This window comes from Mesorhizobium sp. M0016 (genome assembly GCF_040324035.1).
GTDB lineage: Bacteria > Pseudomonadota > Alphaproteobacteria > Rhizobiales > Rhizobiaceae > Mesorhizobium.
The window spans coordinates 56,839-113,731 of sequence record NZ_JAMYVM010000002.1; the positions used below are offsets into that span (position 1 = coordinate 56,839).

The following is a 56,893-nucleotide window of genomic DNA, read 5'->3' on the forward strand; positions in this document are numbered from 1 at the left end:
GGTCGCGTAAAAATCCGTTGTCGCAGGACTGCTTCAGCCCGAATAGCGCTCGGCGAATTCGGAAATGCGCTGCACCACGGCTTTGGGGGCATTGATGCCGCGCGCCTGCGCCTTCTCGGCCGCTTCGGCCCGCGCCCGGCCCGGCACGTGCACGCCAAAGCGCCGGCGCAGCCGGTCGAGCTGGTCCTTCATGCGTTGCTCGAAATCCGGGTCGAGCAGCTTGGGCTCGACGGCGAGCACGAACAGGCCGGTTCCCGGGCTGTCCGGTCCGCCGGAGAACCAGGGCGCGTCGAGCGACCAGTTGGCGCCCGACAGGCCAGCCGCCAGCACTTCGACCATCAGCGCGATGTTGGCGCCACGCTGGCCGCCGAAGGCCAGCATGGCGCCCTTCATGGCAGCGGCCGGATCGGTGGTCGGATTGCCGCTGGCGTCCAGCGCCCAGCCTTCGGGGATCTTCTTGCCGTCCTCGGCCGCCTTGCGGATGTTGACGAAGGCGGTGGCGCTCGACGACTGGTCGATGACCAGCGGCGCGCCATCGGCGGCGGGTGCCGCAAACGACATCGGGTTGGTGCAATAGACCGGCTTGACCGAGCCCGAGCCTGCCAGCACCGCCGGCCCGTTGGTGGCGGCGAAGGAGACCAATCCCAGCTGCGCCAGACGCCCGGTGAAATAGCCTAGTGCGCCGCACGTATAAGCGTTCTTCTGCGAGAAGATGGCGACGCCGAACAGCTTTGCCGCCTTGGCGAGGTCGTCGATGGTGCGGTCGAAGCCGGTATGGGCGAGGCCGCCACGCGCATCGGAGAGATAGACGGCGAGCGCCGGCCTGGTGATCACCGGATCGGCATTGCCGTCGATGCGGCCGGCTTCCAGCGCTTCGAGGTAATCGATGAAATGGGTCAGCCCGACGGTCGAAAGCCCTTCCGCCTCGGCGGCAATGATCGAGGCGGTGAGCGACCGCGCCGCCTCCTCATTGGCGCCGGCGCCGAGCGCCGCCATCCGGCACAGCCCTGTTGCCTGGTCGAGAGAGAGTTGCATGGTGCGGACCCGATTGGTGGTGAGAGTGAGTAGGGAGTAGTCAGTAGGGAGTAGCGAAAGCAAGCGGTTTCCCGGTCATATGCTGACTACTCACTACTGCCTGCTCACTATTCCCTAGCCCACCTTGTTCGGTATGCGCGCCTCGATCTTGCTGAATGCAAACACCAGTATGCCGGTGATGATCATGTAGATCAGCGCCAAAAGCAGCAAGGGTTCGTAGGTGAGATAGGTGTCCTGCCGGACCTTGGACGAGACGGCGAAGATGTCGATGACGCTGATCGTCGCTACCAGCGGCGTCGACTTCAGCTGCAGCACGGTTTCGCCGGTCAGCGTCGGCAGCGCCCGGTAGATGGCCTGCGGCAGCCAGATGCGGCGGAAAATCTTCCAGCGGCTCATGCCGAAGGCGCGGGCTGCCTCGAGCTGCCCCTTCGGCACGCCGGCAAAGGCGCCGCGCATCACCTCGCCCTCATAGCCGGCGAAGGACAAGGTCAACGCCAGCACGCCATAGGGCCAGGCTTGCCTGAGATACGGCCACATCCAGGATTCGCGAATCCACGGATATTGCGGAAACAGCGAGCCCAGCCCGTAATAGAGCAGCCACAGCTGGATCAGCAGCGGCGTGCCCCTGATGACGGTGCAGAATGTCCTGGCTGGAGCGGAAAGCCAGAACGGGCCGGCGGCCTGCGCCAGCCCGAGCGGCACGGCGAGCAGGAAGCCGAGAAAGCAGGTGACGGCCAGGATCCACAGCGACCGCCAGATGCCGAGAAGCCCCATTTCGTAATATTGCGGCAGCCAATCCCAGCGCATGAAGAAGGCTGCGCCGAAAACCAGCGCGATCGCGACCAGGATCAGCACGATGCGATGCGGCTGCAGCCACAGCGACGTGCGCGCGGCAGCGTTGATGATGGTCGCTTCTCCGGCCATCAGCGCGCATCCTTGAGCGACGGCATACCGCGCCGCGACCAGGCCTCGAGGCGGCCGATGAGCAGGTTGGAGACCAGCGACAAGATGAGATAGAGCACGCCCGCGGCGAAAAAGAAGGTGAAATAGGCTTTGGTGACGCCCGCCGCCTGCCGCGTCGCCAGCGCCAGTTCGTAAAAGCCGACGACCGCCAGAAGGGCCGTATCCTTGGTGGCGATCAGCCACAGATTGGCGAGCCCGGGTATGGCGAAGGGCAGCATTGCCGGCAAGGTGATGCGCCGCAGCATGAGCCCGGGTGACATGCCATAGGCGCGGGCGGCTTCGATCTGGCCCTGCGGTATGGCCAGGATGGCGCCGCGGATCACTTCGGTCGAATAGGCGCCCTGGACAAAGCCGAGCACGGCGATGCCCGCGGCAAGGCCGCTGATGTCGACGCGCTGGTAGCCCATAGCGGTCAGCGCCTGGTTGATCAGGTCTGTTCCGGCATAATAGAGCAGCAGGATCAGCACCAGTTCGGGCACGGCGCGCACGATGGTGGTGTAAACCGCCAGCAGGTCGCGCACGACAGGACCGCCATAGAGCTTGCCAAAGGCGCCACCGGTGCCGATCAGAAGACCGAGGACCGTGGCGCCGAGCGCGATCTCGATCGAATGGAGCAGCCCAAGCAACAGCGTGCCGCCCCAGCCCGGCGGATTGGGCGAGAGAAGTTCTATGATGCCGGCCGCCGAGGCCGAAAGAAGTGCGTCGATCAGCGTCGCCCCCGGATTGCTGGGTCCAACCACCGCCGACGGCAGCGCCGGCGGCAAGCATGTCTGGGAAAGGTCGGGCAGGAGGGGCATGGCGTTGGCGCCATGCCCCTCAGCTCATGCGAGGATCGTCAGTTCGACTGCGCGCCGCCACCACCGTAAATGTCGAAATCGAAGTATTTCTTCGATATCTCGTCATATTTGCCGTTCGAGCGGATCGCCTTGATGCCGGCGTTGATCTTGGCCTTAAGGTCGGTGTCTTCCTTGCGCACGCCGGCGCCCACGCCCGGTCCGAGCACTTCATCGTCCGGAGCCACCATGCCCTTCAGATCGCAGCAGGCCTTGCCCTGGTCCGACTTCAGAAATGCGTCGAGCGCGATCGAATCCGCCTGGACGGCGTCGAGGCGGCCTGCGGCCAGATCGTTGTTGGCTTCGTCCTGCGTCTGGTATTCCTTGATCTCGGCGGCCGTGGGCCCGAAATGCTTCTTGGCATAGGCCGAATGGGTGGTCGACACCTGCACGCCGAGCACTTTGCCCTTGAGATCGTCGGGCGTGGCGCCGAATTTCTGGTCCTTCGGCCCGATGATGGCGGTCGGCGTGTTGTAGTACTTATCCGAGAAGTCGATGGTCTTCTCGCGTTCGGCAGTGATCGACATCGAACTGGCGATGACGTCGATCTTCTTGGTCGTCAGCGCCGGGATGATGCCGTCCCAGGCGACAGGCGTGATGACGCAGTCGAGCTTCTCCTCGGCGCAGACGGCGTCGATGAACTCGATTTCCCAGCCAACCCATTTGCCGGAAGCGTCCGGCGAGGTGAAGGGCGGATAGGGCTCGGCGGCGACGCCGATCTTGACCGGATCGGCCTTGGCCACGCCCATGGCGGCGACGCCGAGCAGCAGCGCTGCGGCGAATGTTTTCAGAACAGTCTTCATGTCACGACTCCCAGTTTGTTGTTGGTTCCCGGTTTTCTTCCGTCCCGGCTTGTCCTAGCCGATGTTGCGGATGAACTGCTTCAGCCTTTCGGATTTCGGTGCGCCGAATATCTGCTCCGGCGGCCCCTCTTCCTCGACCAGCCCGTTGCAGAGGTAGACGACATGGGTCGCGACCTCGCGGGCGAATTTCATTTCATGCGTGACCAGCACCATGGTGCGGCCCTCGCGCGCCAGGTCGCCGATCACCTTCAGCACCTCGCCGACCAGCTCCGGGTCGAGCGCCGAGGTCGGCTCGTCGAACAGCATGACGCGCGGGTTGATGGCCAGGGCGCGGGCGATCGCCGCGCGCTGCTGCTGGCCGCCCGAGAGATAGGCCGGATAGACGTCGCGCTTTTCGGCCAGGCCGACGCGCGCCAAAAGCTTTTCGGCTTCCCTGATCGCCACGTCGCGCCTGACGCCCAGAACATGCACCGGAACCTCGATGACGTTCTCGATCAGCGTCATGTGGCTCCACAGGTTGAAGTTCTGGAACACCATGCCGAGCTTGGCGCGGATGCGTTCGATCTGCCGGCGGTCGGCGGGCACGGTGTGGCCGTGGCTGTCGGCCTTGAGTTTGATCTCCTCGCCATTGACGCGGATGATGCCGCTGGTCGGGTTTTCCAGGCAGTTGATGCAGCGCAGCAGCGTCGACTTGCCGGAACCCGAGCCGCCGATAATGGCGATCACCTCGCCGTCGCGCGCCGACAGCGAAACGCCTTTCAGCACATGCAGATGGCCGAATTTCTTGTGCAGGTTCTCGACATGGATGGCTTCGGCGGCGCCGTCCTGCGCCTTGCCGGATTGGACTGCGGCGGTTCCCGCCGCGCTCACCGGGGAACCTCTGCCACAGGGTCCACGGCAGATCGTCGAACGTCTATCCGGCTAATCAACATACGCTGTAATGCCCACTCCAGACTTCAGCATGGACCCAACAGCGCGAGCCCGTCAATCCCGCTCATTACGGCACTTGCGGCCTTATTGTGCAAGTGTATAAATAGCCTCCGATGAAATTTCTTCCATTTTTTTCACCCTGAACACGGCATTGAAAAGGGCACTGATGAGCGCTTTCGGATCACAGTCCATGGCGGCGCCGTTGCGGCGCGTGCTGATGCGGTCGGCGGCCAATGCCATGCGCGGTGCCGACCGGGCTACCTGGCACTATGGCCCGGGTTTCGACCCGGCGAAAGCGGCGGCGCAGCACGCGGCTCTCGCTGAGCTGGTGACGGCGTCCGGCGCCGAAATCGAATGGATCGATGACAATGCCGACGGGCTGTCGGATTCCGTATTCACCCACGATCCGTCACTGATGACCGATCGCGGCGCGCTGATCCTGTCCATGGGCAAGCCACTGCGCGCCAGGGAGCCATCGCTGCATGAGGAAACCTACACACGCTTGGGTATTCCTATCCTCGGCCGCGTCGAGGCTCCCGGCCAGGTCGAAGGCGGCGATTGCGTATGGCTGGATAAAAACACGCTGGTAATCGGGCGCGGGGTGCGCTCCAACCAGGAAGGCATACAGCAGGTTTCCAACCTGCTGACGCCGCTCGGCATTTCCGTCTACGGCTTCGATCTGCCGCTGTGGCAGGGCGAGGAGGCGTGCCTGCATCTGATGTCGGTGATCAGCCCGCTGGCCGACGACCTGGCCCTGGTCTATTCACCGCTTTTGCCGGCGCCGTTCTATCAGTTGCTGAAGGCGCGCGGCATCCGGCTGGTGGAAGGCGACGCCGAAGAGTTTGCCGCGTCCAACGGCCTCAGCCTGAACGTGCTGCCGACCAGCCCGCATAAGGTCATTGCCGTCGCCGGCTTTCCCAAGACCAAGGCCGCGATGGAAGCCGCCGGCTGCACGGTTCAAATCTTCGAGGCGGATGCCCTCTGCATCGCCTGCGAAGGTGGGCCGACATGCCTGACGCGGCCCATCCTGCGGCAATGAATGAGCGCCGCAAGTTCCGCCGCGAGGGCGAGGAGCGGCGGCGGCAGGATTTGATCGACGCGACCCTGGACAGCGTGGCCGAACATGGGCTGGAGGGCGCCAGCCTGCGCACCATCGCACTGCGCGCCGGTGTCACCGCCGGGCTGATCCGGCACTATTTCCCCGGCAAGGAAGACTTGCTGCAGGAAGCGTACGCGGCGCTGATGGGCCGCATGACCGAGCAGGCGAAGGCGGCATTGCTCATGGAAGACGCCTCGCCGCGCCAGCGCCTTGCGGCCTTCGTTGCCGCCAACCTCAACGCGCCGATCATCGATGCACGCGTGTTTTCGCTCTGGGCAACCTTCATCGGCCGCGCCGGCGCGGATCCGAGCCTGGCTCGCGCCCACCGCGAAGGCTATCTCGGCTTTCGCAACGAGGTGGAAGCAGTCGTTGCCGAAGTGCTCGGCGCCGAGCAGCGCAGGCCAAACGCAAATGAGCTGCGCCGCCATGCCATCGCGATCAACGCGATCATCGACGGGCTCTGGATCGAAGGCTGTCTGGCCGCAGAGATGTTCTCGCCTGGCGAATTGGCGGGGATCGGCGTCAAAGCCATAGAGGCCGAGCTCGGCCTCGCGCCGCAAACGCAATTCCAGGAAAAGTGAGAAGCGGTTTTCCGTCCGGAATTGCGTTAAAAACAAAGAGGTAGAGCCGATCATTGTTTCCGTTGAACAGTGGTCGGCACTAACGGGAGAGAACCCATGACCACCATCGGCGAAGCCCTCATCACGCTGCTCGAAGCGCATGGCGTCGACACCGTTTTCGGCATTCCTGGCGTCCACACTGTCGAGCTTTATCGCGGGCTGGCGCGTTCAAAGATACGCCATGTCACGCCGCGTCACGAACAGGGCGCCGGCTTCATGGCCGACGGCTATGCCCGTGCCAGCGGCCGGCCGGGCGTTGCCTTTGTCATCACCGGACCGGGGCTGACCAACACCATCACCGCAATGGGCCAGGCGCGCGCCGATTCGGTGCCGATGCTGGTGATTTCGGGCGTCAACGCGATGCCGACGTTGGGAAAGGGACTGGGCTTCCTGCACGAACTGCCGGACCAGCGCGGCATGATGGAGAAGGTGGCGCTGTTTTCGCAGCGTGTCACCGAGGCCAGCGAATTGCCTGGCGCTTTGGCGCGGGCCTTCGCGCTGTTTTCGTCGTCGCGGCCGGGCCCCGTCCATATCGAGATCCCGACCGACGTCATGGTCAAACCGGCCGACGGCATCGCTGCTTCGCTCACCAATGCAGCGCCGCCGGCGCCGGATGGCGCGGCCATTGCCGAGGCAGCCAAACTGATCGCAGCCGCGCGCCGGCCGCTGATCCTTGCCGGTGGCGGCGCCAAGCGCGCCGAACAGCCATTGCAGCTTTTGGCCGAGCGGCTCGGCGCGCCTGTCGCCCAGACCGCCAATGCGCGCGGTCTGCTGCATGCACATCCGCTTTGCGTGCCGGCCAGCCCCAGCCTGAAGGCGGTGCGTGCGCTGATGGCAGACGCCGATCTGGTCATCGCCGCCGGCACCGAATTCGGCCCGACCGACTATGACGGTTACAGCGATGGCGGCTTCGTGCTGCCCGCCAATCTGATCCGCATCGATATCGGCGCCGACCAGCTCGCCCGCCGCCCGGTGAGCGTCGGCATCCAGGCCGATTGCGCGGAGGCGCTTGGCGCACTGCTTGGCGCGCTCCACCCTGATCATGCCGCGGCGAAGGACGGCGAGAGCCGCGCAGCCGCGTCGAGAAAGGCGGCCTTTGCCGAGCTCAGCCCGGCCTATGCCGCGCAGGTGCGTGCGGTGGAAACCATTCGCGACGCGCTGCCGGGCGCCATCATCGTCGGCGATTCCACCCAGCCGATCTACGCCGCCAACCTTTACTACGACCATGACCGGCCAGGCGGCTGGTTCAATGCCGCCACCGGTTTCGGCGCGCTCGGCTACGGACCACCGGCGGCGATCGGCGCAGCCCTTGCCATGCCCGGCGTGCCGGTGGTCTGCCTCACCGGCGACGGCGGCTTCCAGTTCACCTTGCCGGAGCTGGGCGCGGCGCTCGATGCACCCGCACCGGTCATCTTCGTCGTCTGGAACAACAGATGCTATCGCGAGATCGAAACGTCGATGCTCGATGTCGGCGTCGAGCCGGTCGGCGTGTCGCCGGCGCCGCCGGATTTCTGCAAGCTGGCCGAGGCCTACGGCATATCAGCCGAACGGCTTGCCGGTACTGCCGGTCTCGCCGATGCGCTCAAACGCGCACGCGCAACCAGACTGCCGCACGTCATCGAAATCACCATCGACTGACGCTTGACCGCGCGCTTTACGTCAATGCGCGGGTCAGAAGGGGGCGGTCGGCGACTTCGAGCGATGCAAAGACGCAACAACTGCCATGTCGAGATGTCGGTTGAGTGATCGTGCAAAAGGCGCGACGCTCTGCGTCGGCGCGGCACGACAAGCGACATAATCATAAGAAACGACAGGAGCGTCCAGGATGACGGAAACAGTTCAGGGCAAGCATATCGTGGTGACCGGTGGCACCGGGGCGCTGGGTGCCGCGGTCGTCGGCAAATTGCTGGCGGACGGCGCGATCTGCCATGTGCCGAATGCCCACGCGTCGGCCCCCTCGCATTTCCCCTTCGCGGCCCATGATCGCGTCCGGCTGGCGCACAATGTCGATCTCGCCGATCCTGCCAAGGTCGATGCCTTCTATGACAGCGTCCCCGAATTGTGGGCCTCCATCCATCTGGCCGGCGGCTTTGCCGCAGCCCCGGTCGAGAAGATCGAATCCGCATCCTTTGCCGAAATGATGGACACCAACGCCCGCACCGCCTTTCTGTGCTGCCGCGCGGCAGTGCGCTCCATGTTGGGCTCGAACACAGCGGGCCGCATCGTCAATGTCACGGCACGCGCCGGGCTCGACCCGCGCCGAGGCGCCGGCATGGTCGCCTATACCGCGAGCAAAGCGGCAGTGGCGGCGATGACCGTGGCGATGGCGGAAGAGCTGAAGCACAAAGGCATACTGGTCAACGCGGTGGCGCCCTCGACGCTCGATACGCCGGCCAACCGCGCCGACATGCCGGATGCCGATTTCGGCAAATGGGTCAGCCTCGAAGCCGCCGCCGAGGCAATCGCCTATCTGGCATCACCGGCCAATCTGGCAATGAGCGGAACGCTGGCGCCACTTTACGGCCGCGCCTGAAGTTCCGCCGCGCAGGCGACTCATTTGGTTTGGCTTCCGATGGCGGCCTTTGCCGACCTCGCCTGAGTCTACAGCGGAGGTTGGCCATTCAATCATGGCGTCCGCCGACGCCTCCACGGCATTAGAAGGCCTGCGACTACGTCAGGTTCGAGACGCCCGCTTCCACGACCTCGACTGCGTCGCCGATGGCGATCGCGCCGGCGTTGTTGGGAATCGCATTCTGGCCGAAGATGATGCCGCCCTTGGCGGAGCGGTGGAGTTTGCCAAGCGTCTGCAACGGCTCGCGCGGGTCCGGCTGCTCGCCGCTCAACGGATCTCGGGTGGTGATGACGCAGCGCGAGCAGGGCTTTGCGATCCGCAACTCCACCGTGCCGATGCGGATCGTCTTCCAGCTGTCTTCAGGCCATGCGCCTTCTGCGTCGACGACGATGTTTGGCCGGAACCGCGCCATCTCGATGGGCCTGGCAAGATGGCTGTTCAGATGGTTCAGCGAGCCTGTCGTGGCGATCAGCAGCGGAAAACCGTCGGCAAAGCCGACGAAATCGCCGGGCTGGCCGAATTCCGCATCGACCGGCCGGTTTTGCGGATCGTCGAAATAGACGAGATCGACAGGCCGGCCAAGAATAGCCGAGAGATAGGCGCCGGCGGCCGGATCGCCCGGCCGCGCGGCAGCCATATCCTTCCAGATCTTGACTTGCCGGAGCGCGGTGCCGGGAGCCGGAGCCTCGACGAAGTGCGAGCCATGCCTGTCATGTTTCAACAGGATGCCCGTTCCGCGATGCTCGACGTCGATCGTCGTCATATCAGGTATCTGGCGAATGGTGAGGAACTGCCCATCCTTGTCGACGACCATCCAGCGGCGGTCGCCTTCCATGCCCATTGTCTCGATGTCGGCGCTCGGCACGGCATGGCCGCGCAGGCTCTTGACCGGATAGCGATAGAGTTCGACGACCTTCATCCCGCATGCTTCTCCGTTGCCCGAAGGGCCGGACTTCCGTGTTTACGTCTGCAACGACGGCCGAGCCTACAACCGCGCGTGTGGAATTGAAGGGGTTGCACAGTCTTAGTCTAGTGCCAATCGCGCAGCCGAGCATGAAAAACCCGCGAGCCTTGCGGCCCGCGGGTTTTCTTGTTCAGGCTGCGCGCGAGGCGCAGCCGAGGCTTACGCTTGCGCGAAGCGGCTTACGCGCTGCGCGCAAAGCGGCTTAGCTGCCCTGCTTCTTCAGCGCGGCGCCAAGGATGTCGCCCAGCGAAGCGCCGGAGTCGGTAGAGCCGTACTGTGCGACGGCTTCCTTCTCTTCGGCGATTTCCAGCGCCTTGATCGAGACCTGCAGCTTGCGGGTCTTCTTGTCGAAGGCGATGACGCGGGCGTCCAGCTTCTGGCCGACCGAGAAGCGCTCGGGGCGCTGCTCGTCACGGTCACGGCTGAGGTCGTTGCGCTTGATGAAGGTCTCTATGCCGCTGTCGACCAGCCGCACTTCCAGGCCGCCATCCTTGATGCCGGTGACTTCGCAGGTGACGACCGCGTTCTTGCGCAGTTCGCCTGAAGTCGCCGCTTCGCCGACCGTATCCTTGGCCAGCTGCTTGATGCCGAGCGAGATGCGCTCCTTGTCGATGTCGACGTCGAGCACCTGCGCCTTGACCATGTCGCCGCGATTGTACTCTTCGATGACCTGCTCGCCCGGACGGGTCCAGTCGAGGTCCGAGAGGTGCACCATGCCGTCCACGTCGCCTTCAAGGCCGATGAACAGGCCGAACTCGGTCTTGTTCTTGACCTCGCCCTCGACCTGGCTGCCGACCGGATGGCTCGCGGCAAAAGCCTGCCACGGATTCTCGAGCGTCTGCTTGAGGCCGAGCGAGATGCGGCGCTTGGCCGGATCGACCTCGAGCACGACCACGTCGACTTCCTGCGTCGTCGACAGGATCTTGCCGGGGTGCACGTTCTTCTTGGTCCACGACATTTCCGAAACGTGGATGAGGCCTTCGATGCCCGGCTCCAGCTCGACGAACGCGCCGTAGTCGGTGATGTTGGTGACGGTACCCTTGATCTTCTTGCCGATCGGGAACTTGGTGCCGATCTCGGACCACGGATCGCTCTCGAGCTGCTTCATGCCGAGCGAGATGCGGTGGGTTTCCTGGTTGATGCGGATGATCTGCACCTTGACCGTCTGACCGATGTTGAGGATCTCGGTCGGGTGGTTGACGCGGCGCCATGCCATGTCGGTGACATGCAGCAGGCCATCGATGCCGCCGAGGTCGACGAACGCACCGTAATCGGTGATGTTCTTGACGACGCCTTCGACAACCTGGCCTTCTTCGAGGTTCTGCACGATTTCCGAACGCTGTTCGGCGCGGCTTTCCTCGAGCACGGTGCGGCGCGACACCACGATGTTGCCGCGGCGGCGATCCATCTTGAGGATCTCGAAGGGCTGCGGGTTGTGCATCAGCGGAGAGACATCGCGGATCGGGCGGATATCGACCTGGCTGCGCGGCAGGAAGGCCACGGCGCCGTCGAGGTCGACGGTGAAGCCGCCCTTGACCTGGTTGAAGATGACGCCTTCGACGCGCTCACCCTTGGTGAACTTCTCTTCGAGCTTGACCCAGCTCTCTTCGCGGCGGGCCTTGTCGCGCGACAGGACGGCTTCGCCCAGCGCGTTTTCGATGCGCTCGACCATGACCTCGACCGTGTCGCCGACCTTGAGCGTCGAGTCCTTGCCCTTGACGCCGAATTCCTTCAGCGGCACGCGGCCTTCGACCTTGAGGCCGACATCGATGATGGCCATGTCTTTTTCGATCGCCAGGATCGTGCCCTTGACGACCTGACCTTCGCCGGAGTGACCGGTGGTAAATGATTCTTCGAGCAGGCTCGCGAAATCGTCGCGAGTGGGATTTGCAGCTGACATATTTTCTCCTGGAGTGCCCCGCATCTGAAGCGGGACGGGCGCCGTGGGTTAGCGTTGCGTTGGCCTGCCGGCGTTCCGGGCTACAAAAGCCCTGGGCCGCCTAAGCGGCAATTCCGGCGCATGAAGAATGCTGGCAGGCTGGTTCGTGCCCGATATGGGTATTTTCTTCGCTTCCGGCAATCGGTGGAGCGGGAAAACCCTGGATCAGGCTTTGTCTCTCTTGGCCAGGGCGTCGTCGATGATCGCTTTGGCCGCCAGAAACGCGGCCTCTATAGCCATTTCGGAGGTATCAAGCAAGTGCGCGTCCGCCGCCGGCTTCAGCGGCGAGTCGGCGCGGCCCATGTCGCGCTCGTCGCGGCGCACAATATCGGCAAGAATTTCGGCGAAATCGGCGGTGCCGCCGATGCTTTCGATCTCGGCCAGCCGGCGCTGCGCCCGCACTTCGGCGCTCGCCGTCACATAGAGCTTTATGTCGGCGTCAGGGCACACAACCGTGCCGATGTCGCGCCCGTCGAGCACCGCGCCTGGCGGTGTCCTGGCGAAATCGCGCTGCTTTTCGACCAGGATGCGCCGGACGGTAGGGTAAATCGCGACCTTCGAGGCCGCCTCGCCAACCGCATGCGCCGACAGCACCGCACGGTCGAGCTTTGCCAGATCGACCTGGCGTGCGGCGGTTTCGGCTGCTGAGACATTGTCGAGTGGCAGCGCGTGCCGGATCAACGCATAGGCGACGGCGCGGTAGGTGAGGCCGGTGTCGAGCAGGTTGAGGCGGTAGTGGTCGGCCAGCCGTCGGGCCAGCGTGCCTTTGCCGGCGCCGGCGGGACCGTCGATGGCGATGGTGAAGGTCATTGGCGGGCCAACACGAAAGACAGACGCCGCGATCCTTCGCGCCCCCCTCTGTCCTGCCGGACATCTCCCCCTCCAGAGGGGAGATCAGAAGCTTCTGCGCCCCACTCTTTCCTGCAATTTCGAAAACTGGCGAAAGCCGCTGTGACGGCCGATCTCCCCCCTTGAGGGGGAGATGTCCGGCAGGACAGAGGGGGGCGCTGTCCCGCCGACATCTCTGCTTGCTTTGCGCTTGGCATCAACCTACCCGATCTCCGCACCGAGCCCCGTCATCAGACCCATGAACTCCGGGAAACTCGTCGCGATCATGGCGGCGTCGTCGATGGTCACCGGCTTTTCCGTTGCCAGCCCCATTACCAGGAAGCTCATGGCGATACGATGGTCGAGATGCGTCTGCACCGTCGTGTCCTGGCCATTGGGATGGCCGCCCAGCCCCTTGCCGCCGGGCTTTCCGCGCACCGCGAGCGAAGCTTCGCCTTCGGCGCAGTCGACGCCGTTGAGCTTCAGCCCATTGGCAACCGCTGCCAGTCGGTCGGATTCCTTCACCCGCAGCTCTTCCAGCCCCTGCATCAACGTCTCGCCCTCGGCGAAGCTCGCGGCAACCGCCAGCACCGGATATTCGTCGATCATAGACGGCGCCCGCTCGGGCGGCACGGTGACGCCCTTGAGCTCGGAGTAGCGCACGCGCAGATCGGCAACATCCTCGCCGCCGGCATTGCGCGGGTTCAAGATGTCGATCTGGCCGCCCATTTCCTGCAACGTTAGAAGCAGGCCGGTGCGGGTGGGGTTCATCAGCACGTTCTCGATGACGATGTCCGAACCCGGCACGATCAGTGCCGCGACCAGCGGGAAGCCGGCCGAGGAGGGGTCGCCGGGCACGGCGATGGTCTGCCCCGTCAATTTGCCCTGGCCCTCGATGAAGATGTGGCGCACGCCGCGCTCGTCGGTCTCGACCGAGAGATTGGCGCCAAATCCCCTAAGCATCTTTTCGGTATGATCGCGCGTCATCACCGGTTCGATCACGGTGGTGATGCCGGGCGTGTTGAGGCCTGCCAGCAGCACGGCCGACTTCACCTGCGCCGAGGCCATCGGCACGCGGTAGGTAATGGGTGCGGCGTGTTTCGGCCCATGCAGCGTGATCGGCATGCGGTCGCCCGGCGTCGCCTTCAGCACCTGCACGCCCATCTGGCGCAAGGGTTCGAGCACGCGGCCCATCGGCCGTCCCGACAGCGATGCGTCGCCGATGAAGGTCGTTTCCATGTCGTAAGTGCCGACGAGGCCCATTGTGAGGCGGGAGCCGGTACCGGCATTGCCGAAATCGAGCGGGCCTTCCGGCTGCAGCAGCGCGCCATTGCCGGTGCCGCGGATCACCCACTCGGCGCCGCGCTTCTCGATATGCGCGCCCATCGCCTTCATGGCGGCCGCCGTGCGCATCACATCCTCGCCTTCGAGCAGGCCGGTGACGCGGGTTTCGCCGGAGGCAAGGCCGCCGAACATCATGGAACGGTGCGAAATCGACTTGTCGCCCGGCACGCGAGCGGTGCCGGAAAGGGCGGATGATTTGCGGGCGGTGGCCGGCTTGGCAGCGGCGGCGTGAGACATGGAATTTCCCTGGACGGAATGCCGGCGCACCGGCGCTTTTCATTTGTTGCGGCGGTCTCGTATCACGGCGGGCACGAATGGTCATCCCCATGGTCGTCGCTTGGCGCGAGGCCTTTCAGTGCTTGGTTTTGTGACGCCGGCTTTTCGCTTTGACAGCGCGGTAAACTGTGGTTAAGGGGACCACTCTTTTACTGACGAGGCTTGACGTGGCAAAAAACGAACTTGGCACAAAGCGTGTCGACCCTGAAACGGGCCGAAAATTCTACGACCTGAACAAGGACCCTGTCGTCTCGCCCTATACGGGCAAGACGTATCCGCGTTCCTATTTCGAGGACGGCAAGATCGCCGCCCTCGAAGAGGAAGAGGAAGTGGCCGAGAAGGAAGTGGACGCCGAGGAAGAAGAAGGCGTTGAAGTCGTCTCGCTTGAAGAGGCCGACGAAGACGTCAAGGCCGGCGACGAGCTTCCCGACCTGGGCGACGACGAGGACGATGTCGATCTAGGCGACGATGAGGACGATACTTTCCTTGCCGACGAAGAGGAAGAAGACGACGATGTCGCCGACATGATCGGCGTCGGCGACGACGACGACGAAGTCTAAGAACGCTTCGAACGCATGCATTTAGCGGCGTTCACGGGCTATGACGAAAAAGCGGCCCTCGAAGGCTTGATCTTCAGGGAAGGCGGGGTTAGAAGCCGCCTGCACTAAACGGCGCGGTCCTGAAACCCGCGCCGGACCTCTCGCCGGCAACGGCGACGGCTGACTGCCGGAGTGGGGCCATAGCTCAGTTGGGAGAGCGCTTGAATGGCATTCAAGAGGTCGTCGGTTCGATCCCGATTGGCTCCACCAAACAGTCTCTTTCCGACGCTCGGTTTCGCGGCATTCATGCTTGTCGCCTGCCAGTCGGCGCCTGAACCATCATCGCCGCCCGCACCTCAGCCCATGGAGCCTGCCGCGATCTCTGCTCCTGATGGTGCGGCGGTCCTCGATCCATCCGTGCGGGTTATGCCGCCCGGCGAAGGCGTCCCGGCCAAATATGTCGCGTTTTCCGGCATATGGGGCGGACAGCTGGACGGGATGTATGACGGCAAGCTCGCCGTGCTGACGATTACGCGCGGCGGCAATGTCACCGCCACCTATGCCTGGGGCGATGTCGCCGACAACAAACCGGGCGTGGCCGATGGCGAAGGCAAGATTTTCGGCAACACGTTGAAACTGCGGCGCCTTCCCAATGGCGCGGACGTCAGCGCGGTCATTCAGGCGGACGGAACGCTGGCCGTCACCTATGGGCTTGCCGACCGAACCTATACGGGCACGTTCACCAAGCAATAATCGCGAGAGCTAATCTTCCGGGGGAGCCACGGCTGGCCCCTTCCCTTGATCAGTGCAATCCGAATTCGCGCAGCAATTCTTCACGGTAGCGCACGAAGCGGCTCTCGCTGCGCTCGCGCGGGCGTGGCAGGTCGATGTCGATCAACCGCGCCGCGCCGCCTTTCTCCTTGGGCAGGATCAGCACCCGGTCAGCCAGATAGATCGCCTCCTCCAGATCGTGGGTGACCATCACCATGGTGACGTTCTCCTCGCTCCAGATGCGCGCCAGTTCCTCCTGCATGCCGATCTTGGTCATGGCGTCCAGGGCCCCCAGCGGCTCGTCGAGCAGGAGGATCTCGGGCTGCACGGTGAGCGCCCGGGCGATGCCGACGCGCTGCGCCATGCCGCCGGAAAGCTGGCTCGGAAAAGCATCGGCGAATTCGGCAAGGCCGACCAGGGCGACGTAGAAGCGGGCGCGTTCCTCGGCCTGCCTCTTGGGAACACCGCGCACTTCGAGGCCGAACGCGACATTGCCGAGCACGCTCAGCCACGGCAGCAGCCGCGGTTCCTGGAAGATCACGGCACGCTCGGCGCCGACGCCATGCACCGGCTGGCCGTCGATCGCGACACCGCCGCTGTCGGCCGCCTCCAGCCCGGCCAGAATACGCAGCAGCGTGGTCTTGCCGGAGCCGCTGGCGCCGACGATGACCAGGCATTCCCCCGAACGAATGTCGAGGTTGAGCGTCCGCAGCACGGCAAGCTGGCGCCCGCCGAGGCTGAAGGATTTGGACAGGTCGCGGATCGAGACCTCTCCGCCACGGTTGGAACCGGCCATCTTGTCTCTCAGCTATTTCAAAGCTCAGTTGATCTTGGTTTCGCCGGGCCGGTACAGGATGTCGGCGGCTTTCAGCTTGCCCTTGGCCAGACGGCCGTCTCGCTCCAGCACGGCGACCCAGAAGTCGATGTCGCGATCGGTCGCCTGCGCACCTTCGCGCAGACCAAAGCCGGTCCAGTAGCGGGCGAGATCGCCGTTTTCGCCGCGCTTGTCGAGGATAGTGGCCAGCACCTTGCGGGCTTCGTCCGGGTTCTGGCGCGACCAGTCCGAGGCGCGCGCCGACTGTTCGACGAAGTTGCGCGCCGCATCCGGGTTGGCGGCAATGAAGTCGCGCCTGAGTACGACGAAGCCGCCGGCGAGTTCGCCGAGCACCTGGGTGTCGTCGAACACGCCGCGCACGCCGCCGTTGGCGACCAGCGCGCCGGCAAAGGTCGCCTGCCAGTAGCCGAGGCCGGCAATGTCGACCTGGCGCGAGCGCAGCGTCTGCTCAAGCTGCGGGCCGGGCACGACAATGAGGTTGGCGGCGGTCGGCGGCAGGCCGACGCTGTGCAGGGCCTCACGCACCGTATAGTCGAGATGAGCGCCGAGCGTGTTGACCGAGATGGTCTTGCCGGCAATGTCGGCGATCGATTTGATCGGGCTGTCTTCCAGCACGTAGAAGACGCTCTTCACATCCTTGTTGATGCCGTTGCTCGGATACGCCGCGACGAAGTCGTTGCCGCCGGAGATCGAGTTGATCACCGCTGCGGTGGCGGCCGAGCCGATGTCGACGCTGCCGGAAGACAGCGCAAACAGCGATTCCGGTCCACCCGAGGAATAGCCGACATTCTCCAGCTCGACGCCGAGCCCTTTGAAGTAGCCGAGCTCGTCGGCCAGCTCGTGCGGGGAGATGCTGCCACGGCTGGCGAGGTAGCGGAACTTGACGGCTGCGGCTTGCGCAAAGGCCAGGCGCGGCAGGCCGGCGGCGATGAGGCCGGCGGCAAGCGGCGCGCCGGCAAGCAGCGAACGGCGGGTGATTTTCATGATCGGGTCCTTGTGAAGTAAACGGTGAGGGGCGGACTGCTCAGTTGACAGGATTGCTCCAGCGACAGAGCCGCCGCTGCAGGGTGACCAACGCCTGGTTGGCGATCAGGCCAAGCCCGGCGAGGATGACGATTGCCGCAAACATCAGCGGGATCTGGAAATTGTACTGCGCGTTCATCACCTGGAAGCCGATGCCCTTGTTGGCACCGATCATCTCGGACGCGATCAGCAGCAGCAGCGCCGTGGTGGCGCTCAGCCGCAAGCCGACGAAGATCGACGGCACGGCGCCCGGCAGTACGACGCGGCGAAACACGGTGAGCCGGCTCGCACCATAGACGCGCGCCATTTCAAGCAGCTTGGGATCGACTTCCTTGACGCCGCTGGTGGTATTGAGCAGCAGCGGAAACAGCGTCGCCCAGAAGATGACGAAGATCTTCGAGGTCTCGCCAAGTCCCAAGAGCAGGATGAACACCGGGTAGAGCGCCAGTGCAGAGGTCTGCCGGAACACCTGCAGGATCGGATCGAGCGCGGTTTCGACCGGGCGCACCTGGCCCATGAACAGGCCGAGCGGAATGGCGACGGCCACGGCTGCGGCAAAGGCGATGCCGGCGCGCTGCAGGCTGATGGCGATGTCGCCGAGCAGGCTGCCGCCGGCAAGCCCCTTCCAGAGCGCTTCGACGATCATGTCGATCGGCGGCAGCACCGCCGCGTTGACCCATCCGACGCTGCTCGCCACCTGCCAGAGCGCCAGGAAGCCGGCAAGCACGCCGTAGCGCTTCAGGAAGCGAACAGCAGCCCGGCCGCCGAGGCGCAGAAAGTCGGTGCCGAGCCCGGTTTCGCCACCACTGCGGCGAACCGTGATTTGCCGATCGATGTGCTGCAACGTCATTGCTTCACCCCTTCGATGCCAAGGTCATTCGGCGGCAAGGACGGTCGAGCGGGCGACGGTCCATGGATTTTCCGGGCGCCTGAGACCGAGATTCTCGCGCAGCGTGCGGCCTTCGTAAGCCGTGCGGAACAGGCCGCGCCGCTGCAGCTCGGGAATGACCAGGTCGACGAAATCGTCGAGCGCGCCGGGCAGCCAGGGCGGCAGGATGTTGAAGCCGTCGGCCGCCTCGCTGGTGAACCATTCCTCCAGCTGATCGGCGACCTGCGTGACGCTGCCGACGATGGTGTAGTGGCCGCGCGCCGTCGCTACCCATTGGTAAAGCTGGCGGATGCTGAAATTGTGCTCGTCGGCAATCTGCCGGATCAGCGCCTGGCGGCTTTTCATGCCTTCGGTTTCCTTGCTCGGCGGCAACGGGCCGTCGAGCGGATAGCCCCTGATGTCGAGCGTCTGGCCGGCCAGCCCGTTGAGCAGGGCGACACCGTCCTCGGGCAGGATAAGGTCGTTAAGCTGTTGGTATTTGGCACGGGCCTCGTCCTCGGTGCGGCCGACGAAGGGCGCGACGCCCGGCATGATCAGCACCTGGTCGGGATCGCGGCCGACTTCAGCCACGCGCGCCTTGATGTCGCGGTAGAATTCCTGCGCCGTCTCGAGCTTCTGATGGGCCGTGAAGATGACCTCGGCCGAGTGCGCGGCAAGCCCACGGCCGTCTTCCGACTGCCCCGCTTGTACGACAACCGGATGTCCTTGCACCGGGCGCGGCACGTTGAGCGGACCCTTGACGCTGAAATGCTCGCCCTTGTGGTCGATGTCGTGCAATCTGTCCTTGTCGTAGAAACGGCCCGACTGCTTGTCGCGGATGAAGGCGTCATCCTCCCAGCTGTCCCACAGCGCCTTGACCGTCTCGACATGCTCATGCGCCCTGGCATAGCGCTCGGCATGGCTGGGCTGGACGTCGCGGTTGAAATTGCGTGCCGTTTCGTCGCCGGCCGAGGTCACCACGTTCCAGCCGGCGCGGCCGTTCGACAACAGGTCGAGCGAAGCGAATTTGCGCGCCAGCGTGTAAGGCTCCTCATAAGTGGTGGACGCCGTTGCGATGAAGCCGAGATGCGTCGTCAGCGGCGCCAGCGCCGCAAACAGCGTCACCGGCTCGAAGCCGGCGATCTTGGCGTTGCCGCCCTCGCGGGCGCCGAGGCCGACGGTCAGGTTGTCGGCCAGGAAATAGGCGTCGAACAGGCCGCGCTCGGCGGTCAGCGCCAGCTTCTTGTGGAACTCGAAATTGGTGGCGCCGTCGGCCGGCGCATCGGGATGACGCCAGGCGGCGATATGCTGCCCGCCGCCGGGCAGGAAAGCGCCGAGCTTGATCTGCCGCGGCCTGCTATCGGACTTGCTGGCTCGAGTCATTGCAGGCGTCCTTCTGGTCTATGCGGGATGGAATATTGCGTCGCGGATCGTGGTTTCAGGCGGCAAGGACGACGCTGTAGGGCACGCCGGCCACCCGGCATGCCTCGGCGACCGCCTGCCGGGCTCGCGCCTTGACTGCCTCTGACACCAGCACGCCATCTGCAAAGTCCTTGTCCGAGGCGTAGATCGCGGTCGGCAGGGTCTGCGCCTCGAAGAAGCCGAACAACGGCCGCAACTGGTGTTCGACGACAAGCGAATGACGCTCGCCGCCGCCTGTTGCCGCCAGGATGATCGGCTTGCCGCGCAGCGACGACGGGTCGAGCAGGTCGAAGAAGTGCTTGAACAGCCCGGTGTAGCTGCCCTTGAAGGTCGGGGAGCCGACCACCAGCACGTCGGCGCCGAGCAGCTGCTCGATAATACCGCGCGCCGCCGGATCGAGATCGCCAAGCTGTCTTGCAGGCGCAAAGGACGGGCCGAGATCCTCGATGTCGAAAACGCTCAAAGCCGAGCCGGCCCGGCTCGCCACCTCACCGGCGATGTGGCTGACGAATGCCTTCGTCTTGGACGGACGGGTCAGGTTGCCGGACAACCCCACCACCAACTTTTTTGACATCCGAGGCTCCTTCTCGCAGACGCACTATCGCATTAAGCCTACCGATTTTGTAGAATTAAATGAGCGAGAAGATTTCAAAACCGGGCTCTGAAACGAATGGAGTTTGCGGTACATCGCCTTTGGTTGGTTCATTTGGCCCCAAAAGCGCCGCGGCAGATGCTGACGCGGTCGCGCAAGGCATCGCCGGGGACCATGGCCTTGGTCCTTTGCGCACCGATGGGTATCGTTGCGAAACCGTCAAGGGCCGGCGGCATTGACACTGCGTTGTGTGAGTGTCGATTGAACCCGATCGCGTGGGCGACGAAGTAGGCAACTGGAATCAAAGAACAGGATGCGCGCATGAAAAAGATCGGCTTTCTTTCCTTCGGCCATTGGTCGCCCTCGTCGCAATCGCAGACGCGCTCGGCGTCCGACGCGCTGCTGCAGTCGATCGACCTGGCCGTCGCCGCCGAGGAGCTGGACGCGGACGGCGCCTATTTCCGCGTCCATCATTTTGCCCGCCAGCTCGCTTCGCCGTTTCCGCTTCTGGCCGCGGTCGGCGCCCGCACCAGCCGCATCGAGATCGGCACCGCCGTCATCGACATGCGCTATGAGAATCCGCTGTATATGGCCGAGGATGCGGGTGCTGCCGACCTGATCGCCGGTGGCCGGCTGCAGCTTGGCATCAGCCGCGGTTCGCCGGAGCAGGTGATCGACGGCTGGCGCTACTTCGGCTACGTGCCGCAGGACGGCAAAAGCGATGCCGACATGGCGCGCAACCATGCCGAGGTGTTTCTGGACGTGCTGCGCGGCGAAGGTTTCGCGCAACCCAATCCGCGGCCGATGTTCCCCAATCCTCCGGGAATGCTGCGGCTCGAGCCGTTCTCGGCCGGCCTGCGCGATCGGATCTGGTGGGGCGCCGCTACCAACGCCACCGCCGAATGGGCGGGCAAGCTCGGCATGAACCTGCAAAGTTCGACGCTGAAGTTCGATGAGGGCGGCCAGCCGCTCCACATCCAGCAGGCCGAACAGATCCGCGCCTATCGCGCGGCGTGGAAGGCGGCCGGCCACACACGCGAGCCGCGCGTGTCGGTCAGCCGCAGCATCTTTGCGCTGGTGAACGACCGCGACCGCGCCTATTTCGGCGGCGGCAGCAGCGAAGATCATTTCGGCTATATCGAGCCTGAGAAGCTTGCCGTCTTCGGCCGCTCCTATGCCGCCGAGCCCGATGTGCTGGTCAAGCAGCTGAAAGAGGATGAAGCGATCGCCGAGGCCGACACGCTGCTTCTGACCGTCCCCAACCAGCTCGGCGTCGAGTACAACGCCCACGTCATCGAGGCGATCCTGAAGCACGTCGCGCCGGCTCTGGGCTGGCGCTGACAAGAGGCGCCAGCCGCCCGGCAAACAAAGAGATAGACCGTTTCGCCGGCAAACGGTGAGACGCTCTAAGGGAAGAGGCGGCTAGGCATCCGCCTTGAAGGTCTGCTTCTGCTGGCCTAGCCCCTCGATGCCCAGTTCCACCACATCGCCGGGCTTCAGGAACACGGGCGGCTTCATGCCCAGCCCAACGCCGGGCGGGGTGCCGGTGGAGATGATGTCGCCAGGATGCAGCGACATGAACTGGCTGAGATAGGAAACGAGATAGGCGACGCCGTAGACCATGGTCCTGGTCGAGCCGTTCTGCATCGTCTTGCCGTTGACCGTCAGCCACATTTTGAGGTTCTGCGGATCGGCAACCTCGTCCTTGGTGACAAGCCACGGCCCGGTCGGACCGAACGTGTCGCAGCTCTTGCCCTTGGTCCACTGGCCCTGGCGCTCGGCCTGGAAGGCGCGCTCGGACACGTCATGGGCAACGGCATAGCCGGCGACATAATCCAGCGCCTCGGCTTCGCTGACGTATTTGGCTTTTCTGCCGATGACCACGGCGAGTTCAACCTCCCAGTCGGTCTTTTCCGAACCGCGCGGGATCAGCACATCATCGTCGGGGCCGACAATGGCCGAGCTCGCCTTCATGAAGATGATCGGCTCCGGCGGCACGGTGGCGCCGGTTTCGGCGGCATGGTCGGAATAATTCAGGCCGATGCAGATGAACTTGCCCGTGCCTGCGACGCAGGCGCCGAGGCGCGGCTTGCCGGAAACCGCCGGCAGCGAGTTCGGATCGAGCTTCGACAATGTCTCGAGCGACGCCGGATCGAGCGCCTTGCCGGCAATGTCGGTGACATGACCCGAAAGATCGCGGATCGTTCCATCCGCATCGAGCAGGCCGGGGCGTTCGCTCCCTATCTCGCCATAGCGCAGCAGTTTCATCTTGCTCTCCAAATTGTGGCCCAAGGCCGTTTTCAAAACTCGCTCCGCCAAGCGATGACTGGGCGGACTCTGGCTATCGGACCCGACCTGGGGCAAGCCGGACTTTAGAACTGTTCGAGCCTGGACCTGCGGATCAAGGCTATTGCTCAGATCGACCAGCCGCCGTCGATATTATAGGCCTGCCCTGAGGTGTACGTGGCACCGGCCAGATAAACCGCAAGATCGGCGATTTCCTCGGGCGTGCCGAGACGGCCCATCGGCTGGCGGGCAATGAAGGCTGCGCGGGCCGCGTCGTAATCGCCCTGCGCATGCATGCGGTCCTGCAGCGACGGGCTCTCGACGGTGCCGGGGCAGATGGCGTTGCAGCGAATGCCCTTGGCGACATAGTCCGCGGCAACCGCCTTGGTGAGACCGATCACGGCCGCCTTGGAGACGCCATAGGCGAAGCGGTTGGGCACGCCCTTGCCGGCGCCGGCGACGGACGACATGTTGATGATCGAGCCATCGCCGCGCTCCAGCATGCCGGGCAGTACCGCCCGAATGGTGCGGATCATGGCGCGGACATTGAGGTTGAAGGCGAAGTCGAGATCGGCATCCTTCATCTCGAGGATCGACCCGGAATGGACGAAGCCGGCGCAGTTGAACAGCACGTCGACGCGGCCGATTTCGGCGAAGCCGGATGCCACCGCATCGTCGTTGAGAACGTCGAGCTTGCGGGTCTTGATGCCGGAGGTCTTGGCGAGTTCGGCCAGCAGCGCCTCGTTGATGTCGGTGGCGTGCACGATGGCACCTGCCTTGGCGAAGGCCAATGCGCTCGCTCTGCCGATGCCTTGTGCCGCCGCGGTGACGACAACGACCTTGCCTGCTAGATCCGCCATGCGTTTCTCCTCGCCCTCTTTGGCCACTGCTCGGCCCGATTTACTGCCGGCTGACTGGGGCGTCCTGTGCCAGACAGGCGCGACTATGCGGCCTGCACAATCCATCAGTCCTTAAATAACAAATGTTTTTTCTGGTTAAAGAACACATGTCCAAGCGTCAAGCCCGAACGCGATCACCTTCGCGACGGCTGATGTAATGCACATCGCTTGCTCTGATGCAACAACATGTATGACAACCGGACAACGAGTCACGCTGCCATGGTTCACTCAAGCACAGCGCGCTTCGGCGGCATTAGTCGCCGTATGGCACCCAGACGTTCTTCACTTCGACGGCGCGGCGCAGCAGGGCATCGCCGGCGGCCTCGTCGGACGCCCAGTCGAGGCTGCGGCCGTTGCCGGTCCAGACGCGCTTGAGATTGCCGACGGAATCGGCCTCCGCTTTGGCGCAAGTGTCGGCATCGGCAAACAGCCAGAGCCCGTCGACATCGTCATGCTTGGCCAGCACGCCGGCAAGCTCCGCCGTGCGGCCGGTGACGATGTTGATGGCGCCTGCCGGAACGTCGGAATATTCGATCACCTGGTAGAGATCGGTGGCAAGCAGCGGGTATTTTTCCGACGGCACGGCCACCACCGTGTTGCCCATGGCAAGCGCAGGTGCGATCAGGGAGATCAAGCCGAGCAGCGGCGCGCTGTCCGGGGCGACGATGCCGAGGACGCCGACCGGCTCGTGCAAAGCGAGCGTGACGGCGCGGGCCGGTGGCTGATGCACCCTGCCCTCATACTTGTCGGCAAGGCCGGCATAGAGGAACAGGCGCTCGATCGATTGTTCCACTTCCTCCCGCGCGGCCTTGGCGTTGGCGCCGGTCAGTTCGGACAAGCGTGCGGTAAATTCGCCGGTGCGGCCGGACAGGTTTTCGGCGAGATAAAAGAGCACCTGGGAACGGTTGTAGGCGGTCGCTTCCGTCCAGGCCTTGCAGGCGCGGGCGGCGGCAACGGCGTCGCGGATGTCCTTGCGGCTGCCGAGACCGACTTCGCCGGCCAGCTTGCCCCTGGCAGTGGCGACAGAAAGCGAATAATTACCATCGGGCCGCACCTGCTTGCCGCCGATGAACAGTTTGGCCGTACGATCGATGGCGCCGCCATCCGATTGCTCGACGGGCTGCGCCGAAGAGGTCGCCGGCTTGATCACGGGACCAAGCGGCAGTTTTGCCGAGAGATATTCGAACATGCCCTCGCGCCCGCCCTCGCGGCCAAAGCCGCTTTCGCGATAGCCGCCGAAGCCGCAGGCGGCGTCGAACATGTTGGTGCCGTTGACCCAGACGACGCCGGCCTTCAATTGCGGCGCGACATGCAGCGCGAGATTGATGTTTTCGCTCCACACCGAGGCGGCCAGCCCATAGCGCGTGTTGTTGGCAAGCTCGATCGCTTCCTCGGTGTTGCGGAAGGTCATGGTGGCCAGAACCGGACCGAACACCTCTTCCTGCGCCAATATATTTGCCGGCGAAACACCGGTGGCGAGCGTCGGCAGGTGGTAGTAGCCGGAAGACGGCAGCACTGCGTCGGGCTGCCAGCAGACGGCGCCCTGTCTGGCGCCTTCTGCGACCAGGCCCTTGACGCGGTCGAGCTGTGTGGCGTCGACCAGCGGGCCGATATCGGTGTTCTTGTCGAGCGGGCTGCCGACGCGAAGCCGGCTCATCCTGACCTTGACCTTGGCGATCAACGCATCGGCAATGCCTTCCTGCACCAGAAGCCGTGACCCGGCGCAGCAGACCTGGCCCTGGTTGAACCAGATGCCGTCGACCAGTCCTTCGACGGCGCTGTCGAGATCGGCGTCCTCGAAGACGATGAAGGCCGACTTGCCGCCGAGCTCCAGAGACAGTTTCTTGCCCGATCCAGCCGTGGCTTTCCTGATGATCTTGCCGACTTCCGAGGAACCAGTGAAGGCGATCTTCTGGATGCCGGGATGGTTGACGATGGCGACGCCCGCTTCAGGTCCACCCTGGACGATGTTGACGACGCCCTTGGGCACGCCGGCGCGCTCGCAGATCTCAGCGAACAGGATGGCCGTGAGGGGGGTGAATTCGGCCGGCTTCAGCACCACCGTGCAGCCGGCGGCGAGGGCCGGCGCGATCTTCCAGGCCAGCATCAGCAGCGGGAAATTCCACGGAATGATCTGGCCGACGACACCGACACCCTTGTGGCCGGGGAAATCCTTGTCCAGCGCCTGCGCCCATCCGGCATGATGGATGAAATGGCGGATGGCCAGCGGCACGTCGATGTCGCGGCTTTCGCGGATCGGCTTGCCGTTGTCGATTGACTCAAGCACTGCGAACAGGCGCTGATGACGCTGCATCGCGCGGCCAATGGCGTAAAGCACTTTTGCGCGCTGGTAGCCCGAGGATGCCGACCATTTCGGTAAGGCCCTGGTGGCTGCGGCGACGGCTGCGTCGATATCGGCGGCGCCGGCATCGGAGATCTTGGCCAGCAGCTTGCCGGAGGAGGGTTCGCTGGTCTCGAAAGTCTTGCCGCTGGCCGCCGCCTTCCAGGCGCCGTCGATGAACAGCGCCTTGCCGAAGTCGCGCGCGGCGAGCCAGGCATCGGCCTCGGTGCGGGCTTCCGGCGCCGGGCCGTATTCCATGGCGTGGTAGCGTTCGAGGATGTTCATGACGCGCTCCGGATATTTGTTTTGGCAGGCGCTTTGTCGCGCCCCCCTCTGTCCTGCCGGACATCTCCCCCACAAGAAGGGAGATCAGCATTCGCGCCTGTCAGCTCTGAAACGTCGACAATTGGCGAAATCGCCGACGTTAGCCAATCTCCCCCCAAGTGGGGGAGATGTCCGGCAGGACAGAGGGGGGCGCGAAGGAACTCGACGTTCAAGGCCTTCATCCACCTCACGCCATTGCGTGGCGATGGTTGGCCGAGTAGTGGCCGGTCAGGTGATGCTCGAGCTGACGCTCGATGTCAGTCAAGAGGCTCGAGGCGCCGAAGCGGAACAGATCCGGTTCTAGCCATGGCCGTCCGAGTTCTTCCTTCATCAGCACCAGCCAGTCGAGCGACGCCTTGGCGGTGGAAATGCCGCCGGCCGGCTTGAAGCCGATGAGAAAGCCGGTCTCCTCGAAATAGGCCCTGATGGCGCGCACCATGGCCAGCCCAACGGGCAGCGTGGCGTTGACGCTTTCCTTGCCGGTCGAGGTCTTGATGAAATCGGCGCCCGCCATCATCGCCACCATCGAGGCCAGCATGACGTTGCGCAGCGTGGCGAGGTCGCCGGTGCCGAGAATGACCTTCAAATGCGCATCACCACAAGCTTCGCGCATCGAGACGATCTCGTTGTAGAGTTCCTGCCATTTGGCGCCGAAGACCAGGCCGCGCGGGATGACCACGTCGATCTCGTCGGCGCCGTCGCGGACCGAGGCCTCGATCTCCTGCAGGCGCGTCGACAGCGGCGCAAGGCCGTGCGGGAAGGCGGTGGAGACGGCGGCGACATGGATGCCGGTGCCGCGCACGGCATCAACAGCCGTCGCGACGAAGGGATGATAGACGCAGACCGCTGCCGGGCGGATTTTCTCGCCCTCGATGCCAAGCCCCTCGACGATGTCGCGACGGAACGGGTTGATCGCCTTGGCGCACAGGCGGCGGACGCGCTCTTCGGTGTCGTTGGAATTCAGCGTCGTCAAATCCATGCAGGAGACCGCGCGCAGCAGCCATGCTGCCTGGTTGTCAGCCTTGATCGAGCGCCGCTTTGTGAGGCTGGCGACCCTGCGTTCCAGCGCCGAGCGGTTGACCGAGCGCACCGATTCCATGAAGCCGAGATCGAGCCGCATGCCGGTGTTGCGGGCAATACCGTGGCTTTGCGGCACGGGCGTGTTGGCGGCCGCACGTGCCGGCAGCGGCGTGACCTTGGACGCGCCGAGATCGGCTTCGCGGATTGTGCTGCTCATCTCCTGCCCTTTCGCTCGACGATTTTACGTGGTGGTGCGTGTCGTTGCTCCCGGACTTGGGCGACACACACCGAAGATAGCCCGTGAATCGATGCTTCACGAGTCCTTCAAGGGCTCATAACGGAAAAAGGCGGCAAAAGCAGCTGAATTTTGACCACATGGTCAAAACGTCAATTCAAGACGTGGCGCCGAGGCGCCGGCTGATGTCAGCCGACGAAAGCGCGCTCGACGACGAAGGTCGAGGGATGGCTGAGCGAGCCCTCATGGAAGCCGAGGCTTTCGGCCATTTCCTTGACGTCCTTCAGCATATGCATCGAGCCGCAGATCATAATGCGATCCGTCTCCGGATTGAGCTTCTCGATGCCGAGGTCGTCGTAGAATTTGCCGGAGCCGATCAGCGCGGTGATGCGGCCCATGCGCGCCGACTCTTCGCGGGTCGTCGAATTGTAGAGGGTGACGCGGCCGCCGGTCAGTTCGCCGATCAGGGGATCGTTCTCGAGCGCGGCCACCAGTTCCTGGCCATAGGTCAGTTCGGCATTGTCGCGGCAGGTGTGGGTCAGGATGACCTGATCGAATTTTTCGTAGGTATCGGGGTCGCGCAGAAGGCTGGCGAAGGGCGCAATGCCGGTGCCGGTCGAGATCATGAACAGGCGCTTTGCCGGGGTCAGCGCGTCGACAACCAGCGTGCCGGTCGACTTCTGGCGCATGATGACGGTGTCGCCGACCTGGATCTTCTGCAGTTCGGAGGTCAGCGGACCATCCGGCACCTTGATCGAGAAGAATTCCAGCTCCTCGTCCCAGGCCGGGCTGGCGACCGAATAGGCGCGGTACACCGGCTTTTCGGCATTGGGCAGACCGATCATGACGAACTCGCCGGAGCGGAAGCGCAACGACTGCGGACGGGTGATGCGGAACGAGAACAGGCGGTCGGTGTAATGCTTCACCGAGACGACGGTTTCGGCATAGACATTGGCCGGAATCGGAAACTGCAGCGGACGGGCGCCGGCTGTGTTGAGTGCGGATGTGGTGTTCATCAAATCCAACTCTGTCTTGCCCACGCCTGTGCGGGCGCCAAACCGTTCCTGCGCGCCCAGACCATTCAGGTCCCGGCGAGCCGTTCACACACTCCAAAGCAGAGAGCTCTTGTGTCCCAAATTTATTAGTATACAAACGATATTTGTGTCAAGATACCACGCTAAAACAGCTTTCCAAACTGCGGCATATTCGTAGTTCCGCCATTTCGGATTTCGACAATGAAAGAGAATTTTTCGGTGCAACAACCGGATTCCCTGGGTCACGTCGTTGCCGGCATCGATGTTGGCGGAACCTTCACCGACCTCATTTTGATCGACGGAAATGACGGCGGAAAGGTGCATATCGCCAAGACGCCGACGACGGTCGACAACCAGGCGTTCGGCGTGGTTTCAGCGCTGGGCGCCACAGGCTTTGCCATAGACGGCATCGACCTCATCGTGCATGGCACGACCACCACCACCAATGCGGTTCTGGAACGCCGGCTGGCGAAAACCGGCATGATCACCACGCGCGGTTTTCGCGACGTGATCGAGTTGGGACGGCGCACACGGCCGCAGCCCTATGGCATGACCGGCACCTTCGTTCCGATCATCCCGCGCGATCTCCGGCTCGAAGTCTCGGAGCGCGTCGAAGCATCCGGCGCGGTGCGCACCCCGCTCGATGAGACCGAGATGCGCGACGCCGTGAAGACGCTGATCGTGGCCGGCTGCGAGTCCCTGGTCATCCATTTCCTGCATTCCTACGCCAACCCTTCGCATGAGCGGCGCGCAGCCGAAATCGCCGCCGAGCTTTGGCCGAACGGCTACATCACGACTGGCCATGCGCTGCTGTCGGAAGCCCGCGAATTCGAGCGCGGCGTGACCGCCGCGGTCAACGCCTCGGTGCAGCCGATCCTCGAGCGCTATGTCGAGCGGCTGCGCAAGGAATTGGCCGCCAAAGGTTACGCCCGCGACTTCCTGATCATGAACGGCAATGGCGGCATGATCTCGGCCCGTTTCGTCACCAGGGAATCGGCCAAGACCGTGATGTCCGGACCAGCCTCGGGTGTCATCGCCGCCGCCTATACGGGCAAGCGTGCCGGCTTTGAAAACCTCGTCACCTACGACATGGGCGGCACCTCGACCGATGTGGCGCTGATCCGCAATGCGGAGCCCGCCGTCTCGAACGAGATCGAGATCGAATATGCGATGCCGATCCATGTGCCGATGGTGGCGGTGCATACGGTCGGCGCCGGCGGCGGCTCGATCGCGCGCGTTGATGCGGCCGGCCTGATCCAGATCGGCCCGGAAAGTGCCGGCGCCAATCCCGGTCCGATCTGCTACGGCCGCGGCGGCTTGGAGCCGACCATCACCGACGCCAATCTGGTGCTGGGACGGCTGGCGCCGAAAAAACTGCTGGCGGTCGAAAATCCGGTCACCGTCGAGCGGGTCACCGGCATTTTCGAGAACAGAATAGGCAAGGCCACCGGCCTCTCCGGCGTCGAGGCGGCGGGTGCAATCCTGCGGCTCGGCAACATGAAAATGGCCGGCGCCATCCGCATGGTCTCGGTGTCGCGCGGCCATGATCCGCGCGATTTCGCGCTGTTCGCCTTCGGTGGCGCCGGGCCGCTGCATGCCTCCGCCCTGGCGCGCGAACTCGGCCTGCCCCGTGTGCTGGTGCCGGCGCGTCCGGGCATCACCAATGCGCTCGGCTGCGTCGTGGCCGATCTGCGCCATGACTTCGTCAACACCATCAACCAGCCGGTCGCCGTGCTCGATGAAGCCAGGCTTCGCGAGGTGCTGGAACGTCACCGCGGGGAAGGCGAGGAACTGATCGGCAAGGAAGCGGTGAAGCCGGAAACGATCCGCGTCACGCATTCCGCCGACATGCAGTTCGTCGGCCAAACCCACATCATCAACGTGGCGCTGCCGTCTTCATCGGTGACAAGGCAAGAGTTGCAGGCGCTGTTCGAAAAAGCCTATTTCGCCCGCTTCAAGGTCGAGTTGCCGGAGATCCGCGCCAATCTGGTCAACCTCAACACGTCGGTGACGGGCGTGCGGCCGGCGATCGACCTGTCACGGCTGATCGACCCGGCCGGACGTACAAAGACGCTAGACGAGGCGCTGCGCGAAACAAGGCCTGTCTGGTACGCAGGGCGCTGGCACGATACGCCGATATACGCACGCGAAAAGTTGCCGCCCGATGCCGTCATCGAAGGGCCGGCGATCCTCGAACAGATGGACGCCACCACCGTGCTCGAACCCGGCGACCGCGCAAGATCGGACGCCGACGGCAACATCATCATCGATATCGGCGAGGCCTGAGATGCAAAAGCTCGACGCCATCACGCTTTCGGTCCTGCAGGCAGCCTTGCAGCAGGTCTGCGACGAGATGGATCTTACTTTCTCCCGCGCTGCCTTCTCGCCTGTCATCGCCGAAGCAAATGACCGCTCCGACGGCATCTACTCCGCCGTCGACGGCTCGTTGATCGCACAAGGCAGCCAGGGCCTGCCGGTGTTCGTCGGCGTCATGCAGTATTCGACCAGGACTGTGATCGAGATGATCGCCAACGGCCGCTGCCTGCCGCCTGAGCCGGGCGACATCTATATCGTCAACGATCCTTATCTCGGCGGCACACATCTCATGGACGTGCGCTTCGCCATGCCGGCCTACCGCGACGGCAAGATATTTTGCTGGCTATCGAATACCGGCCACTGGCCCGATATCGGTGGCTCGGTGCCGGGCGGCTTCTCCGCCTCCGCCACAGCCGTCGAGCAGGAAGGCCTGCGGCTGCCGCCGGTCAAGCTGTTCAAGAAGGGCGTGCTCGACACCGAAATCTACGCCATCATCTGCTCCAACATCCGCGTCGCCGACCAGCGCATCGGCGATATAAGAGCGCAGGCCGCAGCACTGCTGATCGGTCAGGACCGGCTCAATGGAATCCTCGATCGTTACGGCGACGAAACTGTTGTCGGGGCGATCGCCGAACTGCGTCGCCGCGCCGCCGAGCAGATGCGCGCCAACATCTCCGCCATTCCCGACGGCACATACAGTTCGAAGGCCTTTGTCGACTCGGACGGTGTGGTCAACGAACCGCTGACCATCGCGCTCGCGGTCGAGAAGCAGGGCGACACGCTGACCTTCGATTTTACCGGCTCGTCAAAACCATGCGCGGGGCCGATGAACAGCGTGCTGGCGACGACATTGTCGTCGGTCTATCTCGCCATGCGCCATATTTTCCCTGATGTGCCGATCAGCGCCGGCGCTTTCGAGCCCCTGATCGTCAAGCGGCCGGAAGGCACGTTCCTCGACGCCAAATACCCGCGTCCCGTCTCCGGCTGTGCGGCTGAAGTCTCGCAGCGCATCGCCGAGGCGGTGTTCGCGGCGATGGTGCAGGCGCTGCCGGAAAAGGTAACGGCCGCGCCCGCCGGCTCCAGCGGCAATTTCGCGCTGGGCGGCAACGATCCGGCGCGCGGCCGCGACTATGTGATGTATCAGATCTCCGGCGGCGGCTATGGCGGCAATTCCGGCCATGACGGCCTGACCAATGGCTGCTCGACCATCGGCATTTCCAAATCACCGCCGGTCGAGATCATGGAGCAGGCGTTTCCTGTGCTCTACCGCCACTATGCCTTGCGCGAAGGCTCGGGCGGCGCCGGCAAGCAGCGCGGCGGCTTCGGCCTCGCCTATGAGGTCGAGATCTTGCGAGGCGAAGCGCGCGCGTCCTTCGTCATGGACCATGGCCGTTTCGGCCCGCAAGGCGCGCTCGGCGGCAAGGACGGCGCGGTGAACACGGTGACCGTGTTCCGCGACGGCGAGGCACATGTGCCGCCGCATCTATCCAAGGAGCAGGACATCGCGCTCAAGGCCGGCGACCGCGTGCGCGTCGGCACACCGGGCGGTGGCGGCTATGGCGATCCGCGTGAGCGCGACCCGAAACTGGTCGCCGAAGACATCAGGCTTGGTTACTACACCGATGAACAAGCCAAAGAGCTGTTCGGAACCTGACAGCCGACAGGCCCGAGCCGCGTCAGCTCTGCAGCTTGGCCTTCAGCGCATCGGCGAATTTCTGCGCGATCTTCTTGAAGCCGGCGGGATCGGGATGCAGTTCGTTGGCCCAGTCGGCCACCTTCAACGTTCCCTGCGTGTCGACCAGATGGAAATTGTTGTTGGGATCGTCAGCCAGGCGCTTCACCACATCGCGGAACGCCGCCAGCGCGTCGTGAACGATGACCGTGCCCTTGGCGACCGTCCAGTTGCAGAAATCGAGCGACGGTTTCAGCCACGGGCCGACACAGGACGGATGCGCTCCGTTCGGGATCGGAAAATCATAGCAATGGCCAAAGATCGGCACGCCTGGCGCGACGCGGTCGCGCAGCGCGAACAAATCGAGATAGCAGGCCTCGACCATGCCGAGCGCCTTGGTGAAGCGGTTCTTGTTCAGCCCGGGGGCGTGGCCGTCATTGAAGTCGAGGAAGATGCAGAACTGGTCGCCGGCAATGTCGTTGCCACCGGCAGAGAACAGGATGGCATCGGGCTTGCCGTCCAGCCAGTTGGCCTTGTTGCGCAGGGCGGCGATCATGCGCTGCTGCTTGGGCAGCGACATCTCGTCGGTCGCCGCATCGCCATGATGGGCAAGGTTGAGGATGGTCGGCGGCATCGAGCCGATGCGTCGCAGCTGCGCGATCACGTCGGTGTCGACGAACGGAAAGCCGTTACCGGTGAGCGGATAGTCGAACCAGGAATCGCCCTGCGCCAGCATCACCAGCGGCCGGTTGGCGACGGCCGCCTCGAGATTGCCGGCGCTTTCCCTTGCGGTTTCGAGCCGCTCGATGTTGGCTTGGTGAACCCTGATGCGCTTGGCGATGTCGTCGTCGATGCGCCGTTGCGCGGCTTCCTGCACGAATTCCTGCTGGTCCATCCCCAGGTCCCTCCCATGACCGCCTATGTCCGGCTGAGCATGCGCCGATGTCCATGATCGGTCTGTAATTTAGATCACAGTAAGATTCCTGGGGAAGGACGGCTTGCCGCGCCGTGATCGCCGCAGAGCATGTCGTTTCCGTCTCCGTGGAGTCTGCAAAAGACCATAGACTTCTATCCTTGTTTTCGCGCAATTCCGGACGGGAAACCGCCAACACCTTCCCTGGAATTGCTTAGTCAACGGAGATCAGGAACATGCGTCTTTTCGGTCGTTTCGTGCTTGCCGCTTCCGCCGCCCTGCTGCTTGGGACCGGTGCTGCCTCCGCCGAGAAACTCAGGATCGGGACCGAGGGCGCCTATCCGCCCTTCAACTATGCCAATTCGGACGGCACGCTGGGCGGCTTCGACATCGACCTCGGCAAGGCGCTGTGTGCCGAGATGAAGGCCGAGTGCGAATTCTCCGTACAGGATTTCGATGGTTCCATTCCGGCGCTGCAGGCCGGCAAGTTCGACGCCATCATCAACATCACCATCACGCCGGAACGGGCCGAGAAGGTCGAGTTCACCCACAAATATTACCAGACGCCGCCGGCCATCGCCGTGCCGAAGGATTCGACCATCGCCGGCACATCGCCGGACGATCTGAAGGGCAAGGTGCTGGGCGTGCAGAGCGCAACCATCCACCAGAATTTCGCCGAGCAGAAATACTCCGGCTCGACCGTGAAAGCCTATCCGACGGGCGACGACGCCCGCACCGACATGGCCAATGGCCGGCTCGACGCGATGATGGACGGCTCGATCATCCTGACCGAATGGCTGAAGAAGCCCGATGGCGCCTGCTGCAAATTGCTCGGCACGCTGACCGCCGATCCGGCCATTCACGGCCCCGGCGTCGGCATCGCCCTGCAAAAGGGCAACAAGGAACTTGCCGACAAGTTCAATGCCGCAATCGAGGCGCTGCGCGCCAACGGCAAGTACAAGGAAATCAACGACAAGTACTTCGCCTTCGACGTCTACGGGGGTTAATCCCTCAGCCAACCCGACCTCGGCAGCGCCACCCGGCGCTGCCGTTTTCATGAGATGACGGAGAAGTTTCTTGGTTGAGCGGCGCTCCCCTTTCTACACCAGCATCGTTGGCCTCGGCGCCACGATGGGCCGGGTCGGCGGCGACTTCGTCTCGGCCAAAACTTATTCCGGCATCGCCGACGAGCATCTGAACACGCGCAAGAATGTCGGCGTGCAGGATCTCAGCACCATGGGCAAGATGGACATCAAGGGGCCGGAAGCGGAGGCGCTGGTCAACCACGTTATCGTCAACGATGCGGCCGCGATGAGCCCCGGCCAGGTGCGCTATTCCACCGTCTGCCGCGACGATGGCGGCATCATGGACGACCTCACCGTGTTCCGGCTGGCGCCTGAGCATTTCATGCTGGTGACCGGCTCGGTCAACCGGCTGAAGATGCTGCCCTGGCTGCAGCATCATGCTGAAGCGCGAAAGGCCTATGTCACCGACATCACCGCGGCCGTCGCCTTCCCGACCATACAGGGGCCGCGCTCCCGCGAGCTGCTGAAAGCACTGGTTTCGGATGCCGATCTCGATGAGTTGAAACGCTGGGCGTTCACTTCAGGGCGCGTCGGCGAGACCAAAGTCCTGATCTCACGCACCGGGGTGACCGGCGAGCTCGGCTTCGAACTGTTCGTGCCGGCGGACGAGGCGACTTCCGTCTGGGACGCGCTGGTGCGGACCGGCGGCGATTTCGGCTTGAAGCCATACGGCGTGCTGGCCATGTTCACGCTCGGGCTGGAAAAGGCCTATCCGGCGCATGGCATCGACATGGACGAGAGCCGTACGCCCTTCCATGTCGGGCTCGATCGCTGGATCAAGTTCGACAAGGGCGAGTTCATCGGCCGCGAGGCATTGCTCAAAATTCGCGACAAGGGGCTCGACGAACGCTGGACCGGGCTGATTCTCGACGGTGACAAGCCGGCCGCGACGGATGCCAGGGTTTTCGCCGACGGCGAGGATGCCGGCGTCGTCACCTACAGCGATCACGGCTATTCCTTAGGCAAAGTTCTGGCGACGGCGCATTTGCGGCTGCCGTTCACCGCCATCGGGACCGAACTCAGCATCGACATTGACGGCAAGCCGACCCGCGCGGTGGTGGCGCCGATGCCATTCTTCGATCCTGAAGGCGCTCGGCTGCGGGCCTAAATCAGGCTAACTTCGCTAGCAGCCGCATAAACGTGGCCGCTTCCTTGACCGTCAGCGGCGCCAGTGTCTCCTGGGTGATGGCGCGGGCCAACGGGATCAGCCGTTCGATCGCCTCGCGTCCCTCTGGCGTGAGGTTGACCAGCAGCCGCCTCTTGTCGACCTCGTGTTTGGTCAGATCGACCAGGCCACGCGCCTTCAGCCGGTCGATGACGCCCTTGACCGTCGCCGCATCCATGGCGATCAGCGTGCCCAACTGGTTCTGCGAGGTCTCGCCGACATCGTGCAGCTTGGCAAGTGCAGCGAATTGCGGCGGCGTCAGGTCGCTGATCTGGGCGGCAAAGATCGAGACATGGCGCTGATGCGCCTTGCGCAGGATGAAGCCGACCTGCTCCTGCAGGCGGTAGTCATGTTCGTCGGGCTCTTCGGCCTCGACGAGCTTGAGAAGATTGTCCCCGCCGCTCATCGCAAGCCGTCCCAGGCCTTGATGTCGCCGACCGCCAGGCCGCCCATGCGGTCGTGCACGCGGGGGCCGCAGCTCATGGCGAGGCAGAACAGGATTTCGTCGGCGCGCGGCCCGTCGCTGAGACCGACCTCCATGGCGTCGAAATGGCTACGCACATAGGCGGCGTTGGTGTGGCCGAGCGGCACGTCGAGCCGCGAGCCGAAGGCGCCGACCTTGGTTGCCGACGGCACGATCGCCTTGGCGTCGCCCAGCCGCTCGCGCATGGCGTAACCGCCGGGCACATGCCACAGCGCGCCGTGCTCCAGCTCCCCCGACGAGCCGACAATGGTGCCCTTGCCGTAGGCGTCGATCTGCTTGATGTCGCCGCCCAATGCGGCAATGAGCTTGTCGGTGAGCAGCAGGCCAAGCGGCTTCAGATCGTCCATGGCGCTCTGCAGTTCTTCGACGTAGCGGCCGGCGAACGGGTTCTTCACCAGCGCCACGGCCGCCGCGCGGCGGCGCGGCGCAGCTGCGACCGGGCCGCCATCGTGAAAAATCTCTTCGGTCAGAACCGCAATCTTGCGGATCGGAAACTCAGGCATGGGCAACTTCCTTCCCTGGATTTTTGTTGGGCGCGGCAAGCGCCATGGAACCACTGATGCGGGCTTCCCCACCTAGAAACAGCGCCGATGCGGCAATCAGGCCGCGCCGGCGAAAATCTTCGGCGACGGCAAGGCCATTGTCCAGCGCCCGCTCCACATCGCCACGCGCGAGCATGCCGACGGCTTGTGTCACCAGCCGCGCGCCGAGATCGCTGTCGGGCACCAAGTCCTGCGCGGGAATGCGCTTGATGGCGGGATTGCCGGGCAGGTCGACGGCGTTGGCAATGAGTGTCGCGGCCGCATCGGCCTCGGCGCCGGTGTGCGCCAGCACGGTGACGGCGTCGGCAATGCCAAGCGAGAACGAACGGCCGCGCCAGCCGCTGGTGGCGACGCCGCGCACGCCGTCCGCCGAGCGAATGGTGAGGCGGTCGGCCATGCCGTTGCCGGTGCCGGCGATCGCCAGGTTCATCGACTGGCCCTTGCCGATATGGAGGGCGCTGTCGCCGCCATTGTTGACATAGGCCCGGTCGAGTCTGCGACCGGCAAGCAATGCCGAGAGCATTTCGTCGGCTACCGATCCGGCGACGGCGGCCATCGGCGTGATGAAGCATTCCGCCAAGGGCATGACGGCTGCTTCCATGCGCCGCGCCGTCGGGCCGGCGAAGGTGCGCGGCGCCAGGAAAAATGCCGGCAGCCGCAATTCGGGAAGCTCCTCGACCAACTCGATCAGGATCGTCTGGAAGCGCTCGATCGCCTGATCGTAGGCGGCACGACACTCAGCCGCCTCACCAAAGGCTTCGACGATCAGGTCGATCGGCCCGTGGTTGAGGTGCAGCCGCTTACCGTCCTGCAGCCAGTGGACTTGCGGGCCTTGCATCAGGTGGCCCCGTTCGAGCCGACGCGGCGCAATTGCGCGAGCGGCGGCCATGGGTTTTGAGCCTCGGCGGCTGAGCCGCGACGCGGGTTGAGATACTCGCCGCCTTTGGCAACGATATCCTCGACGCTTCGTATCTCGGCCTCGTAGCCGCCCAGCCGGACATAGTCGTCGCGACGCAGCGTGAATTCGATCGGCGCCACCAGTGCCGGGGTCGGGACATAACCGAACGCGCCTTCCGGCACGCGCATGACGTCGACCATCAGCGTGATGCCGCCGCCCGGCCAGACATAGACCGGCGCGCCGCCAACGGTAACATAGGTCTTCAAGCCCTGCACCGAGCGGGTGAGATTGACCGGGTTTTCGGTGACGCCGGCGCGCAGCGAACCGCCGGCGCCGCCGATGAACAGCACGGTGCAGAGCGCCGGCTCGCAATTGTCCTCGATCAGGCCGACCGATTTCTGCAGCCGCTCGGGGAACGGTTTTTCAACCGGCTTCAACTCGTCGTCGAGTTCGTAATAGGCGAACTGCTCGCCGGTGGTCGACACCATCAGCAGCGACAGGCCGGGGCGGGCGCCCTTCTTGGCGTTCCATCCGCCGAGGATCGACAGCGGGTCGGAAATCGAGGTGCCGCCCCAGCCAAGGCCGGGCTCGGAGACCTTGAAATAGCGGCCCGGCGTCGAGCGGCGGCCGATGATCTTGATGCCGGTGTCCTGCCAGCCCAGCACCTTGCCGGCCTGATGCTCGGAGACAACGCCGGTGATATGGTCGTCGACCACCACCACCTCGTCGACTAGGCCGCGCCATTGCGTGGCGAACATGCCGATCGTGGCCGAGCCGCAGCCGACCCGCATACGGTGTTCCTGCTTGCCGTCGATGACAGGTGGTTTGCCGGCTTCGACGATGATGGTGGCGCCGCCATCGATGGTCAGTTCGACCGGCTTGCGATTGCACAGACTGAGCATCGCGTCACAGGTTGCCCGGCCTTCGGCCTTGGAGCCGCCGGTCAGATGATGCACGCCGCCCAGCGACAGCATCTGCGAGCCATACTCGCCTGTCGTGACGTGGCCGATCGGCTCGCCTTGCGCGCGCACGATTGCCGTTTCGGGACCGAGATGGCGGTCGGTGTCGATCTTCACCTTGACGCCGCAGTACGAAAAAATGCCTTCGGTGACCACGGTCACCAGATCGACGCCCTCGACCTCCTGGCTGACGATGAAGGGGGCCGGCTTGTAGTCGGGATAGGTGGTGCCGGCGCCGATCGCAGTGACGAAGCGGCGGCCGGTGTTGACCAGTTCGCCGTCCCATTGCTCGCCCTCGGCGGTGAAGGGCACGACCGCGGCGCCACTCTCTGCCGCATGGTCGAGGATGGTCAGCGGGTCCATACGCACGATGCGGCCACCGACATTGCCGTAGCGGTCGCAGGCGCCGGTGCGGCCATCGGCGATGTAGCACATCACCGGACAGGCATCGCAGCGGATCTTTTCCGCCACCAGCTTTTCGCCCGGATCGTGGGTTTCGAAGCGTTCGGCAAGCTCGCTCATCGGCGTGCCTCCTTGTCGCGGATGCCATCTTGTTCGCGGATGGCGGCGCGGATGCGCGTCGGCGTCGCCGGAACCTTGGTGATGAGAACGCCGGTGGCGTGGCGTATGGCGTTGAGGATGGCGGGTGCGGTCGGGATCAGCACATGCTCGCCCAGGCCCTTGGCGCCGAACGGTCCCTCCGGATCGGGAACCTCGATCAATATGTGCTCGATCTCAGGCACATCGCCGATGGTCGGGATGAGATAGTCGTGCAAATTCTCGGTGCGACCGGGGATGTATTCCTCCATCAGCGCCATGCCGATGCCTTGCGCGATGCCGCCTTCGATCTGGCCTTCGACCAGCAGCGGGTTGATAGCCTTGCCGACATCGTGCGCGGCGGTGATTTTCAAGAGCTTCACCGTGCCGAGCTTGAGGTCGACCTCGAGTTCGGCGATCTGCGCGCCATAGCCGTAGACGGCGTAAGGCTTGCCCTGGCCCTTGGCATCGAGCGGCAGCGTCGGCGGATCGTAGGTCTCCTCGGCGCGGAAGACGTAGCCGTCCGCATCGACATCCAGGGCGGGGAGATCGATGCGCCGAGTGGCTTCGCCCTCACGAATGACGATCGCCGGGCCGTCCAATTGCAGGGCCGCGTTCTCCGAGACATTGGCAAAGCGCAGGATCTTTTCGCGCAAGGCGCGGCCGGCTTTTTCGGCCGCCTTGCCGGTGACAAAAGTCTGGCGCGAGGCCGATGTTTTGCCGGCGTCCGGGCTGATCGCGGTGTCGGCGCTTCTCAGCTTGAATTTTTCCAGCGGCAGGCCAAGTGCGTCGGCGCAGATCTGGGCAATGACGGTGTTGGAGCCCTGGCCGATATCGACGGCGCCCTGATGCAGGATGACCTCCCCCTCTGGCGAGATACCGACCCTTATGGTCGACGGATTGGGCAGCGAGGTGTTGCCGCAGCCATACCAGCAGGACGCGATGCCGACGCCGCGCTTTTTGCTCGTATTGGCATTGTTGAATGTATCTGCGTCGGCCGTCGCGCGAGCCCAATGCGGCCGCAAGGAGTCGAGGCACTCGAATATGCCGACGCCCGACTCCAGTCGCTGTCCGGTAACCGTTTCGGATCCGTTCCGAAGGCAGTTCTTCAGCCGAAAATCGAGCCGGTCCATGCCAAGCTTGCCGGCGAGCTCATCATAGAGCGTCTCCTGCATGATCGTCGCCTGCGGCACGCCGAAGCCACGGAAGGCGCCGGAAATCGGCCCGTGGGTGTGGATGGCGCGGCCTTCGGCGCGGTAGTTCGGCGTCGCATAGGGACCGGAGGCATGCACCGGCACGCGGTTGGCGACGGTCGGGCCCCAGCTGGCATAGGCGCCGGTGTTGAAATCGCCTGTGAAGACCATGCCGGTGACATGGCCCTCGGCATCTACGCCGATGGTCGCCTTCATCTCGGCGGGATGTCGCTTGGTGGTCGACATCATCGATTCGGTGCGGGTGTAGGCAAGCGCCGCCGGCCGACCGGTCTTCAGCGCCACAAGGCCGATGAGCGGCTGCAGTGAAACGTCCAGTTTCGAGCCGAAGCCGCCGCCGGTCGCGGCCGGCACGATGCGCACCTTGTCGACGGCAAGACCGAGCACCTTCGCCGTTTCGTCGCGGTCCATATAGGGGGCCTGGGTGCAGGCGACGACGACCAGCGTGTCGTCGTCCATGTAGGCATGGCCGGCTTCCGGCTCGATGTAGGCGTGCTCGACATAGGAGGTGTCGATGGCACCGGACACTGTGAAGGCAGCCTCGCCAAGCGCCGCCTCGGGGTCGCCGCGCTCGACAAAGCCCTTGGTCAACAAATTGGCCGGGCGGTTCGCGTGGATGAGCGCCGCCCCTTCTGCCTCCGCGTCGCCGGGCTGCAGAAAATGCGGCAGCTCGGTCCAGCGGACCGGGAAATCCTGGAGGTCGAGATCGAGCATGGCCTCGCGCTCGCCGGCGACCAGCGCCACTGCCTCGCCGCGCAGCCGCGCAAAGCCTTCGGCCAGCGCCGGCTGGTCGGCAAACGGACCGATGACGCCGAAACAGTTTTTTCCCGGAATGTCGGCGGCGGTGAAGACGCCGACGATGCCGGGATGCGACTTCACCCAGCCCTCCAGGTCGCCGAAGGCGAAGCCGGCATGATAATGCGGCGAGCGGACCACCAGCACGGCCAGCGCATCGGCGGGAAAGGCATCGGCGCCGAATTTTTCAGCGCCGGTGACTTTTGGCACGCCGTCGAGCCGGACCGGGGAGGCGCCTACAGCATTCCCTGTGGTTGGCATTCTACGTTCAAAGTTGAATTCCAACGAATGACGTTGGCGCTGCCCCTCACCCTTACCCTCTCCCCGTGAAGAACGGGGAGCGGGGAGCGTCGGCGCTGGAGCACTTCCCTTCTCCCCGTCACTATACGGGGTGAAGGTGCCGGCAGGCGGATGAGGGGCAGCGCCGTCGGTCGACGTCTCGAACCGTCCCGCATCCATCACTGCCGCGATGATCTTTCTGTAGCCGGTGCAACGGCAGAGGATGCCGCCCAGCGCATCCTGCACCTCGGTCTCGGTCGGATTCGGCGTGCCATCCAGCAGCGCCGTTGCCGCGACCAGCAGCGCCGGCGTGCAGATGCCGCATTGCGCGGCGCCATGCGCCAGGAAAGACGCCTGCAGCGCCGAGAGAAGGCCATCGGCGAGGCCTTCGACGGTCGTTACGGACGTCCCGGCTGCGGAGGCCGCCGGCATCAGGCAGGCGCAGACGGCGTCGCCGTCGACCAGCACCGTGCAGGCGCCGCAATCGCCGGCATCGCAGCCGACCTTGGTGCCGGTCAGCTGCAATTCATCGCGCAACACCTGCGACAGCCGGCGCAACGGCGGCACATTGACCGAGACGGCGCCGCCATTGACCGCGAAGACGATGTCTACGCGCTCGGGGCCGAAACCCGGCACGAGATCAGGCAGGGCTTCAATCATCTCGGAGTGGCTCATGCCGCCACCATGCTGTTGTCGTTCGTCAGCCCGCAAGCCCCCAGCACGGCGCGGGCGACAAGCTCGCGCGCTGCGTCGAGCCGGTATTCGGCGCTGCCGCGCACGTCGGCAATCGGCGAGAGCTCGGCCATCGGCGCGGACAGGAGCGCATCGGCGAGTGCCGGGCCGACAGGCTTGCCCACCAGCACGGCTTCGACAGCGGCGAGCCGCCTGGCGACGGCCGAGCAGGACCCGACCGCGACAGCGGCTTCCATGACTATGCCACTCTCGGCAACGAGGCGCGCCGCCACCATGGCGATGGAGATGACGAGGTAGCGCCGCGCACCGAACTTGACGAAGGCCGACGTGCCGGCAGAGGCCCGCTTCGTGATGCGGATGCCGGTGACCAGTTCGCCCGGCAGCAAAGCGGTGCGGCGGTTGCCGAGAATGAACTCCTGCAGCGGCAGATGACGCGTCGCGGCTGCAGAGCGCAGCTCGACCTCGGCGTCCAGCACCAGCAGTCCCGGAACGCCATCGGCGGCAGGCGAAGCATTGCAGAGATTGCCGGCGATCGAGGCGACATTCTGGATCTGCAGGGAGCCCACTTCGCGCGCGGCGTGCTTCAGCGCATGGAAAGCCGCCGGCAATGGATGGCGGACAAGGTCGGTCCAGGTGGTGCGGGCGCCCAAAACCCAATGGGTTTCGGTCTCGGCAATGCCGCGCAGCGAGACCAGGCCGTTAATATCGAGAACATTGTCGCGGAACGGTTTGGCGCCCTGCGCCGGATAGAAATCGGTGCCGCCGGCAAGCACGCGCCAGGCGCCCTCGCCCAGCAGAGCGAGCGCCTCGTCGAGCGTGGCGGGTTTCGCGTAACGGATCACCCTTTGCCTTCCAAAAAAATAGGCCTTCCCATTGGGGCCTTCAAAGGTGGGGACTTCCCGAACCCCGCCAGTGTCTGATCAGGCCAAATTCATTCGTATGCAAATGATATCAAGCTGGCGGAAATTGTCAAAGCCGGAGTTTAAGGGAACCCGGCCGCCATGCATTTGTTACGTCCGCGCACGATCCCCAAAAATCGGAATCGATTTTCGGAAAGGATCCTGCGCAAGGTAAAGTGCTACAGCGTCCTTTGCGCGTCCGAAGGGGACGCGCGGCGCTGTAGGAGGTTGACGCAGGCGGCCATCCGGTCAAGTTTCTGCATCCGGTCGCGTCAGCGGCGTATTTCACTCGATCCCCCGTTCGAGACGTAGAAGAGGAGAGGCGCCATGGCCGACGAAGCGCTTGTTGTCATTGACCTGCAAAACGACTTCTGCCCCGGCGGCGCGCTGGCGGTTGCCGGCGGCGACGAAATCGTGCCGCTGGTCAACGATCTGATCCGGCATGCCGAGCATGTCGTGCTGACGCAGGACTGGCACCCGGCCGGACATTCGAGCTTTGCCTCCAGCCATCCGGGGGCGCAGCCCTTCAGCGCAATCGAGATGCCCTATGGGCCGCAGACGCTGTGGCCGGACCATTGCATCCAGGGCAGCCTCGGCTCGGATTTTCACTCGGGGCTCGCCTGGACCAAGGCCGAGCTGGTGATCCGCAAGGGATTTCGCCCTGATATCGACAGCTACTCCGCCTTCTTCGAGAACGACCACAAGACGCCGACGGGGCTCGCCGGCTACCTCAAGGAGCGCAGCATCGACAGTGTGACCCTGGTTGGCCTGGCGACCGACTTCTGCGTTGCCTTTTCGGCCCTCGACGCGGTCAAGCAAGGCTTCAAGACGACGGTGCGGCTCGACGCGTGCCGCGGCATCGATCTAAACGGTTCGGTCGAGGCGATGCTGAAGAGGATGCGCGATGCCGGGGTGAAGCTCGAAGACCCGATCTCGGAGTGACTGGATCGTGACGCATCGAGGGGGCTGCACACAGTTGGGGAAGGCTTTCGCGGCAGGTGTACTCGCTTCCGCTGTGTCTCCGCAAATGGCCTTCGCGGCCGAGGCCCGCGGCCTGCCCGATGCTGCCATGTCGCTGTGGTGGGCGCTGCCTTTCGCCGGCCTGCTGCTCTCGATCGCCACCGGACCGCTGCTGTTCCACCATGTCTGGGAGCATCATTACGGCAAGATCGCCGCCGGCTGGGCAGCGCTGGCGGTCATCCCGCTGATGGTTGCATTCGGCGTTCCGGTAGCCGGTGAAGCCGTGCTGCACACGCTGCTCACCGAATACATGTCCTTCATTATCCTGCTGTTCGCGCTCTACACCATTTCGGGCGGCATCCTTGTCGCCGGCAACATCCATGGCACGCCGCTGGTCAATGCCGGGCTGCTGCTCGTCGGGGCGATGCTGGCCTCGGTGATCGGCACCACCGGCGCCTCGATGATCCTGATCCGGCCGATGCTGCGCGCCAACGACAACCGGCAGTTCAACGCCCATGTCGTCATCTTCTTCATCTTCCTGGTGTCCAACATCGGCGGCTCGTTGACGCCCTTGGGCGACCCGCCATTGTTCGTCGGCTTCCTGCGCGGCGTCGACTTCTTCTGGACGTCGGCGAACCTCTGGCGCGAGACGCTGTTTACCGGCGGCCTGGTGCTGCTTGTCTTCCTGGCCATCGACATCATGCTGCATCGCCGTGAAGGGGGCGCGCCGAAGATCAAGGATCCGACGCCGGATACGAAGGTGCGCCTTCGCGGCCTGGCCAATCTGCCGTTGCTGGCCGGCGTCATTGCCGCGATCCTGCTTTCAGCTGCCTGGAAGCCGGGCGTGACTTTCTCCATCCTCGGCGTCGGCCTCGAACTGCAGAACCTGGTGCGCGATGCCATCATCCTGGCGCTCGCCGGGCTGTCGCTTGTCGTTTCCCTCAAGAGCCATCGCGAGGCCAACGGCTTCACTTGGGGCCCGATCGCGGAGGTGGCAAAACTGTTTGCCGGCATCTTCATCTGCATCGTGCCGGTCATTGCCATCCTTCGCGCCGGCCATGACGGCGCGCTGGCGCCGCTGGTGGCGCTGGTGACGTCACCCACCGGCCAGCCCAATGATCTCGCCTATTTCTGGCTGACCGGCGGGCTGTCGTCCTTCCTCGACAATGCGCCGACCTATCTGGTGTTTTTCGAACTCGCAGGCGGCGACGCGCGGCACCTGATGACGGAGGCGGCCTCGACGCTGGCCGCGATCTCGGCCGGCGCGGTGTTCATGGGCGCCAACACCTATATCGGCAATGCACCCAACTTCATGGTCTACGCCATTGCCCGACACCGCGGTGTGAAGATGCCGGGCTTCTTCGGCTACATGGCGTGGTCGGGCCTGGTGCTGATCCCGATCTTTTTGATCGCCGGGTCCCTGTTTTGCGGCTGATCAGCCGACGCCGACATAGCGCCTGACTGCCGATGGGTCGGCGCGCAATTGCTCGACATCGACGGTCTCGCGGTTGCGGCCGTTCTCGATGAAGCAGACGCGGTCGGCGACGGACAGCACGGCGTCGACGCGCTGTTCGACCAGAATGGTGGAGACACCTAGCTCACGCAGCTTCACCACCGTCTCGCGGATCTTGGCGATCATCGACGGCATCAGCCCCTCCGTCGGCTCGTCTAGCAACAGCACCTGCGGCTCAAGGCAAAGCGCACGGGCCATGGCCAGCATCTGCTGCTCGCCGCCGGACAAAGTGCCGGAGCGCTGGCGCAGCCGCTGGCGCAGCAGCGGGAAGAGATCGAGCACGCTCTCGCGCGTCGCTCTGCCCTTGCCGCGCGCCATCAGACCGATCTCGATGTTTTCCGCCACCGTCATCTCGGCGAACAGCCGCCTGCCTTGCGGTACATAGGCGACGCCGGCCTTGGGCACCTCATGCGCCGGCAGGCCGGTCAACTCCTTGCCGGCGAGCCGGATCGAGCCGGCGCTCGACGGAACCAGCCCCATGATTGCTTTCAGCGCCGTCGTCTTGCCGGCGCCGTTGCGACCGAACAGGCACAGCACCTCGCCCTTGTTGAGCACGAGATCAAGCTCGTAGAGCACCTGAACCTCGCCATAGAAGCAATCGAGCCTGGAGATGGTCAGCGCTTCAGTCTTGGGGGCCTCAGTCTTGGGGGCCTCAGTCTTGGGGGCCTCAGTCTTGGGGGCTTCGCTCATGGCGCCGTCCCCAGATAGGCTTCCTGCACCTGTGTGTTGGCGCGAACCTGTTCGGGCGTGCCTTCGGCCAGGATCCTGCCGGCGTTGAAGACCGTGATGCGGTCGGCCAGCTGCATGACGACCGGCATGTTGTGCTCGATCAGGAGCACGGTGGCGCTCTTGGCAATCTCGCGCACCAGTCCGATGAAATTGTCGATCTCGCTGTCGGCCAGCCCCTGCGTCGGCTCGTCGAGGATCAAAAGCCGCGGCTTAAGCGCCAGGCCCATCGCGACTTCCAGCAGGCGCTGGTGGCCGTAGGAAAGCTGGCCGGCCGGCATATGGGCGCGGCCGGCAAGTCCGGTGCGTTCCAGCGCGGCCATGACGCCGGTGCGCACCGCACCTTTCGAGCGGCCATCGGTCAGCGTGCGCTGCACCGGCAACGCGACATTATCGTAGGCAGAGAGGTTGGCGAAGACGCTGGTGATCTGGAAGGTGTAGGCGATGCCCCGGCGCACCCTGAGATAGGCCGGCTGGCTGGTGATGTCGGCGCCGTCGAAGACGATCATGCCGGACGATGGCTGAATGCGGCCGCTGACCAGGCTGACGAAGGTGGTTTTGCCGGCGCCATTGGGGCCGATGACGGCGCGGATCTCGCCCGGCATCAGCTGAAAATCGACACCGTCGACGGCGCGCAGGCCGCCGAAACTGCGCGCCAGGCCTTTGGTGGTCAGCAACGGCATCATGGGAGCCACCCGAGCCAGCGCTGGCGGATGGTGCCCAGAATGCCTTTGGGGAAAAACAGCACCAGCAGGATGAGCGCAATACCGACGATCAGGAGATAGGCGGAGGTGTAGCCGCTGGCGGTGTCGATGACATAGTACATGAACACCGTGCCGAGCAGCGCGCCCAGCGTCGTGGCGGCGCCGCCGAGCAGCACCCAGAGCAGCGGCAGGATGGAATACTGCACCGAGGCAAAGCTCGAGCCGACATAGCCGAACAGCAGCGCATAGGCCGCACCCGAGGCGGCGCAGATGGTGCCGGAGACGACGACGGCGATCAGCTTGTTGGAGAAGGTGTCGTAGCCCAGCATTTTCGTGCGCTCCTCGTTCTCGCGCACCGCGACCAGCACGCGGCCATAGCGGGAGCGGACGATGGCGAGGGTGATCAGCAGCACGACCGAGAACAGCGCCAGCGCGCTCATGTAGCGCACGGTCGGGTTGGTGAGGTCGAGCGATGTCGAGCCGAAGGCCAGAACCCGCGCCGGCTGCGGCACGACCAGACCCTGGTCGCCGCCGGTCCAGGCGGCGAAATAGAGGATGACGAGGTAAAACACCTGCGCGAACATCATGGTGACGATCATGAAGGCGACGCCGGTGGTGCGCAGCGCCAGCAGGCCGATCACCAGTGCCAGCAGCGCGCCGCAGGCGATGCCGGCGAGGAAAGCCAAAGGCACGCTCCAGCCGAGATGGATGACCGCGAGACCAGCGCCATAGAGCCCGGCGGCGAAGAACATGGCGTGGCCGAGGCTGAGCAGGCCGACATAGCCGAACAGCATGTTGTAGCCCATGGCGAACACCGCCAGCACCATGATGCGGGCCAGCAGGCCATGATGGTAGTCGGGCAGGACGAAGCTCAGCGCAAACAGCAGCGCGATGACGCCGAGATGCAATGCATAGGCTTTTGCCGGCGAAGCTTCGCTCATCGCGACGCCTGCCCGAACAGGCCCTGCGGCCGGAATACCAGCACCATGGCCACCAGCAGCGTGGCGATGATCTTGGCCAAAGTCGGCGAAAAGAACACCGAGATGATGCCGTCGGACAGGCCGATCAGCACGGCGGCGACGACGGTGCCGCGCAGCGAGCCGAGGCCGCCGATGATGACGACGATGAAGGACAACAGCAGCGGGTCCTGCCCCATCAGGTAGTGCGCCTGACTGATCGGCACGATCAGCACGGCGGCGATGGCCGCCAGCATGGCGCCGAGCGCGAAGACGCCGGCATAGACGCGGGCGACCGGAATGCCGAAGGCCTGCGCCGTCTCGCTGTCATATTGGGTGGCGCGCATGATGAGGCCGATCTTGGTGCGCGTCAGCACCAGCCAGGTGGCGATGAGCAGAAGGGCCGAAGCGGCAATGATCGACAGCTTGTAGCCGGAATAGCCGAACCAGGGCAAAAGGATGCGGTAGCTGAAGGGCGGCTCCACCGGGCGGGCTTCCGGGCCATAGAAGCTCAACGCCAGCTGCTGGATGATGTAGAGCATGCCGATCGTGGCGACGATGGTGGCTTCCGGATTGTAATTGAGCCGCCGCAGCACAAGCCGCTCGGCTACCAGCGCAATGGCGCCGACAATCAGCGGCGCAATCACCAGCGCCGCCAGGAAGCCGAGCGTGGGATGGCCGGGTATCGCCGTCGAGATCGCCCAGGCCAGCACCGCGCCCAGCATGAAGAACTCGCCATGGGCGACGTTGACGACGCGCATGACGCCGAACACCAGCGACAGCCCAAGCGCCGTCAGCGCCAGCACGGCTGAGGTGACAAGGCCTTCGAGGGCGGCGAGGAGGAGATGGGGTCCGAAATGCATTCAGGGCGCCCTTACCCTCCCCTTGTGGGGAGGGTGACCGCGCAGCGGTCGGGTGGGGGTTGGGCACGGGCCGTCGCGACCCCCACCCCGTCTCGCAAGCTTCGCAAAAGTGCGAAGCTTGCGTGCCGACCCTCCCCACAAGGGGGAGGGTAAGGCGCCTCACAGCGCCTGCGTCGTATAATCCCCTTCGGCCTCGTAAAGCCCGTCCTCGATCTTGGTCTTGTGGACGACATTCAGCTTGCCACCTTCGACCTTGGAGATGTTCTGGATGCCAAAACACTGGTGGATCTTGCCGTTGAAGGTCTTCGGCCCCTGCGGATGCTCCGGCCCTTCGGCGAATTCGGTCAGCGCCTCGGTCGCCTCGACCAGCTTGGCGCGGTCTTCCAGGCCCTTGTAGCCGGCGTCTTCCATCGCCTTCTTGACGACATAGAGCGTCTCCCAGCAGCCGAACATGTGGGCGGCGGTGGAGACGTCCTTGGGGTCGCCGACGGCAGCGCCATTTTCGTCGATGCCAACGGCGGCGCGGTAGGCTTTCTGCGCGGCCGAGTCATTGGCCTGGGCATAGCGCGGCGAGCCTTCCCAGAAATGGCTGCCGTCCAGGAATTCGAGGCCGGGGCTGTTGATGTCGGTGGCTTCGAGCGAATCGATGAAGCCGAACAGCTGCGGCCGGTTGGAGCCGTAGAACTCGCCGAGTTCCTTGACGAAGGTGAGCACGGCCGGGCCGACCATCACGTGGTAGATGACTTCGGTCTCGGCCGGTATCTGCGGGAAGTATTTCGTGAAAGACGACTCTGTCGGCGGGATGGCGATCTGGGCGATGACCTCGGCGCCTTGCGCCTTCAGCGCCGGCGGCAGGTAGTCGCGATGGTCGTAGCCGAAGGCGAAATCCGGGAAGATCTGCGTCACCTTCTTGCCGGCATTGGCCGCGATCCATGGCGCCATCGACTGGATCTGGCTCTTCACATCGGTGATGCCGGGCTGGAAGACGTAGCGGTTGAGCTTGGTCGAAGCGACATGGTGGCCTTCGCTGACGACGAAATAAGGGATCTTGTTTTCGCCGGCGGCCGGCGCCGAGCCGATCACGACATGCGAGAACAGCGTGCCGAAGACGATGTCGGTCTTGTGCTGGGTGGCGAACTTGCCGACCACTTCGGCGCCACGGCCGGGATCGGTGCCGTCATCCTCGATCACCAGTTCGACCGGCCGGCCGTTGATGCCGCCGGCATCGTTGATCGCCTTGACCGCGGCGGCACTGGTCTTTTCGTACCAGCGGCCATAGGCGGCGCCGATGCCGGTGCGGTGCGACTGGAAGCCGATCTTGATTGGCGCCGAACTCTGCGCCTGGCTGTAGCGGACGAAGCCGGGCGCGAGCGTCAGCCCGGCGCCGGCGGCGAGACCTTTCAGCGCGGTGCGGCGGCTAAGGGTGGATTTGGAGAGATCGAAAAACCCATTCTTGTCAGTCACGGCAGTTCCCCTGTTTTTGAGTTTTGACTGTCTGTAACGAGGCAAGGCCACTCCCTTGCAGGAGGGGCAGAAATTGCATGTGTACAAACTAAATCACCAAAGCACAGAGCTTGCAAGCGGGCTTTCCGCAAAGGCATGTTGATCAGCTTGTCTCATCCGGCCGTCGGCGTGGCAAGCAACCACAGGCCGAAGATCGTGTAGGCAATCATCAGCATGGTGAGCGGCAACTGGCTGAGGGCGGCGCGCGATGGCACCTGGTGCAGTCGCCAGGCCAGTCCATGGGCAACGAGCACCGCCAGCATATGGCCGGCGATGATGATACCGGCCTGCAGGTTCCACAGCCACCAGGCGGAGTGGGCCCCGGCGACGATGCCGGCCTCGATCTGCATGTCGGCGGCGCCGAACAGGTTCCATCCCAGCGCGAACGGGTCGGACAGAGCGGCGATCGCATACTGGCCGTCGACCAGCAGCGCCGTCAGATAGTGCGCGACATGATAGGCGAGCGCGATCGGCACGATCGACCACACCAGCAGCCCGGCGGCCTCGCGGAGGGAATGTCGGCTGCCGGCGAGGCGCTGGCCGAGGATGACGGCCAGCAGGAATGCCGCCGCCAGCAGGACGAAGGTCAGCACGAGGCCGAAGCTGCTAATGCCGATGAGCGCGGTGCGGCCGGGATATTCCAGCGGGTTGATGCCGGACAGGCCGAGCCAGAAGAAGGTTTTCGACAGGCCGTCGAAGGACACCGATGACAGGCTGAGCAGCAGGAAAGCGATGCCGCTTGCCGGCAGGGGTGCCGCGCCGAGCAGTTTTGAGCCCGGCCAGCAGAGAGCGAGCCGCCCGTGTTCATCGCGCTCGACGATGGCGAAGCGCGCCACCATGGCGAAGAACACCGTCAGGAATTCGCCGCGCCGGCTCCAATCGCGGTAGCCGAAGGCGAGCATGGCGATGAAGGTAAGCAACCAGTAGAGGCCGGCGGCATAGGCCAGCCGCGCCGGGTCGTCGGGCGCCGGGTCGATCAGCTCGAACCAGGCAAAGGCGAAGAACAGGATAACGGCTGGCCAGCAGCCGAGCCATGAAGGCAAACGCGATTTCTGTCCCTCACCGCCACGAAGCTTGAACAGGCGGCTTACGATCCGCCACGGGCCATACCATGGATTCGGCCACGACCAGACATCGCCGAACAGGCCTTGCGCGATGGCAAGGCCGACCCAGAGCAGCGTCCAGATGGTCAGGGGCAGCGGATTGGAGAGCGGATCGCGGCTGCCGAACAGGCCGGCGGCGATGAGCGTTGCGAAACCGGCAAAGGAGATGAGGCTGATGATTGTGCGAGGGGTGTCGGCGAATGGGAAGAGCGGCAGGCGGCGGCGCCAGAAGCGGTCGAGGGTTGCGGGTGGCAGCAGGGCGAGGACGAGGAAGCTTACCGCGACGGCAAGCGCGCCGCCGGCGATGTAGTAGCCGGTCGGGAGGAGGAGGACGTGGCCGCGGTCGGAGGCGTGGGCGAAGGCAGGGGTGGGGAGGAGTGTGAGGGTGGTGGTGATAAGGGTTGGCCGGTGACAGCCGCGCTCTACGACGCCCCCCTCTGTCCTGCCGGACATCTCCCCCTCAAGGGGGGAGATTGGCAGTTGCCCTGCCGGCGCTTCCTTTGCAACGTCGGAGATTAGCGAAGGCGGAGATGACGGGGTAATCTCCCCCCTTGCGGGGGAGATGTCCGGCAGGACAGAGGGGGGTGGGCGGCAACTCACGCTATCGCGATTTCCATTTCGTCCAGCAAGGCACCCGCCGACCCTCAAACCTTGACCAGCTGCTCCACGCGGTCCTTCGCCCCAAAAATCCGGAGATAGCGCTCGATCTCCTTCTTGTCGCCCGTCGCTTTCGCCGGATTGTCCGACAGCTTCACCGCCGGCCGGCCATTGGCCTCCGTCACCTTGCAGACTAGCGATATCGCATCCAGGCTGTTGGTTTCGGTCGGCGCGCAGCCTTCGAAATCGTTGGTGAGGTTGGTGCCCCAGCCGAAGGACATGCGCACCTTGCCCTTGAAGTGCCTGTAGGTCTCCTCGATGGTTTCGACCTCGAGACCGTCGGAGAAGATCAGCAGCTTCTGCCTGGGGTCCTTGCCCTTCTCGCGCCACCAGTCGATGATTTTTTCGCCGCCTTCGATCGGCGGCGCGCTGTCGGGGCGGAAGCCGGTCCAGTCGGCGACCCAGTCCGGGGCGTCGCGCAGGAAGGATGCGGTGCCGAAAGCGTCGGGCAGCACGATCAGCAGGTTGCCGCCGTAATAGCGCTGCCAGTCCTGCAGCACCTTGTAGGGCGATTCCTTCAATTCCTTTTCCGACTTGGCAAGGGCGGCAAAAACCATCGGCAATTCATGCGCGTTGGTGCCGAGCGCTTCGAGGTCGTTGTCCATGGCCAGCAGCACGTTCGAGGTGCCGGTGAAGGCGTCGCCAATGCCTTCCTTGAGCGCCTCGACGCACCAGCGCTGCCACAGGAAGGAATGGCGGCGGCGGGTGCCGAAATCGGAGATGCGGATGCCGGGCAGCGCCTTCAAGCGTTCGGTCTTGGCCCACATCTTCCCCTTGGCGCGTGCATAGAGCACGTCAAGCGCGAAGGGACCGAAGGCGCGCATGGCGGCGCGAGAACGAAGCTCATTGATGATCGCCAGCGCCGGGATTTCCCACAGGGTGGTGTACATCCAGGGACCGCTGAAGGAGAGCTCGTACTGACCGTCGCGCTTGGACAGCTCGTAGTCGGGCAGCCGAAAACCTTCCAGCCAGGCGAGGAATTCCGGCTCGAAGATCTGCTTGCGGCCATAGAAATTGTTACCGCCAAGCCAGATCATCTCCTTCTTGGAGAAGCGCAGCGTGCGGGCATGGTCGAGCTGGTCGCGCAATTCGCCTTCGTCGATGTCGTCGGCCAGGCGCACCGAGGTGGTGCGGTTGATCAGCGAAAAGGTGGCGTCGACCTTGGGGTACATGCCCCAGATCATCTGCAGCATCAGAAGCTTGTAGAAATCGGTGTCGAGCAGGCTGCGGACGATCGGGTCCAGCTTCCAGGTGTGGTTGTAGACGCGCCGCGCTATATCGGTTCTTGCCATGTCCTGCCGTCGCCTTCGCTGCTCACGTCTTTCTTACGCAATTCCGGACGGGAAACCGCCGCACAGTTTTCCTGGAATTGCCGGGCAAGAGCTTATTAGCATTGAATTTTTGAAAGCGCCTCCCGCTTTCCGGGCTGGCCCGACAAAAAGCAGCCGCTCAGGTCCAGCCTCAACTCTTGGCGCCCACCACCCGCAGCGCCGGACGCTTCCTGCGGCTGCCGATGCGGCCGGCCACCGGCGCGTCGGCCCGGCTGTCGGCCTGTTCCTTTTCGGCAAACAGCCAGTCGACGAACAATTGCACGATAGGCGCCGAACGCATCTCGTTGCGGCAGACGACGTAGAAATCATCGACCGCCGGCACCGACAGGCTGAACGGCGCCACCAGCAGGCCCCTGGCGAGCAGCATGCTGGCGGTGACGGAATCGCCGAGCGCCACGCCATGTCCGTGCACCGCGGCTTCGATCGCCGTACGGGCGTCGCCGAGATGGTGGCGGCGGCCACGTTCGAGGTCGAGCCCATCGGCGGCGGCCAGCCAGGTGTGCCATTCGCGGCCATCATCGCCATGCAGGATGACATGGCCAGCAAGATCCCGGCAGATGCGGAGCGGCCGGTTGTTGATCAGCGTCGGGCTGACCACCGGGAACAGTTCGAGGCCCGACCATTTGCGCATCCAGCAATCGGTCCAGCTGCCGTCGCCATAGAGCACGCAGACATCGACCTGTGGGGCGCGGATGTCCTTGGGGTCGTTGGACGGGATCAGCGTCAACCTGATATCAGGATATTGCGCCATGAAGCTGCCGAGCCGCGGCGTCATCCACAGAAGCAGCAGCGCCGGCACGCAGGAGACCGACAGCGTACCGGCGCTGGCTGGCCTGGTCATGCGCTGGGTGGCGGCGGCGATGCCGTCGAAGGCGGTCGAGACCGCCGGCAGCAATTCGGCGCCGTGCGGGGTGAGCTTTACCCGCTGTCCGGTGCGTTCGAACAGTTTTACGCCGAGTGATTGCTCGAGCGCCTTGATCTGGTGGCTGATTGCGCCGTGGGTGACGTTGAGCTCACTCGCCGCCTTGGTCAGCGAGGCATGCCGCGCCGTCGCCTCGAAGGCGCGCAAGGGATTCAAGGGGGGCAGACGCTTTGCCATGAGCAACCGGATACTCTGTGAGATTTTCTCACAATCAGCACCGTAACAATATCAATTGATTTTTCAATGCGGCTGCCGGACACTTTGGCAGGTCAACAGCATCAATGACGTGAAATCTACAGGCAGCCAGCGGGACAGCGACCCGGCCGGATGATGGTCAGTTCGCAGATGTCGCCACGGCCGCATGCATCAGCCCGCAGGAGGAGACCGACATGGGTTATGACAGAGGCAAGCTGGAAGCCTTGCGCCGCAAGTATGGCGAGAGCCATGGCGGCGAGATGTTCGACCCGAAATTCCGCAAGGTCGCGGACAAGATCTTCTCCAAGAGCGGCACAAGGCTGGCGCCCTATGCCGGCATCCCCACCTTCCTCGCCGCGCCCTACCGTGAAATCGCTGCCGACAATCCGGATTTCGGCGATTTGCAGGTGGCGATCATCGGCGTGCCGATGGATCTCGGCGTCACCAACCGGCCCGGCTCGCGCTTCGGGCCAAGGGCGCTGCGCGCCATCGAGCGCATCGGCCCTTACAATCATGTGCTGGAATGCGCGCCGACGCATGAGCTGCGCGTCGCCGACATCGGCGATACGCCGTTCCGCAGCCGCTACCGGCTGGAGGTCAGCCACGAAGATATCGAGCGCCGCACCAACCAGATCGTCGATGCCGGCGTGCTGCCGCTCTCGGTCGGAGGCGACCACTCGATCAGCCATCCGATCCTGAAGGCGGTCGGCAAAAAGGCGCCGGTCGGCATGATCCATATCGACGCTCATTGCGACACAAGCGGGCTGTTCGACATGACCAAGTTCCATCATGGCGGACCGTTCCGCAACGCGGTGCTGGACGGCGTGCTCGACCCCACCCGCACCATCCAGATCGGCATCCGCGGCTCGGCGGAGTATCTGTGGGAGTTCACCTATGAATCCGGCATGACGGTCGTGCATGCCGAAGAGGTGACGGGTCTCGGCATCCCGGCCATCATCGAGAAGGTGCGCAGAATAGTCGGCGACGGCCCGACCTACATTTCCTTCGACGTCGACAGTGTCGATCCGGCCTTCGCGCCAGGCACCGGCACGCCGGAAATCGGCGGCCTGACGACGCGCGAAGTGCTCGAACTGCTGCGCGGCTTGAAAGGCCTCAACATCGTCGGCGGCGACGTCGTCGAGGTGGCGCCGCAATATGACGCGACCACCAACACCGCCCATGTCGGCGCCCAGGTCCTGTTCGAGATCCTGAGCCTGATGGTGTTCAGCCCGGCGATCACCGGCAAGGGGGCCTGACGGATTTCACATGCAAAGGCGGCCGCCGCGCTGGAGCCGGCGGCCGTTTCCAAAACAAACAAGCTTCCAGAAGGGGAATACCAATGACAATCCAAATGAAATCAACCATCGCCGCCGCGCTGATGCTCGCCGGCCTCGGCTTCGCCGCCCAGGCCAATGCCGACGCCGTCGACGACATCACCAAGGCCGGCGCCATCAATGTCGGCATCTTCTCCGACTTTCCGCCCTTCTCCTCGGCCAGCGCCGATATGAGCATCAAGGGTTACGACGTCGACGTCGCGCAGGCGATCGCCGATTCACTCAAGGTGAAGCTCAATCTGGTCAGCGTCACCGGCCAGAACCGCATCCCGTATCTCACCGACAAGCGCGTCGATATCCTGATGAGCGTCGGCTATTCCAAGGAGCGCGAGGAGGTGATCGATTTCGCCGCCGCCTATGCGCCCTACTACATCGCCGTCATCGGTCCGGCAGCGCTTTCGATCAAAGGCAAGGAAGATCTCGCCGACAAGTCGATCGCCGTCAATCGCGGCACGCTCGAGGATACGTCGTTGACCGAAGCGGCGCCGTCATCGGCCGACATCAAGCGCTTCGACAACTACAACTCCGTCATCCAGGCCTTCATCTCCGGCCAGACCCAGCTGATGGTGGTCGGCAATGATGTCGGCGCCCAGGTGCTGGCCAAGCAGGACGCGCTGAAGCCGGAGCAGAAGTTCCAGCTCTTGACCTCGCCCTCGCATATCGGCCTCAACAAGAAAGAGGACCGGCTGAAGACGGCGGTCAATGATGCGGTTGCCAAGATGCTGGCCAACGGCAAGCTCGACGAGAGCTCGAAGGCCTGGCTGAAGACCCCGCTCAATCCCGACAACCTCAAGGATTGAGTTCTCGTGGCTTTTGCCTGGCTCCCAGGTGCTGTGGGCGACATCGCGCGCGGCGCGGCCACGACGATCCTGTTGATCGTCGTGACCACGCTCGTGGGCACGCTGCTCAGCATCCTGGGCGCTGCAGGCCGGCGCAACGGCCCGGTATTCGTGAAGCGCGCCATCGCGGTCTATGTCGAGGTGATGCGCAATACGCCGTTCCTGGTGCAGCTGTTCTTCATCTTCTTCGGACTGCCCAGCCTCGGCATAAGGCTCGATCCGATCCTGGCAGCCATGTTGGCAATGACGCTCAACATGGCGGCCTACACCATTGAAATCGTCGGCGCCGGTCTCGATGCCGTGCCCGGCGGACAGACGGAAGCCGCCTTGGCACTCGGGCTTCGGCCACGCCAGGTGTTTGTCAAGATCGTGCTGCCGCAGGCGCTCAAGGTGATCTATCCGGCGCTGACCAGCCAGATCGTCATCATGATGCTGGAATCGGCC

General features: G+C 64.3%; 50 protein-coding genes and 1 tRNA gene (1 of these 51 cut by a window edge). 17 read left to right on the top strand and 34 right to left on the bottom strand.

Annotated elements, in window-relative coordinates; all coding sequences use genetic code 11:
• Nucleotides 1-33: 33 nt before the first annotated feature.
• The 5 genes from NKJ88_RS03040 to NKJ88_RS03060 all read right to left on the bottom strand — a co-directional run bounded on the left by NKJ88_RS03040 (nt 34) and on the right by NKJ88_RS03060 (nt 4,504).
• On the bottom strand, nt 34-1,035 hold the full coding sequence (locus NKJ88_RS03040) for an Ldh family oxidoreductase (RefSeq protein WP_023714560.1): 1,002 nt from the start codon (nt 1,033-1,035) through the stop codon (nt 34-36).
• Nucleotides 1,036-1,149: 114 nt separating this feature from the next.
• Nucleotides 1,150-1,959 (bottom strand): ABC transporter permease, encoded by an 810-nt coding sequence (locus tag NKJ88_RS03045; RefSeq protein WP_023689221.1) that lies wholly within the window; start codon nt 1,957-1,959, stop codon nt 1,150-1,152.
• On the bottom strand, nt 1,959-2,672 hold the full coding sequence (locus NKJ88_RS03050; RefSeq protein ID WP_196813869.1) for an ABC transporter permease: 714 nt from the start codon (nt 2,670-2,672) through the stop codon (nt 1,959-1,961). The genes NKJ88_RS03045 and NKJ88_RS03050 overlap by 1 nt, the downstream gene beginning before the upstream one ends.
• A gap of 161 nt (nt 2,673-2,833) precedes the next feature.
• Complete coding sequence (locus NKJ88_RS03055; protein WP_023671323.1) at nt 2,834-3,634, bottom strand: transporter substrate-binding domain-containing protein; 801 nt, start codon at nt 3,632-3,634, stop codon at nt 2,834-2,836.
• A 54-nt stretch (nt 3,635-3,688) separates the two neighbouring features.
• Entirely contained in the window at nt 3,689-4,504 is an 816-nt protein-coding gene (locus NKJ88_RS03060) for an ABC transporter ATP-binding protein (protein ID WP_023671322.1), read from the bottom strand.
• A gap of 226 nt (nt 4,505-4,730) precedes the next feature.
• Here NKJ88_RS03060 and NKJ88_RS03065 point away from each other — a divergent pair, with 226 nt between their 5' ends.
• The 4 genes from NKJ88_RS03065 (at nt 4,731) to NKJ88_RS03080 (ending at nt 8,816) form a co-directional block, all read left to right on the top strand.
• The gene (locus tag NKJ88_RS03065; RefSeq protein ID WP_023671321.1) at nt 4,731-5,603 is read left to right on the top strand and encodes a dimethylarginine dimethylaminohydrolase family protein; all 873 of its coding nucleotides are present in this window, start codon (nt 4,731-4,733) and stop codon (nt 5,601-5,603) included.
• Entirely contained in the window at nt 5,573-6,244 is a 672-nt protein-coding gene (locus NKJ88_RS03070; RefSeq protein WP_023671320.1) for a TetR family transcriptional regulator C-terminal domain-containing protein, read from the top strand. Before NKJ88_RS03065 ends, NKJ88_RS03070 begins: the two co-directional genes overlap by 31 nt.
• Before the next feature lie 96 nt (nt 6,245-6,340).
• Nucleotides 6,341-7,921 (top strand): 5-guanidino-2-oxopentanoate decarboxylase, encoded by a 1,581-nt coding sequence (locus NKJ88_RS03075; protein ID WP_023689217.1) that lies wholly within the window; start codon nt 6,341-6,343, stop codon nt 7,919-7,921.
• A gap of 187 nt (nt 7,922-8,108) precedes the next feature.
• Entirely contained in the window at nt 8,109-8,816 is a 708-nt protein-coding gene (locus tag NKJ88_RS03080; protein ID WP_023671318.1) for an SDR family NAD(P)-dependent oxidoreductase, read from the top strand.
• A 136-nt stretch (nt 8,817-8,952) separates the two neighbouring features.
• On the opposite strand, the gene NKJ88_RS03085 is transcribed toward NKJ88_RS03080, so the two are convergent.
• From NKJ88_RS03085 to aroA, 4 genes are all read right to left on the bottom strand, one after another.
• Nucleotides 8,953-9,774 carry an MOSC domain-containing protein gene (locus NKJ88_RS03085; protein ID WP_023689216.1) on the bottom strand — a complete coding sequence of 274 codons (822 nt, stop codon included), beginning with the start codon at nt 9,772-9,774 and terminating at the stop codon, nt 8,953-8,955.
• Nucleotides 9,775-10,021: 247 nt separating this feature from the next.
• The gene (gene rpsA, locus NKJ88_RS03090) at nt 10,022-11,719 is read right to left on the bottom strand and encodes a 30S ribosomal protein S1 (protein ID WP_023671316.1); all 1,698 of its coding nucleotides are present in this window, start codon (nt 11,717-11,719) and stop codon (nt 10,022-10,024) included.
• Between the two features lie 204 nt (nt 11,720-11,923).
• Nucleotides 11,924-12,568, bottom strand: coding sequence for a (d)CMP kinase (cmk, locus tag NKJ88_RS03095; RefSeq protein WP_023671315.1), 645 nt, complete (start codon nt 12,566-12,568; stop codon nt 11,924-11,926).
• A gap of 240 nt (nt 12,569-12,808) precedes the next feature.
• Nucleotides 12,809-14,167, bottom strand: coding sequence for a 3-phosphoshikimate 1-carboxyvinyltransferase (gene aroA, locus NKJ88_RS03100; protein WP_023671314.1), 1,359 nt, complete (start codon nt 14,165-14,167; stop codon nt 12,809-12,811).
• Nucleotides 14,168-14,373: 206 nt separating this feature from the next.
• On the opposite strand from aroA, the gene NKJ88_RS03105 reads away from it, so the two are divergent.
• The 3 genes from NKJ88_RS03105 to NKJ88_RS03115 all read left to right on the top strand — a co-directional run bounded on the left by NKJ88_RS03105 (nt 14,374) and on the right by NKJ88_RS03115 (nt 15,498).
• Entirely contained in the window at nt 14,374-14,766 is a 393-nt protein-coding gene (locus NKJ88_RS03105; protein WP_023671313.1) for a TIGR02300 family protein, read from the top strand.
• Between the two features lie 173 nt (nt 14,767-14,939).
• Nucleotides 14,940-15,015, top strand: a tRNA-Ala gene (locus NKJ88_RS03110).
• Nucleotides 15,016-15,162: 147 nt separating this feature from the next.
• Nucleotides 15,163-15,498, top strand: a complete 336-nt coding sequence (locus tag NKJ88_RS03115) for a hypothetical protein (RefSeq protein WP_245259937.1) — start codon at nt 15,163-15,165, stop codon at nt 15,496-15,498.
• A gap of 49 nt (nt 15,499-15,547) precedes the next feature.
• Here NKJ88_RS03115 and NKJ88_RS03120 read toward each other — a convergent pair whose 3' ends face one another.
• The 5 genes from NKJ88_RS03120 to msuE are packed head-to-tail and all read right to left on the bottom strand — an operon-like array spanning nt 15,548 to nt 20,238.
• Nucleotides 15,548-16,312, bottom strand: a complete 765-nt coding sequence (locus NKJ88_RS03120; protein WP_023671311.1) for an ABC transporter ATP-binding protein — start codon at nt 16,310-16,312, stop codon at nt 15,548-15,550.
• A 24-nt stretch (nt 16,313-16,336) separates the two neighbouring features.
• A complete protein-coding gene (locus tag NKJ88_RS03125; protein ID WP_023671310.1) occupies nt 16,337-17,335 on the bottom strand; it encodes an ABC transporter substrate-binding protein in 999 nt (332 codons plus the stop codon).
• Nucleotides 17,336-17,375: 40 nt separating this feature from the next.
• Entirely contained in the window at nt 17,376-18,224 is an 849-nt protein-coding gene (locus tag NKJ88_RS03130) for an ABC transporter permease (protein WP_023683543.1), read from the bottom strand.
• 24 nt (nt 18,225-18,248) lie between these two features.
• Nucleotides 18,249-19,625 carry an LLM class flavin-dependent oxidoreductase gene (locus NKJ88_RS03135; RefSeq protein WP_023700424.1) on the bottom strand — a complete coding sequence of 459 codons (1,377 nt, stop codon included), beginning with the start codon at nt 19,623-19,625 and terminating at the stop codon, nt 18,249-18,251.
• Between the two features lie 55 nt (nt 19,626-19,680).
• A complete protein-coding gene (msuE, locus tag NKJ88_RS03140; protein ID WP_023683545.1) occupies nt 19,681-20,238 on the bottom strand; it encodes an FMN reductase in 558 nt (185 codons plus the stop codon).
• A 339-nt stretch (nt 20,239-20,577) separates the two neighbouring features.
• Between msuE and NKJ88_RS03145 the strand changes: the two genes are divergently transcribed.
• Nucleotides 20,578-21,597 (top strand): LLM class flavin-dependent oxidoreductase, encoded by a 1,020-nt coding sequence (locus tag NKJ88_RS03145; RefSeq protein ID WP_352443555.1) that lies wholly within the window; start codon nt 20,578-20,580, stop codon nt 21,595-21,597.
• 81 nt (nt 21,598-21,678) lie between these two features.
• On the opposite strand, the gene NKJ88_RS03150 is transcribed toward NKJ88_RS03145, so the two are convergent.
• The 5 genes from NKJ88_RS03150 to NKJ88_RS03170 form a co-directional block, all read right to left on the bottom strand.
• Nucleotides 21,679-22,524 carry a fumarylacetoacetate hydrolase family protein gene (locus NKJ88_RS03150; protein WP_023689210.1) on the bottom strand — a complete coding sequence of 282 codons (846 nt, stop codon included), beginning with the start codon at nt 22,522-22,524 and terminating at the stop codon, nt 21,679-21,681.
• A 146-nt stretch (nt 22,525-22,670) separates the two neighbouring features.
• The gene (locus NKJ88_RS03155) at nt 22,671-23,402 is read right to left on the bottom strand and encodes an SDR family oxidoreductase (RefSeq protein ID WP_352443556.1); all 732 of its coding nucleotides are present in this window, start codon (nt 23,400-23,402) and stop codon (nt 22,671-22,673) included.
• Nucleotides 23,403-23,694: 292 nt separating this feature from the next.
• Nucleotides 23,695-26,067 (bottom strand): aldehyde dehydrogenase family protein, encoded by a 2,373-nt coding sequence (locus NKJ88_RS03160; RefSeq protein ID WP_352443557.1) that lies wholly within the window; start codon nt 26,065-26,067, stop codon nt 23,695-23,697.
• 226 nt (nt 26,068-26,293) lie between these two features.
• Nucleotides 26,294-27,343: a deoxyribose-phosphate aldolase gene (deoC, locus tag NKJ88_RS03165; protein ID WP_023703681.1), complete on the bottom strand. Its 1,050-nt coding sequence runs from the start codon at nt 27,341-27,343 to the stop codon at nt 26,294-26,296.
• A 206-nt stretch (nt 27,344-27,549) separates the two neighbouring features.
• Entirely contained in the window at nt 27,550-28,377 is an 828-nt protein-coding gene (locus NKJ88_RS03170; RefSeq protein ID WP_023671300.1) for a ferredoxin--NADP reductase, read from the bottom strand.
• Nucleotides 28,378-28,596: 219 nt separating this feature from the next.
• Between NKJ88_RS03170 and NKJ88_RS03175 the strand changes: the two genes are divergently transcribed.
• Complete coding sequence (locus NKJ88_RS03175) at nt 28,597-30,681, top strand: hydantoinase/oxoprolinase family protein (RefSeq protein ID WP_352443558.1); 2,085 nt, start codon at nt 28,597-28,599, stop codon at nt 30,679-30,681.
• A 1-nt stretch (nt 30,682) separates the two neighbouring features.
• Nucleotides 30,683-32,365 carry a hydantoinase B/oxoprolinase family protein gene (locus NKJ88_RS03180; protein ID WP_023806232.1) on the top strand — a complete coding sequence of 561 codons (1,683 nt, stop codon included), beginning with the start codon at nt 30,683-30,685 and terminating at the stop codon, nt 32,363-32,365.
• Nucleotides 32,366-32,387: 22 nt separating this feature from the next.
• On the opposite strand, the gene NKJ88_RS03185 is transcribed toward NKJ88_RS03180, so the two are convergent.
• On the bottom strand, nt 32,388-33,278 hold the full coding sequence (locus NKJ88_RS03185; RefSeq protein WP_023736891.1) for an SGNH/GDSL hydrolase family protein: 891 nt from the start codon (nt 33,276-33,278) through the stop codon (nt 32,388-32,390).
• Nucleotides 33,279-33,532: 254 nt separating this feature from the next.
• Between NKJ88_RS03185 and NKJ88_RS03190 the strand changes: the two genes are divergently transcribed.
• Both NKJ88_RS03190 and NKJ88_RS03195 read left to right on the top strand, forming a co-directional pair.
• Nucleotides 33,533-34,303: an ABC transporter substrate-binding protein gene (locus tag NKJ88_RS03190; RefSeq protein ID WP_023671296.1), complete on the top strand. Its 771-nt coding sequence runs from the start codon at nt 33,533-33,535 to the stop codon at nt 34,301-34,303.
• Between the two features lie 70 nt (nt 34,304-34,373).
• Entirely contained in the window at nt 34,374-35,489 is a 1,116-nt protein-coding gene (locus NKJ88_RS03195; protein ID WP_023736892.1) for an aminomethyl transferase family protein, read from the top strand.
• A 1-nt stretch (nt 35,490) separates the two neighbouring features.
• Here the strand turns inward: NKJ88_RS03195 and NKJ88_RS03200 are convergent, their stop codons facing one another.
• From NKJ88_RS03200 to NKJ88_RS03225, 6 genes are read right to left on the bottom strand one after another with little or no spacing between them, the layout of a single operon-like run.
• Complete coding sequence (locus NKJ88_RS03200; RefSeq protein ID WP_023736893.1) at nt 35,491-35,952, bottom strand: MarR family winged helix-turn-helix transcriptional regulator; 462 nt, start codon at nt 35,950-35,952, stop codon at nt 35,491-35,493.
• The gene (locus NKJ88_RS03205; protein WP_023806235.1) at nt 35,949-36,533 is read right to left on the bottom strand and encodes an amino acid synthesis family protein; all 585 of its coding nucleotides are present in this window, start codon (nt 36,531-36,533) and stop codon (nt 35,949-35,951) included. The genes NKJ88_RS03200 and NKJ88_RS03205 overlap by 4 nt, the downstream gene beginning before the upstream one ends.
• The gene (locus tag NKJ88_RS03210; protein WP_023815982.1) at nt 36,526-37,410 is read right to left on the bottom strand and encodes a UPF0280 family protein; all 885 of its coding nucleotides are present in this window, start codon (nt 37,408-37,410) and stop codon (nt 36,526-36,528) included. Before NKJ88_RS03210 ends, NKJ88_RS03205 begins: the two co-directional genes overlap by 8 nt.
• A complete protein-coding gene (locus NKJ88_RS03215; RefSeq protein WP_023703689.1) occupies nt 37,410-38,951 on the bottom strand; it encodes a hypothetical protein in 1,542 nt (513 codons plus the stop codon). The genes NKJ88_RS03210 and NKJ88_RS03215 overlap by 1 nt, the downstream gene beginning before the upstream one ends.
• The gene (locus tag NKJ88_RS03220) at nt 38,948-41,911 is read right to left on the bottom strand and encodes a molybdopterin-dependent oxidoreductase (protein ID WP_031199355.1); all 2,964 of its coding nucleotides are present in this window, start codon (nt 41,909-41,911) and stop codon (nt 38,948-38,950) included. The genes NKJ88_RS03215 and NKJ88_RS03220 overlap by 4 nt, the downstream gene beginning before the upstream one ends.
• A gap of 11 nt (nt 41,912-41,922) precedes the next feature.
• Entirely contained in the window at nt 41,923-42,786 is an 864-nt protein-coding gene (locus tag NKJ88_RS03225; protein WP_352443559.1) for an FAD binding domain-containing protein, read from the bottom strand.
• 384 nt (nt 42,787-43,170) lie between these two features.
• Between NKJ88_RS03225 and pncA the strand changes: the two genes are divergently transcribed.
• Entirely contained in the window at nt 43,171-43,785 is a 615-nt protein-coding gene (gene pncA / locus NKJ88_RS03230) for a bifunctional nicotinamidase/pyrazinamidase (protein ID WP_023683560.1), read from the top strand.
• A gap of 85 nt (nt 43,786-43,870) precedes the next feature.
• Nucleotides 43,871-45,238, top strand: a complete 1,368-nt coding sequence (locus NKJ88_RS03235) for a sodium:proton antiporter (protein WP_352443560.1) — start codon at nt 43,871-43,873, stop codon at nt 45,236-45,238.
• Here the strand turns inward: NKJ88_RS03235 and NKJ88_RS03240 are convergent, their stop codons facing one another.
• From NKJ88_RS03240 to gcvA, 8 genes are all read right to left on the bottom strand, one after another.
• Complete coding sequence (locus tag NKJ88_RS03240) at nt 45,239-46,006, bottom strand: ABC transporter ATP-binding protein (protein ID WP_352443561.1); 768 nt, start codon at nt 46,004-46,006, stop codon at nt 45,239-45,241.
• Nucleotides 46,003-46,728: an ABC transporter ATP-binding protein gene (locus NKJ88_RS03245; RefSeq protein ID WP_023693111.1), complete on the bottom strand. Its 726-nt coding sequence runs from the start codon at nt 46,726-46,728 to the stop codon at nt 46,003-46,005. Before NKJ88_RS03245 ends, NKJ88_RS03240 begins: the two co-directional genes overlap by 4 nt.
• Complete coding sequence (locus NKJ88_RS03250) at nt 46,725-47,687, bottom strand: branched-chain amino acid ABC transporter permease (RefSeq protein WP_352443562.1); 963 nt, start codon at nt 47,685-47,687, stop codon at nt 46,725-46,727. Before NKJ88_RS03250 ends, NKJ88_RS03245 begins: the two co-directional genes overlap by 4 nt.
• Nucleotides 47,684-48,565, bottom strand: a complete 882-nt coding sequence (locus NKJ88_RS03255) for a branched-chain amino acid ABC transporter permease (RefSeq protein WP_352443563.1) — start codon at nt 48,563-48,565, stop codon at nt 47,684-47,686. Before NKJ88_RS03255 ends, NKJ88_RS03250 begins: the two co-directional genes overlap by 4 nt.
• A 159-nt stretch (nt 48,566-48,724) precedes the next feature.
• Nucleotides 48,725-50,029, bottom strand: a complete 1,305-nt coding sequence (locus tag NKJ88_RS03260) for an ABC transporter substrate-binding protein (protein WP_023683566.1) — start codon at nt 50,027-50,029, stop codon at nt 48,725-48,727.
• Between the two features lie 152 nt (nt 50,030-50,181).
• Complete coding sequence (locus NKJ88_RS03265; protein WP_023819734.1) at nt 50,182-51,624, bottom strand: hypothetical protein; 1,443 nt, start codon at nt 51,622-51,624, stop codon at nt 50,182-50,184.
• A 191-nt stretch (nt 51,625-51,815) separates the two neighbouring features.
• Entirely contained in the window at nt 51,816-53,120 is a 1,305-nt protein-coding gene (pncB, locus tag NKJ88_RS03270) for a nicotinate phosphoribosyltransferase (protein WP_352443564.1), read from the bottom strand.
• A 169-nt stretch (nt 53,121-53,289) separates the two neighbouring features.
• Nucleotides 53,290-54,258, bottom strand: a complete 969-nt coding sequence (gcvA, locus tag NKJ88_RS03275) for a transcriptional regulator GcvA (RefSeq protein WP_023671280.1) — start codon at nt 54,256-54,258, stop codon at nt 53,290-53,292.
• A gap of 212 nt (nt 54,259-54,470) precedes the next feature.
• On the opposite strand from gcvA, the gene speB reads away from it, so the two are divergent.
• The 3 genes from speB to NKJ88_RS03290 form a co-directional block, all read left to right on the top strand.
• Entirely contained in the window at nt 54,471-55,532 is a 1,062-nt protein-coding gene (speB, locus tag NKJ88_RS03280; protein ID WP_352443565.1) for an agmatinase, read from the top strand.
• Nucleotides 55,533-55,615: 83 nt separating this feature from the next.
• Nucleotides 55,616-56,410: a transporter substrate-binding domain-containing protein gene (locus tag NKJ88_RS03285; protein ID WP_352443566.1), complete on the top strand. Its 795-nt coding sequence runs from the start codon at nt 55,616-55,618 to the stop codon at nt 56,408-56,410.
• Between the two features lie 6 nt (nt 56,411-56,416).
• Nucleotides 56,417-56,893, top strand: the 5' portion of a protein-coding gene (locus NKJ88_RS03290; RefSeq protein WP_023683571.1) for an amino acid ABC transporter permease. The gene runs 180 nt beyond the window's last position; only the first 477 of its 657 coding nucleotides appear in the window; its start codon is at nt 56,417-56,419; its stop codon lies off the right edge, out of view.

What these genes read in the sequence shown, in the direction of transcription:
- NKJ88_RS03265 (WP_023819734.1), bottom strand. Translation starts at nt 51,624, where the DNA reads ATGTCCGGCAGGACAGAGGGGGGCGTCGTAGAGCGCGGCTGTCACCGG.
- NKJ88_RS03250 (WP_352443562.1), bottom strand. Translation starts at nt 47,687, where the DNA reads ATGAGCGAAGCTTCGCCGGCAAAAGCCTATGCATTGCATCTCGGCGTC.
- NKJ88_RS03080 (WP_023671318.1), top strand. Translation starts at nt 8,109, where the DNA reads ATGACGGAAACAGTTCAGGGCAAGCATATCGTGGTGACCGGTGGCACC.
- cmk (WP_023671315.1), bottom strand. Translation starts at nt 12,568, where the DNA reads ATGACCTTCACCATCGCCATCGACGGTCCCGCCGGCGCCGGCAAAGGC.
- NKJ88_RS03075 (WP_023689217.1), top strand. Translation starts at nt 6,341, where the DNA reads ATGACCACCATCGGCGAAGCCCTCATCACGCTGCTCGAAGCGCATGGC.
- NKJ88_RS03210 (WP_023815982.1), bottom strand. Translation starts at nt 37,410, where the DNA reads ATGCAAGGCCCGCAAGTCCACTGGCTGCAGGACGGTAAGCGGCTGCAC.
- NKJ88_RS03170 (WP_023671300.1), bottom strand. Translation starts at nt 28,377, where the DNA reads ATGAACACCACATCCGCACTCAACACAGCCGGCGCCCGTCCGCTGCAG.
- NKJ88_RS03065 (WP_023671321.1), top strand. Translation starts at nt 4,731, where the DNA reads ATGAGCGCTTTCGGATCACAGTCCATGGCGGCGCCGTTGCGGCGCGTG.
- NKJ88_RS03235 (WP_352443560.1), top strand. Translation starts at nt 43,871, where the DNA reads ATGGCCTTCGCGGCCGAGGCCCGCGGCCTGCCCGATGCTGCCATGTCG.
- NKJ88_RS03125 (WP_023671310.1), bottom strand. Translation starts at nt 17,335, where the DNA reads ATGAAAATCACCCGCCGTTCGCTGCTTGCCGGCGCGCCGCTTGCCGCC.
- NKJ88_RS03185 (WP_023736891.1), bottom strand. Translation starts at nt 33,278, where the DNA reads ATGGACCAGCAGGAATTCGTGCAGGAAGCCGCGCAACGGCGCATCGAC.
- NKJ88_RS03160 (WP_352443557.1), bottom strand. Translation starts at nt 26,067, where the DNA reads ATGAACATCCTCGAACGCTACCACGCCATGGAATACGGCCCGGCGCCG.
- NKJ88_RS03045 (WP_023689221.1), bottom strand. Translation starts at nt 1,959, where the DNA reads ATGGCCGGAGAAGCGACCATCATCAACGCTGCCGCGCGCACGTCGCTG.
- NKJ88_RS03055 (WP_023671323.1), bottom strand. Translation starts at nt 3,634, where the DNA reads ATGAAGACTGTTCTGAAAACATTCGCCGCAGCGCTGCTGCTCGGCGTC.
- NKJ88_RS03130 (WP_023683543.1), bottom strand. Translation starts at nt 18,224, where the DNA reads ATGACGTTGCAGCACATCGATCGGCAAATCACGGTTCGCCGCAGTGGT.
- NKJ88_RS03200 (WP_023736893.1), bottom strand. Translation starts at nt 35,952, where the DNA reads ATGAGCGGCGGGGACAATCTTCTCAAGCTCGTCGAGGCCGAAGAGCCC.
- NKJ88_RS03145 (WP_352443555.1), top strand. Translation starts at nt 20,578, where the DNA reads ATGAAAAAGATCGGCTTTCTTTCCTTCGGCCATTGGTCGCCCTCGTCG.
- NKJ88_RS03285 (WP_352443566.1), top strand. Translation starts at nt 55,616, where the DNA reads ATGACAATCCAAATGAAATCAACCATCGCCGCCGCGCTGATGCTCGCC.
- speB (WP_352443565.1), top strand. Translation starts at nt 54,471, where the DNA reads ATGGGTTATGACAGAGGCAAGCTGGAAGCCTTGCGCCGCAAGTATGGC.
- rpsA (WP_023671316.1), bottom strand. Translation starts at nt 11,719, where the DNA reads ATGTCAGCTGCAAATCCCACTCGCGACGATTTCGCGAGCCTGCTCGAA.
- NKJ88_RS03150 (WP_023689210.1), bottom strand. Translation starts at nt 22,524, where the DNA reads ATGAAACTGCTGCGCTATGGCGAGATAGGGAGCGAACGCCCCGGCCTG.
- NKJ88_RS03215 (WP_023703689.1), bottom strand. Translation starts at nt 38,951, where the DNA reads ATGAGCGAGCTTGCCGAACGCTTCGAAACCCACGATCCGGGCGAAAAG.
- NKJ88_RS03205 (WP_023806235.1), bottom strand. Translation starts at nt 36,533, where the DNA reads ATGCCTGAGTTTCCGATCCGCAAGATTGCGGTTCTGACCGAAGAGATT.
- NKJ88_RS03245 (WP_023693111.1), bottom strand. Translation starts at nt 46,728, where the DNA reads ATGATGCCGTTGCTGACCACCAAAGGCCTGGCGCGCAGTTTCGGCGGC.
- NKJ88_RS03175 (WP_352443558.1), top strand. Translation starts at nt 28,597, where the DNA reads ATGAAAGAGAATTTTTCGGTGCAACAACCGGATTCCCTGGGTCACGTC.
- msuE (WP_023683545.1), bottom strand. Translation starts at nt 20,238, where the DNA reads ATGTCAAAAAAGTTGGTGGTGGGGTTGTCCGGCAACCTGACCCGTCCG.
- aroA (WP_023671314.1), bottom strand. Translation starts at nt 14,167, where the DNA reads ATGTCTCACGCCGCCGCTGCCAAGCCGGCCACCGCCCGCAAATCATCC.
- NKJ88_RS03070 (WP_023671320.1), top strand. Translation starts at nt 5,573, where the DNA reads ATGCCTGACGCGGCCCATCCTGCGGCAATGAATGAGCGCCGCAAGTTC.
- deoC (WP_023703681.1), bottom strand. Translation starts at nt 27,343, where the DNA reads ATGAGCAGCACAATCCGCGAAGCCGATCTCGGCGCGTCCAAGGTCACG.
- pncB (WP_352443564.1), bottom strand. Translation starts at nt 53,120, where the DNA reads ATGGCAAGAACCGATATAGCGCGGCGCGTCTACAACCACACCTGGAAG.
- NKJ88_RS03180 (WP_023806232.1), top strand. Translation starts at nt 30,683, where the DNA reads ATGCAAAAGCTCGACGCCATCACGCTTTCGGTCCTGCAGGCAGCCTTG.
- NKJ88_RS03240 (WP_352443561.1), bottom strand. Translation starts at nt 46,006, where the DNA reads ATGAGCGAAGCCCCCAAGACTGAGGCCCCCAAGACTGAGGCCCCCAAG.
- NKJ88_RS03120 (WP_023671311.1), bottom strand. Translation starts at nt 16,312, where the DNA reads ATGGCCGGTTCCAACCGTGGCGGAGAGGTCTCGATCCGCGACCTGTCC.
- pncA (WP_023683560.1), top strand. Translation starts at nt 43,171, where the DNA reads ATGGCCGACGAAGCGCTTGTTGTCATTGACCTGCAAAACGACTTCTGC.
- NKJ88_RS03255 (WP_352443563.1), bottom strand. Translation starts at nt 48,565, where the DNA reads ATGCATTTCGGACCCCATCTCCTCCTCGCCGCCCTCGAAGGCCTTGTC.
- NKJ88_RS03085 (WP_023689216.1), bottom strand. Translation starts at nt 9,774, where the DNA reads ATGAAGGTCGTCGAACTCTATCGCTATCCGGTCAAGAGCCTGCGCGGC.
- NKJ88_RS03220 (WP_031199355.1), bottom strand. Translation starts at nt 41,911, where the DNA reads ATGATTGAAGCCCTGCCTGATCTCGTGCCGGGTTTCGGCCCCGAGCGC.
- NKJ88_RS03155 (WP_352443556.1), bottom strand. Translation starts at nt 23,402, where the DNA reads ATGGCGGATCTAGCAGGCAAGGTCGTTGTCGTCACCGCGGCGGCACAA.
- NKJ88_RS03040 (WP_023714560.1), bottom strand. Translation starts at nt 1,035, where the DNA reads ATGCAACTCTCTCTCGACCAGGCAACAGGGCTGTGCCGGATGGCGGCG.
- NKJ88_RS03190 (WP_023671296.1), top strand. Translation starts at nt 33,533, where the DNA reads ATGCGTCTTTTCGGTCGTTTCGTGCTTGCCGCTTCCGCCGCCCTGCTG.
- gcvA (WP_023671280.1), bottom strand. Translation starts at nt 54,258, where the DNA reads ATGGCAAAGCGTCTGCCCCCCTTGAATCCCTTGCGCGCCTTCGAGGCG.
- NKJ88_RS03135 (WP_023700424.1), bottom strand. Translation starts at nt 19,625, where the DNA reads ATGACTCGAGCCAGCAAGTCCGATAGCAGGCCGCGGCAGATCAAGCTC.